Origin of the sequence: Variovorax sp. LjRoot84 (genome assembly GCF_964254305.1) — a bacterium.
Lineage (GTDB): Bacteria > Pseudomonadota > Gammaproteobacteria > Burkholderiales > Burkholderiaceae_C > Variovorax.
The window spans coordinates 1,308,657-1,360,000 of record NZ_CAXUTE020000001.1; the positions used below are offsets into that span (position 1 = coordinate 1,308,657).

The following is a 51,344-nucleotide window of genomic DNA, read 5'->3' on the forward strand; positions in this document are numbered from 1 at the left end:
CCGGCGGCACGGTGATGCCGGTCTTGGCCTTGATGGCGCGCAGCTGCGTGCCCCAGTCGGCCCATTCGGTCGGGCAGTTGTAGCAAATGGCGGTCTGCGCCATGGCCGAGCCGGCGGCGAGGCCGAGGGCCAGCAGCGCGGCGCGGGCGATGCGATGGAGAGGCAGTGGCATGGGAGTTCCTTGATTGAGGAGGGACGGGTGGGTCAGGGGACTGGTGCGCAGGATTCACCGGCGCGAAACGCATGGGGCAGCACGAGGCTCGCGCCGGCGTTCGGGACCGTGCCGCCGGCCAGCGCCTGCACGAGCAGCTCGACGCTGTGGCGGCCGATGTCGCCGTTCGGCTGGGTCACGGTGCTGAGCGCCGGCGTCAGGTCCTCGCCGAGCGCGATGCCGTCGAAGCCGATCACGCTCAGGTCGCGCGGCACCTGCAGCCCGCTCAGATGGGCCGCGCGGATGCTGCGGATGGCCAGCAGGTCGTTGGAGCAGACGAGGGCGGTGGGCCGCGGCGCGGCTTCGAGAAAGCGCGTCAGTTCGTCGACGGCGGTTTCGATGAACGGCACTTCGACCAGTGCCGGCGGCTCGAGCCCGGCAGTCGCCATGCCCTGGAGAAAGCCGCGCCAGCGTTGTTGTGCGCGGTCCGATGCGGCCAGCGTGCCGCTGACCATGGCGATGCGGCGGTGCCCGAGCTCGACCAGGCGCGCGACGGCGCTCGCCACCGCGCTCTCGCTGTCCACCGAGATGCAGGGGTGCTCGGGGTGCCGGTTGTAGACCAGCACATAGGGAAGGCCGGCGCCGCGCAGCCGCTCGAGCGCCGCCGAGGTGGCCGGGTTGGAGACCACCAGGATCAGGCCGTCGACATTGCCGGCCAGGAGCAGATTGACCGCGCGCTGTTCCTCGTCGAGCTGGTAGCCGGTGGTGACCGGAATGATCGCGTAGCCGCCCGCGGCGGCGGCTCGGGCGATGCCCTGCAGGCATTCGGCGAAGACCGGATTCAGCAGCGTGGGCAGCACCACGCCGAGCACCCGGCTGCGCTGGGTGCGCAGCGTGCGGGCGCTCGAATTGGGCAGATAGCCGAGCTCGCCGGCGACGCGTTCGACGTGCTCGCGCGTGGCCGGCGTCACCTTGTCCGGGAAGTTGAAGACGCGCGAGACCGTGGCCACGGAGACCCCGGCTTTCTCGGCGACGGACTGGATGCTCATGGCGGCGTTGCTGTTATGTAATCGATTACATTTCAGCGCCGCAGTGTGACCCCGTCATGACAACGGGTGGCCAAGGGCAAACCCTTGGCGACTCAGGAAAGGTGGTTCAGCGCCCGCGCCGGACGCGCCGCAGTTCGTCGAGGATCAAACAGATCGCCCCGATGGTGATCGCGCTGTCCGCCACGTTGAAGGCCGGGAAATGTCGGCCCGCGAGATGGAAGTCGAGGAAGTCGACCACGTAGCCGTGCATCAGGCGGTCGATCACGTTGCCGATCGCGCCGCCGAGGATCGCGGCCATGGCGAAGGAGAACAGTTTCTGCCCGGCATGCGACTTGAGCATCCAGACGATGAAGATGGCCGCAGCCACGCCGACGGCCGTGAAGAACCAGCGCTGCCAGCCTGCCGCATCCGCGAGGAAGGAGAAGGCGGCGCCGGTGTTGTGGGCGCGCACGATGTTGAAGAAGCTCGTGATGTAGGTGGCATCGCCGAGCTTGTAGTAGCCGAGGATCAGCGTCTTGGTGAACTGGTCGAGGATCAGGATCACCAGGGCCAAGCCGAGCCAGGGCCAGATGCCGGTGCGCGGCGCGGCGAGGGAGCGGGTGGCCATCAGGCGATGCTCCTGGCTTCGCCGGCACCGTAGAGGTTGCTGGTGCAGCGGCCGCAGATGGCCGGATGCGCTGGGTCGTGCCCGACGTCATCGCGCCAGTGCCAGCAGCGTTCGCATTTGGTGGCCGAACTCGCCGTCACCTGCGCCGACAGGTTGTCGCCGGCCGCCAGCTCGACGGCGGAGGTGATGAAGACGAACTTGAGGTCGTCGCCGAGCGAGGCCAGCAGCGCGTGGTCCTCGGCCGGCGCGACGAGCTTCACGTTGGCCTGCAGCGAGGAGCCGACCTGGCCGGCCGCGCGCACGGTTTCGATTTCCTTGTTGACGCTGTCGCGGATCTCGCGGATGCGGCTCCACTTGGCGAGCAGCGCCTCGTCGGGCGTGCCCAGGTCGCTGAAGACCTGGGTGAAGATCGACTCGCCGTTGCCGACGAACTTCCACGCCTCTTCGGCAGTGAAGCTCAGGAAGGGCGCCATCCAGCGCAGCATCGCCTGCGTGATGTGCCACAGCGCCGTCTGGGCGCTGCGCCGCGCGTGCGAGCCGGGCGCGGTGGTGTAGAGGCGGTCCTTCAGGATGTCGAGGTAGAAGGCGCCGAGGTCTTCCGAGCAATACACCTGCAGCTTGGCCACCACCGGGTGGAACTCGTAGACCTTGTAGTGCGCGAGCACCTCGGCCTGGAACTGCGCGGCGCGGCTCAAGGCATAGCGGTCGATCTCGAGCAGCTCGCCCCGCGGCACCGCGTCCTTCGCGATGTCGAAGTCGCTGGTGTTGGCGAGCAGGAAGCGCAGCGTGTTGCGGATGCGCCGGTAGGCGTCGACCACGCGCGCAAGGATCTTGTCGTCGCCCGCGATGTCGCCCGAATAGTCGCTGGCCGCGACCCAGAGCCGGATGATCTCGGCGCCGAGCTTCTTGTTGACTTCCTGCGGGTCGAGGCCGTTGCCGAGCGACTTGCTCATCTTGCGGCCCTGGCTGTCGATGGTGAAGCCGTGCGTCAGCAGGCCCTTGTAGGGCGCGCGGCCTTCGAGTGCGCAGGCGATCAAGAGCGACGAGTGGAACCAGCCGCGGTGCTGGTCGTGGCCTTCAAGGTAGAGGTCGGCTTCCGGGCCGGTCTGGTGGTGGACGTTCGGGTGCGTGCCGCGCAGCACGTGGAAGAAGGTCGAACCCGAGTCGAACCAGACCTCGAGGATGTCGGTGCTCTTGGTGTAGTGGGGCGCGTCGGCGGCGCCAAGGATCTCTTCGACCGTCACGCGGCTCCAGGCCTCGATGCCGCCTTTCTCGACGATGTCGGCCGCCTGGTCGAGGATCTCCATCGTGCGCGGATGCAGCTCGCCCGAGTCCTTGTGCAGGAAGAAGGGAATCGGCACGCCCCAGCTGCGCTGGCGGCTGATGCACCAGTCGGGCCGGTTGGCGATCATGTCGTGCAGGCGGGCCTTGCCATTCTCCGGATAGAAGCTGGTCTCTTCGATCGCATCCAGTGCCATCTGGCGCACGGTCTTGGGCGCCTTGTCCTTGGTGAACACGCCTTCGCCTTCGTCCATGCGGACGAACCACTGGGCCGCCGCGCGGTAGATCACTGGCGTCTTGTGGCGCCAGCAGTGCGGGTAGCTGTGGGTGATGGTCTCGGTCGTGAGCAGGCGGTTGGCATCGCGCAGCGTCTGGATGATGTGCGGCACGGCCTTCCAGATGTTCTGGCCGCCGAAGAGCGGGAAGTCGGGCGCGTAGCTGCCGTTGCCCTGCACCGGGTTCAGGATGTCGTCGTAGGCGACGCCGTGCGCGATGCAGGAGTTGAAGTCGTCCACGCCGTAGGCCGGCGAGGAGTGGACGATGCCGGTGCCGTCGTCGGCCGTCGCGTAGTCGGCCAGGTAGACCGGCGACAGGCGGCGGTAGCCGGCATCGACGTCGTAGAGCGGATGCTCGAACTCGAGGCCGCCGAGCTTCTCGCCCTTGGCGGTGGCCAGCACCTTGCCGTCGAGCGCATAGCGGTTCATGCACATCTCGACCAGCGAAGCGGCCAGCACCAGCAGGCCGCGCTCGGTATCGACCAGCGCGTAGTCGAGCTCGGGGTTCAGGTTGAGTGCCTGGTTGGCGGGGATGGTCCAGGCGGTGGTGGTCCAGATGACGACGAAGGCGTCCTTGGCGAGCGCCGGCAGGCCGAAGGCGGCCGCGAGCCTGGCCGGCTCGTGCGCCTTGAAGGCGACGTCGAGCGTCTGGCTCTTCTTGTCGGCGTATTCGATCTCGAACTCGGCCAGCGAAGAGCCGCAGTCGAAGCACCAATAGACCGGCTTGAGCCCGCGGTAGACGAAGCCGCGCTCGATCACGCGCTTGAAGGCGCGCAGCTCGCCGGCCTCGTTGGCGAAGTCCATGGTCTTGTAGGGATGGTCCCATTCGCCCAGCACGCCCAGGCGCTGGAAGTCGCCCATCTGCTGCGCGATCTGCTCGGTCGCGTAGGCGCGGCTCTTGGCCTGCATCTCGTCGCGGCTCAGGTTGCGGCCGTACTTCTTTTCGATCGCGTTCTCGATCGGCAGGCCGTGGCAGTCCCAGCCGGGCACGTAGAGCGCGTCGTAGCCCTCGAGCTGGCGCGCCTTGGTGATCATGTCCTTCAGGATCTTGTTGACGGCGTGGCCCATGTGGATCTGGCCGTTGGCGTACGGCGGGCCGTCGTGCAGGATGAACTTGGGCGCGCCGTGGCGCGCGTCGCGCAGGCGGTGGTAGCGGCCTTCGTCGTTCCACTCTTTCACCCAGCCCGGTTCGCGCTTGGGCAGGTCGCCGCGCATCGGGAAGGGGGTGTCGGGCAGGTTCAGCGTGGCGCGGTAGTCGATGGAGGGTGCAACGTCAGACATGATGGAGTTCGAAACAGGGCTTCGACAGGCTCAGCCCGAACGGTTAGGCGTCGGCGCGAATAAAAAGCCGTTCGCCCTGAGCTTGTCGAAGGGCGGCAGCACGGTGCGTGCAGGGCTAAATTCGGTCGCGCGTGGTCTGGCGATGGGTTTCGGCGTGGGTGGAAGCAAAGAACGCACGTGCGTCGCGGCCATCCTTCGCGATGCCCGCCGTGAGGGCCTCGAGGCTGGTGTAGCGCAATTCGTCGTGCAGTTTGTGTAGCAGTTCCACGCGCACGATTTTACCGTAGGCCCCTTCCGCGCCGAGGTGGGCCGGCCAATCGAGGCAATGGGTCTCCAAGAGCACCCGGCCGGCGTTGACATCGTTGGCGTCGAGCGAGGGACGCACGCCGAGGTTGGCGACGCCATGCAGTGGTGCATCGCCGAGACCGTGCACCAGCACCGCGAAGATGCCGCTGGCGGCCGGCTTCCAGTGCTTGAAGCGCAGGTTGAGGGTGCGGAAGCCGTCGTCGCGGCCGGGCTCCGAGGCGCCCAGCGCGCGGCCGAGCTTGCGGCCGTGCACCACATGGCCGGAGATCGCATAGGGCCGGCCGAGCAGGGCCTGCACGTCACCCATCCGGCCTTCGGCCAGCGCCTCGCGCACGGCGGAGCTCGAGACGCGCAGGCCGTGCACTTCGTAGCTCATCATCCGCGCCACGTCGAAGCCATGCCGGTCGCCGGCCTGGTCGAGCATCGCGTAGTCGCCGGCGCGCTTGGCGCCGAAACGGAAGTCGTCGCCGACCAGCACGTAGCGCACGCCCAAGCCCTCGATCAGCACGTGCTGGATGAATTCGTCGGGGGTCTGCGAGGCGAGGCGGGCATCGAAAGGCAGCACGATGGTCTGTGCCACGCCGCTGGCCGCCAGCTCGCTGAGCTTGTCGCGCAGCGTGCCGATGCGCGCCGGCGCCAGTTCGGGCCGCTTGTTGACGGCGGCGAAGTAGTCGCGCGGATGCGGCTCGAAGGTCAGCACGCAGCTGGGCAGCCCGCGCAGGCGCGCCTCGGTGTTGAGCAGCCCCAGCATGGCCTGGTGGCCACGGTGCACGCCGTCGAAATTGCCAATGGTCAGGGCGCAGGCCGGAGCCACACCCGGATGCCTGAAACCCCGGAAAACCTGCATCGGTTGATATCTTTTTGATAGCGCTTTGCGCCCGCCGAATGGGCCCATTCGGGGCTTTTTGTCACAAAGCCGGTATATTGTGACGCAGTGCGTCATCCGCAAGCCCTCCGGCAGGCGTGATGGCCTGGTCTTTCCGTGGTTCTTCTTTTGTCGAGGAGGCGTGTGGTGAAGGTCTTGAAGTTGTCGGCCCAAGGGCTGCCCCAATCGTGGATTTCGCTCGAACAGGCGGTGATCCACTACGCGGCGGACGAAGTGCGCTGGGAAGTCGGCGCGCAGGTCGCGCTGTTCCGCGGGGGCCACAACGCGATCACGGGCGAGCAGTCGCAGATCGCGGTCAACAGCATCATCGGCACCAAGGGCGTGCCGCGCATCAACCCCTTCACGCAGCGCCCCGGCCTCACCAACAGCAAGCTGTTCGCACGCGACCGCAACGTCTGCGCCTATTGCGGCGGCCACTTCCACGAGGAAGAACTCACGCGCGAGCACATCATCCCGTTCGCGCAGAACGGCATCGACACCTGGATGAACGTGGTCACGGCCTGCAAGCCCTGCAACCACCGCAAGAGCAGCCGCACGCCCGAGCAGGCCAACATGCCGCTGCTCTACGCGCCTTACGTGCCCAGCCTGTGGGAAGACTTCATCCTGCGCAACCGCCGCATCCTGGCCGACCAGATGGAGTTCCTGATGGCGCACTTGCCGCACAGCTCGCGGCTGCACGGCTAGCGCCGGGCCGATCTCGATCTGCTAGTAGGTCAGCTCGAGCACGCTGACATCGCCCTGTGCCGCCGGCCAGTTCTGGCCGGCCACGCGTTCGCCATTGAACTCGGCCACGACGCTGCGCAGCGCATCACTTGAAAGCTTGAGCTTCGAGCTCGACACGCCCGCGCCCTGCGGCGGCACCCCGGGCAGCGTGGCCTGGCCGTCGAAGCGCATGGCGTCGCGCTGGGCATCGAAATAGCCGCGCGGCCGCGTGAAGACGACCAGCGCCTTGGCGTCGCGATCGGCTTCGGCGATGCGCTCGGGCCGCAACTGCACCACGGCGCTCGAACGCGGGAAGGGACTGCGGTAGATGTGCGTGGTGGCATAGCCCGGCGCGCTCAGCACGAATTCGTAGGCCGTGGCCGGTTGCGCGTTGAAGGGGCCCCAGCGGCCGTCCTGCGCGATGGTCTGCTCCCACGCGGCTGCGCCGCGGCGTGCGCCGGTCGCGGTATCGACCGCGAAGACCGCGAGCCGGGCGCCGGCGAGCGGCAGGTTGTTGACGAAGGTGCCGCTCGCGGGATGGAGCGGATCGAGCCCCAGGCCCGTGACCTTGCCCGACAGCGCGATCGTCGATTCGGCCACCGGCTGCAGCGTGCGCGGGGCCTCGCCGGTCAGGAAGCGCCAGCCCGCATCGAAGGCGGCCGGCGAGAACGAAGTTTCGCGATGGTCGACGCGCGGAAGCGCCACGTTGGTCGCGCCTTTGAGCGCCGGACCGTCGAAGCCGATGTTCGTGGGCGTGCCCTTGGCGCCGATCCACACGCCGTCGGGCTGTGCGTACTTGTCGTTGTTGTCGGAGCGCACGGTCAGCCACTTCACGCCCGGCGTGACCTCGTCGCCGGCCCCGTTCTTCGGTGCGTTGAGCCGCTGCATGAAGGGGCTCAGGCCGGAGAACTCGTTGCCCTCGCGCAGCCCCTTGACGGCCCAGATGCCGTGCGCCGGGTTGCCGCCCAGTACCACGTGGCTCACGACCTGGTCGCCACCGCCGTTCTGCACGTAGTTGCGGATCGTGTTGCCGCCGCGCGAGTTGCCGATCAGGACGACCTTGCTGGCGCCCGTGGTCGTCAGCACGCGCTCGACCTCCGCTTTCAGGAAGGCCATCGACTCGGCGGTCGAACTGCGCCCCGGTTGCGCCACCGCATCGTCGTCGCGCGCCAGCGGAAAGGGCTGGTCGACCGTGAAGAGCCGTTCGCGCGGCCAGCCGTTCGATTCGAAGCGCCACAGCGTCGTCTGCCACAGTGCGGCGGAGTCGCCGTTGCCGTGCATGAACACGATCGGCGGCCGCTCGCTGGAAAGAGGCGCGGTGTTGCAGGCGGCGAGCATGGTCGTGGCGAGGCAGAGGGCGATCAGATGACGGCGAGTGTGCATGGGCAGGCTCCAATACAAAAAAGCGCCCGCGAGCGCAGGGCTGGCGGGCGCGGTGCTATCGGGAAAAGATAGCAGTTCCGTGTGTCAGGCGAAGACGCCGGCTGTGTCCTGCATGCGCGACGATACCTCGCCCAGGTGGTGCAGCGTATCGCCGAAGCTCATCTCCAGCTGCGTCAGCTTCCTGAAGTAGTGGCTCCCGATGTACTCGTCGGTCACGCCGATGCCGCCGTGCAGTTGCACCGACTGCTGGCTGATGAAGCGCATCGACACGCCCAGCTGGTACTTGGCGCGCGCGGCGCCCTGGCGGCGCTCGGCGGCCGGTGCGTTGAGTTTCAGGGTTGCGTAGTAGCTCATGGAGCGCGCGAGTTCGAGCTGCATCTTCATGTCGGCCACGCGGTGGCGCAGGGCCTGGAAGCTCGCGATCGCCACGCCGAACTGCTTGCGCGTGTTCATGTACTCGACCGTGAGGGCGAGCGTCTTGTCCATTACGCCCACGGCTTCGGCGCAGGCCGCGGCGATGCCGATGTCGACCGCGTGTTCGAGTGCGGGCAGGCCATCCTTCGTGATGAGGGTAGCGGCGGCCTTGTCGAACACGACTTCGGCGGCGCGGCTGCCGTCCTGCGTGCCGTAGCCGCGTGCGGCCACGCCGTCTTCGGAACGCGGGACGAGAAAGAGCGCGATCCTGCCGTCCAACTGCGCGGGGACGATGAAGGCATCGGCCTCGTCGCCGGCCGGCACCACGCTCTTGCTGCCGTTCAGGCGATAGCCATCGCCGTCCTTGACCGCGCTGGCCTCGCAGACGTCGAGCCGATAGCGCGCCTTGCGTTCCTGGTGTGCGAGCACGACCAGGGCCTGCCCGCCTGCGATGCGCGGCAGCCAGCTGTCCTTGGTGTCCTCGTCGGCATGCGCTGCGAGCACGGCACCGGCGATGAAGGACTGGGCGAGCGGCTCCAGCACGATGCCGCGCCCCAGCTCCTCCATCACGACCATGCCCTCGACCGGCCCCATGCCGAGGCCGCCCTCGTCTTCGGGAATGTAGAGACCGCACAGGCCCAGTTCGGCCAGCTCGTCCCAGGCTTCGCGCGAGAAGCCGCCGGCGGCCTCGATGCCGCGGCGGCGCTCGAAGCCGTAGCCTTTTTCGACCCACTTGGCGACGGCGTCGCGAAGCTGTTGCTGGTCATCGCTGAAATTGAAGTCCATTGTCTTGATCCTTGATGCCTGCGTTCAGCCCAGAACGGTCTGGGCGACGATGTTGCGTTGCACCTCGTTGCTGCCGCCGTAGATGGTGGTCTTGCGCATGTTGAAGTAGGTCGTCGCGAGCGGCGCCACTTCGGCGTGGCCGCCGGGGAAGTCGCCTTGCCAGCCGGCTGCCATGGCTTCGCGGATCAGCGGCAGCGCGAAGGGGCCCGCCGCCAGCATCATGAGTTCGGAATAGCGCTGCTGGATCTCGCTGCCCTTGATCTTGAGCAGGCCCGCGATGTCGAGCGAGTTCTTGCCCGAGGTGGCGGCCGAGAGCACGCGCAGCACCAGCATCTCCAAAGCGATCACGTCGACCTCGAGCTTGGCGATCTCGTCGCGGAAGCGCTGGTCTTCCCAAACGCCCTCGCGTTTGGCAATGCGCTTCAGGCGCTCCAGCTCGCGCTTGGCGCGGTTCGCATCGGCGATGTTGGTGCGTTCGTGCGAGAGCAGATGCTTGGCGTAGGTCCAGCCCTTGTTTTCTTCGCCGATCAGGTTCTCGGCCGGCACTTCGACGTTGTCGAACCAGACTTCGTTGACCTCATGGCTGCCGTCGAGCAGCTTGATCGGTCGCACCGTGACGCCGGGTGACTTCATGTCGATCAGCAGGAAGCTGATGCCGGTCTGCGGCTTGCCCTCGTTGCTGGTGCGCACCAGGCAGAAGATCCATTCGCCGTACTGGCCGAGCGTGGTCCAGGTTTTCTGGCCGTTGACGATGTACTTGTCACCCTTTCGTTCGGCCTTGGTCTTCACCGAAGCGAGGTCCGAACCCGAGCCGGGCTCGCTGTAGCCCTGGCTCCACCAGACCTCGCCGCTCGCGATGCCGGGCAGGAAGCGCTTCTGCTGCTCGGCATTGCCGAAGGCCTGGATCACCGGTGCCACCATGACCGGACCGAAGGGGACGATGCGCGGCGCGCCGGCCAGCGCGGTTTCTTCCTCGAACAGGTGCTTCTGGATCGCGCTCCAGCCGGGGCCGCCGAATTCGGTCGGCCAGCCGTAGCCCAGCCAGCCCTTCTTGCCGAGGATCTTGGCCCAGCGCTGCAAGTCTTCGCGCGTGAGTTCCAGTGCGTTGCGCACCTTGTGGGAGATGTCTTGGGGAAGGTTGTCTTTGACCCAGGCGCGAATCTCTTCGCGGAACTTCTGTTCTTCGGGCGTGAAGCTCAAATCCATGCTTGCCTCGCTGTGTTGATCGAGCGCCGCGGAGGCGGCGCGTCCGTCGGACCGATTAGTTTTAGCACGGTCGTGCTAGTTCGCGGTGTCCGCGCCGCGACAAATGGGATCGGTGGAAACGAGCACAGATAATCCCGCCTCCCATGAAGAACATCGTGATCCTGATCTCCGGCAGCGGCTCCAACATGGCGGCCATCGTGCATGCCGCCGCGCGTGAGCGCTGGGCGCAGCGCTTCGGTGCGCGCGTCGCAGCGGTCATCAGCAACAAGGCGGGGGCGCCGGGTCTCGCTTTGGCGCAGGCGCAAGGCATCGCGACCGCGGTGATCCCGCACCAGGACTTCGCCACCCGCGAGGCCTTCGATGCGGCGTTGGCCGATGCCGTCGATGCGCATGCGCCGGCGCTGGTGGTGCTTGCGGGATTCATGCGCATCCTCACGCCGGGCTTTGTGGCCCGCTATGAAGGGCGGCTGATCAACATCCATCCTTCGCTGCTGCCGGCCTTTCCAGGGCTGCATACTCACCGCCGCGCGATCGAGGCGGGCTGCCGGGTGGCAGGCGTGACGGTGCACCAGGTGACGGTCGAGCTCGACCATGGGCCGATCCTCGCGCAGGCGGTGGTACCGGTCCTGCCGGACGACACGCCCGAGACGCTTTCAGCCCGTGTGCTGGCGCAGGAACATAGGGTTTACCCGCAAGCCATTGCGGACTGGCTTGATGAAACAAAATGACACAATCTGGTTTTCCCCGCTCGGAGAATCGTTTGTGAGAAGCCGTCACCTGTTGCTGTCCGCGCTGGCTGCCGCCGCGCTGTCGTCCGGCTGCGCCACTCCTGCACCTGCGCCCGCTCCGGCGCCAGCGCCCGCACCGGTGGCTGCCGCCCCGGCGCCCGCGCCGCAAGCGCAATGCAACGCCGACGGCGCCAAGTTCGCGATCGGCCAACCCGCCTCGGCGCAGCTCGAGGCCGCGGCCCGCGTCCGCGCCGGCGCTGAGAGTGTGCGCATCCTCACGCCCAACCAGGCGGTCACGATGGAATTCAACGCGGTCCGGCTCAACCTCGTCGTCGATGCGCGCAACCGCGTGACGGCGGTGCGCTGCGGCTGAAGGTCGTTCTGGCTTTCCTCTAGCCGAGCTTGACGAAACGCAACTGTGGCAAGCCGTCGATCTCCACGGTCTCGCCGAACATCGCCGCCGGGCGTACCCACAGCCCGCGCGCGCCGTAGAGCGCTCGATACAGCGTCATCGGCTCCAGCGTCTCGCTGTGGCGCACGGTGCCGAGCACTTCGTATTCGCCGCCCTTGTAATGCCGGTAGCGGCCGGGCGGTGTTTCGATCAGGGGCGGAAGGTCGTCGTCGGTCACGCTGGGCATTGTCCTCAAGGGATTGAAAGGTCGAGATGGATCGAGCCGATTTTGTTCATCTGGTCCGATTGAGCGAGCATGCCAGCGCGGACGACAGCAACGGCTACCGGCGCGGCGTCGCTGCTTTCGCCGCACTGGGCTATCTGTGGGTGATTGCATGCCTGGCGCTCGCGGTCGGCATCATCGCCTGGGTCGTTGCGTCGATGGGGCAGGGGCGCTTCAATTTCACGCGCGGCTGGCTTCTGCTCTTCGCGCTGGGCCTGCTGTGGGCCACGCTGCGTGCGCTGTGGGTGCGCTTCGACGAGCCCGAGGGGGTGCAGCTTGCGCGCGAGGATGCGCCGGCGCTTTTCGAGGCACTCGACCGCATCCGACAGAAGATCGATGGCCCGCCGGTCCATCACGTCTACCTCGACAGCGAGTTCAACGCCAGCATCCGCCAGCTGCCGCGCTTCGGTCTCTTCGGGGGTGCGGTCAACTACCTGAGCGTCGGATTGCCGCTCCTGATGGCGCTGGACAAGCGGCGCCTGCTGTCGGTGCTGGCGCACGAGTACGGCCACCTGCGCGGGAACCACGGCAAGCTGAGCGCCTGGATCTACCGCACGCGCTTGTCCTGGCTCAAGCTCGATGCCAGCCTGCAGAACGACGAGGGCGTGATGGCGCTGGCCTCGCAGGCCTTTTTTCGCTGGTACTTCCCGCGCTTCGCTGCCAAGACCTTTGCGCTGGCGCGGCAGGACGAGTACGAAGCCGACCGTGTCTCGGCCCGCCTGCTCGGGCCCGGCGTGGCCGGTGCGGCATTGACTGAGATCGCCGTCAAGAGCACCTGGTATGCGGATGCCTTCTGGGCCGGGCACTGGGCGCGCGCTGCCCAGGAGCCGTTGCCGGCCGGGCCCTTCTCCGCGATGGAAGCCCAGCTCTGCGCGCCCGTCGCTCCCGATCTGGCGCGCGAGGCGCTGCGCAGCGCGCTGCGGCGCGTGAGCGATGTCGACGACACCCATCCGGTGCTGCGCGACCGCCTCGAAGCGCTCGATGAGAAGGCCGCGCTGCCGGTCTGGTCGGCGAAGTCGGCGCTCGAATTGCTGGCCGACAAGGCGAAATGGATCGCGTACTTCGATGGGGAATGGCGCCGCACGCATGCGAGCGACTGGAAGCAGCATCACGCCTACCTCGCACGCGTGCGGGAACGCGTCGCCGCGCTGGCCGGCAGCGCTGGACGCAACAACGCCGACGAGATGGTCGAGTGGGCCGATTGCGAGCGCCGTATCAATGCAGTCGCCGATGTACGCGGCCGCTACGAACGCGCGTTGCAGATCACGGCGGACCACCCGGGCGCGCTGCGCGGCCTGGCGCAGACGCTCCCGCCCAAGGATCGCGCTGCGCGCCTTGCCGTGCTGGAGCGGCTCCACGCGTCGAGCACCGCGAGCCGCTGGTGGGCCGCCAAGACCGCCGTCGCGCTGCTCGAGGATCCCGATGCCGGGCCGCACGACGAGCCTGCGCTCAAACTGTGGCGCGAGCGGGCCAAGGCGGCCGAGGCGGCCGAGCAGCGCGCCTGGGAGGAGATCACCAGTACGCCCTTCTTCAGCCAGATCGCGCGCCATGACCTGAGCGAGTTCGAGCTCGGCGAGTTGAGAGCCGACCTGGTCCGTTGCAGCCCGATCTCGCGGGCCTGGCTGGTACGCAAAAACTTGCGCGAATTCCCATGGCGCCGCGCCTACGTCGTATTCGTCGAACTGCCGGGGCTGCCCGACGAGGAGCGCTGGAACCTGTGCCGCCAGCTCGAGCAGACCTTGAGCCTGCCCGGCGCCGCGCTGGTGCTGTGGGCCGGGCATTCGCCCACCCCCGCGGAAATCGAGCGTCAGGCCTTCGGGCCGGTCTGGACGCGCACGGCCGGCTGAGACAATGGGGCATGCACCCCAAAGCCCTTCTCGAGGCCTGCGCCGATCTGGTCGGCCTCGTCCTGAAATTCGATCACCCTGCCGACCAGGTCGTTTCCCGCTTCTTCCGTGAGCACCGCGAGTTCGGACCGCGCGAGCGCGCCACGCTGGCCGAGACGGTCTACACCGTGTTGCGCAAGAAGCTCCTCTTCGATCATCTGTCGCCCTCCGGCAGCGGGCCGAAGGAACGGCGCATGGCCATCCTCGGATTTCACGGTCCGCGCGATTTCCTGAAGAGCGCGCTCAGCGATGTCGAAAAGCGTTGGCTCGACAACTGCGACGCCGTCAAACCCGACGACCTGCTGGAGCGCCATCGCCACAACCTGCCCGAATGGCTGGTGGCGCCACTCAAGGCACAGCTGGGCGACGGATTCTGGCCGTTGGTGGAAAGCCTGCAGCAGCCCGCGCCGCTCGACCTGCGGGTCAATGCGCTCACCGACAAGCGGCCCGATGTGCAGAAAGAGCTTGCGCTGGCCGCCATCAAGGCGGTCGCGACGCCGTTCTCGCCCTGGGGCCTGCGCATCGACGGCAAGCCCGCGCTCGCGAAGCTCGATGCTTTCGCGCGCGGCGCGGTCGAGGTGCAGGACGAGGGCTCGCAGCTGCTGGCGCTGCTGCTCGATGCCAAGCGCGGCGAAATGGTGGTGGACTTCTGCGCCGGCGCGGGCGGCAAGACGCTTGCCATCGGGGCCACGATGCGCAACACCGGCCGGCTCTACGCCTTCGACACCTCGGCGCACCGGCTCGATGCGCTCAAGCCGCGCTTGGCGCGCAGCAAGCTCTCGAACGTGCATCCCGCCGCCATCGCCCACGAGCGCGACGAGCGCATCAAGCGCCTGGCCGGCAAGATCGACAGGGTGCTGGTCGATGCGCCATGCTCGGGCCTGGGCACGCTGCGGCGCAATCCGGACCTCAAGTGGCGGCAGTCGCCGAAGTCGGTCGAGGAATTGACAGCGAAGCAGACGGCGATTCTTCAGAGCGCCGCGCGGCTCGTGAAATCGGGCGGCCGCCTTGTCTACGCCACCTGCAGCGTGCTGCCGGAGGAAAACGAGGCCATCGCCGAGGCCTTTGGCGCCGCCAACCCGGATTTCGAGCCGCAGGACGTCGTGGAAGTGCTGAGTGGCCTGAAGGTCGCGGGCGCCGAAGGCCTCGGTGCCGGCGGCGAAGGCGGCAAGCGCTATCTGCGCCTCTGGCCGCACCGTCATGCCACCGATGGTTTCTTTGCCGCGGTCTGGAACCGGAAGTAGGCAAGAAGACCCAAAGAAGAGGGATAACTTGCGCTCGATCGAGGATTTAGCCCCCTTTTCGGGGCCGAAGCCTTAAAATCACAGCTTACCTGAAGGCTGCACCTTCGTGCGGCCATGGAGTACCGAACTCAATGTTGCTTCCTGACTCTGCCGTTCTGAGCGCGGCCATCGAATGGCTCGGACACGGCTTGTGGGATCTCGCGTGGTGGCAAGTCGTGCTGTACACGCTGTTCACCACGCACATCACGATCGCCGCGGTCACGATCTTCCTGCACCGCACGCAGACGCACCGGGCCATGGATCTGGGCCCGATTCCTTCGCATTTCTTCCGTTTCTGGCTTTGGCTGGGCACCGGCATGGTGACCAAGGAGTGGGTGGCGATCCACCGCAAGCACCACGCCAAGTGCGAAACCGAAGAAGACCCGCACAGCCCGCAGGTCCGGGGCATCGACGAAGTGCTGTGGCGCGGCGCCGAGCTCTATCGCGCCGAGTCGAAGAACAAGGAAACGATGGAGCGCTACGGCCATGGCACGCCGGACGACTGGCTCGAGCGCAACCTCTATTCGCGCTACAGCTGGCAGGGCGTGGGCCTGATGCTGGTGCTCAACCTGGCGCTCTTCGGCACGCTCGGGATGGCTGTGTGGGCGGTCCAGATGCTCTGGATCCCGATCACGGCGGCCGGCGTGATCAACGGCATCGGCCACTACTGGGGCTACCGCAACTTCGAGGCGCCCGACGCCAGCCGCAACATCATGCCCTGGGGCCTGATCATTGGTGGCGAGGAATTGCACAACAACCATCACACGTACCCGACCTCGGCGAAGTTCTCCGTCAAGAAGTACGAGTTCGACATCGGCTGGGTCTACATCCGCTTGATGCAGAAGCTCGGCTGGGCCAAGGTCAAGAAGGTGCCGCCGAAGATGCAGCTGGGCGACATCCAGCCGGTGGCCGACCAGAAGACCCTCGAGGCCGTCATCGCCAATCGTTACGAAGTGATGGCCGGCTATGCGCGCGAAATGCGCCGTGCCACCAAGGCAGAGCTGGCGTCGCTGAAGGCCAAGGGTGCCGATCTGTCGGTGCTGAAGGCCGCCAAGCGTTGGTTGCACCGCGACGACGACAAGGTGCCCGCTGCAGCCCGTTCGAACTTGGTGCAGGCACGTGCTGCGCACCCGGTGCTCGACAAGATGGTGACGATGCGCGAAGAACTTCGTCAGCTGTGGCTCAACACCTCGCAGTCGCGCGAACAACTGGCCGCCGATTTGGCTGCCTGGTGCCACCGTGCCGAAGCCAGCGGCATCGCAGGGTTGCGTGAGTTCTCCACCCGCCTGCGCGCGGCGCGCGCCTGACGGGCAACCTTTTGCCTCGATCCAAAGCCGGCCTGCGGGCCGGCTTTTTCTTGGGCAACAAAAAACCCGCTGGATCGCAGCGGGTTTTTTGTTTGAAGCCAGCCGAATTACTTCAGCTTGATTTCCTTGTACTCGACGTGCTTGCGCGCCTTCGGGTCGAACTTCATGATCGACATCTTTTCGGGCATCGTCTTCTTGTTCTTGCTGGTCGTGTAGAAATGGCCGGTACCCGCGGTGGATTCCAGCTTGATCTTTTCGCGTCCGCCTTTGCTCGTTGCCATGGTTCAGCTCCTTAAGCTTGGCCGCGTGCACGCAGGTCTGCGAGCACGGCGTCGATGCCGTTCTTGTCGATCAGGCGCAAAGCGGCGCTCGAAACACGCAGGCGCACCCAGCGATTTTCGGTCTCGACCCAGAAACGGCGGTATTGCAGGTTCGGCAGGAACCGGCGCTTGGTTTTGTTGTTGGCGTGGGAAACGTTGTTTCCGACCATCGGGCCTTTGCCCGTTACATCGCATACGCGTGCCATGTGGACACTCTTTCTTGAACAGCTGGCACCGGGCGCAAGGTGATTGCGGGGTGGGTTGCAGCTTGACCTCGCCAGAAACGGGTGGCGGTACCCCGGCTTGCCGTGAGTTCCGGGCCCTCGAGAACAAGGGCCGAATTCGGCAAAGCCTGAGATTATAGCCTCATCCGCTCTATGAGTGGTTCAAAGCGTGCCGTCCTGCTCCAGGAAACGCTGGGCATCGAGCGCCGCCATGCAGCCGGTGCCCGCACTGGTGATGGCCTGGCGGTAGACGTGGTCCTGCACGTCGCCGGCCGCGAAAACGCCCGGAACGCTGGTCATGGTCGCAAAACCCTGAAGGCCCGAGCGGGTGAGGATGTAGCCGTCCTTCATCTCGACCTGGCCCTGAAAGATGTCGGTGTTCGGGTGGTGGCCGATGGCGATGAAGCAGCCCTTGAGATCGATCTGCTCGGTCGCGCCGGTCTGGGTGTTCTTGAGGCGGATGCCGGTCACGCCCGTGTCGTCGCCCAGCACCTCGTCCAGCGTGTTGTGCACCCTGAGCTCGATCTTCCCTTCGGCGGCCTTTTCGTGGAGCTTGTCGATCAGGATCGGCTCGGCGCGGAACTTGTCGCGGCGATGCACCAGCGTCACCTTCTTGGCGATGTTCGAGAGATAGAGCGCCTCTTCGACCGCGGTATTGCCGCCGCCGACCACGCAGACTTCCTGGTCGCGGTAGAAGAAGCCGTCGCAGGTCGCGCAGCCCGAGACGCCGCGGCCCATGAAGTGCTGTTCGGAGTCGAGCCCGAGGTACTTGGCCGAAGCGCCGGTGGCGATCACGAGCGCATCGCAGGTGTAGGTGCCGCTGTCGCCAGTCAGGGCGAAGGGGCGCTTGCTCAGGTCGACCTTGTTGATGTGATCGAACACGATCTCCGTCTTGAAGCGTTCGGCGTGCTCCAGGAAGCGCTGCATGAGGTCAGGGCCCTGTACGCCATGCACATCGGCCGGCCAGTTGTCGACGTCGGTGGTCGTCATGAGCTGGCCGCCCTGGGCGATGCCGGTGATCAACATGGGTTGGAGGTTGGCGCGGGCCGCATAGACGGCGGCGGTATAACCGGCCGGGCCGGAGCCCAGAATAAGAACCTTCGCGTGGCGTGGGGAGGACGACATGAGTAGAAAACCTAGGATTGACGCTGCATCAGCGTGTACATTTTCAGGGTGATAGATATGGAGTATCACCGTTCGGTTCAAGGCCGGGCGTGGGGTGTTTTCAATGCGTGCGATTGTATTAATGCATGGGCTTGTCGATCGCGCGGTAATCCGGGGATTGATGAATGTCGATGCTGTCCAATCTTGAATTGCTCCGCCGCGTGCCACTGTTCGCTGCGTTGACGCCAACACAGTCTGCGAGCATCGCCGATGCGATCATCAAGAAGCGCTTCAAGCGCGCCGAGGCGGTGGTCGAACAAGGGAAGAAGTCGGACGCGCTCTACATCATCCTGACCGGCCGGGCCCGGGTCATGAGCACGGACAGCCGCGGCCGCGAAGTCATCCTCGCGACGCTGCATCCCGGCGACTACATCGGCGAGATGAGCATGATCGACGACGAGCCGCACTCCGCCACCGTGCGCACCGAGGTCCAGACCGACGTGCTGATGCTCGGGCGCGAAGCCTTTGCGCGTTGCCTGCCCGAGAACTCATCGATGTCCTACAACATCATGCGGGGCCTCGTTGCGCGGCTGCGCCACGCGGATCGCAAGATCGAATCGTTGGCGCTGATGGACGTCTATGGCCGCGTGGCCCGCTCGCTGCTCGAGTTCGCGGTCGACGACGGCGCCGGCAATCTCAAGGTGCGCGACAAGATCTCGCGCCAGGATCTGGCCAAGATGGTCGGCGCTTCGCGCGAGATGGTGAGCCGGGTCATGAAGGACCTCGAGGAGCGCGGCTTCGTCCAGACGCAGCCCGACGGCTCGATGATCGTCAAGGAACGGCTCTCATCGCTCGCCTGACCATCCGGCCGGCAGCGCCAGAGCGCGCCGGCCCCTGCATCGCCGGCCCTGACAACGCGGCCGCGATCGTTTTCGTTGTAGTTTCTGCAAGTCGTCTGCCCGTTCCCGCGGGCCGGTGGCCGTGTCTGCCATGACCTATTCGCTCAATACCCTTCAATCGTCCTCATCGGCCGAGTCGCAGCCGGTGCGCTTGCGTGCCATGCGCTTTGCGCACGAGATCACGCTGATCGCCGGCTTCGTCGTGCTGCTGTACTGGCTGCTCGCGATGCTGAGCTTCACGCCCTCGGATGCCGCCTGGTCCACCTCGGGCACCGGCGGCGAGATCAAGAACTGGGGCGGCCGCATCGGCGCCTGGCTGGCCGACGCCAGTTACTTTCTGGCCGGCTATTCGGTCTGGTGGTGCCTGGCGGCCGGCTTGCGCGTGTGGCTGTCCTCGCTGGCCGGTTGGCTCCGCGGCGGCGATTCGGCGCCGGCCGATCAGGCGCCGCGGGGGCGCTTCAACCGCAGCCGCCTGGCCTTCTGGTTCGGCCTGTTGCTGCTGCTGTGCGCCAGTGCAGTGCTCGAATGGTCGCGCCTTTACAGGCTGGAATTCCGCCTGCCCGGCCACGGCGGCGGTGTGCTCGGCTACCTGGTCGGCCCGCTCAGCGTGCAGTGGATGGGCTTCACCGGCTCGGCGCTGATCGCCATCGCCGCCGGCGTCATCGGCTCGGCGCTCGTGTTCCGCTTCTCGTGGAGCCATATTGCCGAGCGCATCGGCTCTCGTCTCTACTCCTTGTTCGAGTCGCGCCGGGAGAAGCGCGAGATCGCCGAAGACATCGCGATGGGCAAGAAGGCGGTGCGCGAGCGCGAAGAGCTGGCGTCCAGTGAGCAGGGCGGCGAGCTCGAATCGGCTGACGAAGAGTTGCGCGTCGTTCCCCGCCCCAAGCGCCGCGCGCCTTCGCCGCCGGTGCAGATCGAACCCGCGATGACCGAGGTGCCGCGCAGCGATCGCGTGGCCAAGGAGCGCCAGAAGCCGCTGTTCCGCGAGTTGCCCGACAGCAAGCTGCCGCAGGTCGATCTGCTCGACGCGGCGCAGGGGCGCCAGGAAACCGTTTCGGCCGACACGCTCGAAATGACCTCGCGCCTGATCGAGAAAAAGCTCAAGGACTTCGGCGTCGAGGTGCGCGTGGTGCTGGCCTCGCCGGGCCCGGTGATCACGCGCTACGAAATCGAGCCGGCCACCGGCGTCAAGGGCTCGCAGATCGTCAACCTCGCGAAGGACCTGGCGCGCTCGCTGTCGCTGGTGTCGATCCGTGTGGTCGAGACCATTCCGGGCAAGAACTTCATGGCGCTCGAACTGCCCAACGCCAAGCGGCAGTCGATCAAGCTCAGCGAGATCCTCGGCTCGCAGGTCTACAACGAAGGCAAGTCGATGCTCACCATGGGCCTCGGCAAGGACATCGTCGGCAACCCGGTGGTGGCCGATCTCGCGAAGATGCCGCACGTGCTGGTGGCCGGCACCACCGGCTCGGGCAAGTCGGTCGGCATCAACGCGATGATCCTGAGCCTGCTCTACAAGGCCGAGGCGCGCGACGTGCGCCTGCTCATGATCGACCCGAAGATGCTCGAAATGTCGGTCTACGAAGGCATCCCGCACCTGCTGGCGCCCGTGGTCACCGACATGCGGCAAGCGGCTCACGGCCTCAACTGGTGCGTGGCCGAGATGGAGCGCCGCTACAAGCTCATGAGCAAGCTGGGCGTGCGCAACCTGGCGGGCTACAACACCAAGATCGACGAGGCCAAAGCGCGCGAGGAGTTCATCTACAACCCCTTCAGCCTCACGCCCGACAGCCCCGAACCGCTCGCGCGCGAGCCGCACATCGTGGTCGTGATCGACGAACTGGCCGACCTGATGATGGTGGTCGGCAAGAAGATCGAAGAGCTGATCGCCCGCCTGGCGCAGAAGGCGCGCGCCGCCGGCATCCACCTGATCCTTGCCACGCAGCGGCCCAGCGTCGACGTGATCACCGGGCTCATCAAGGCCAACATCCCGACGCGCATCGCGTTCCAGGTGTCGAGCAAGATCGACTCGCGCACCATCCTCGACCAGATGGGCGCCGAGGCGCTGCTCGGCATGGGCGACATGCTCTACATGCCGAGCGGCACCGGCCTGCCGGTGCGCGTGCACGGCGCCTTCGTGAGCGACGAGGAAGTGCATCGTGTCGTCGCTTACCTCAAGTCACAAGGGGAGCCGGACTACATCGAAGGGGTGCTCGAGGGCGGAACCGTCGACGGCGAAGGCGATCTACTGGGTGAAGGTGGCGGCAGTGGCGACGGCGAGAAGGACCCGATGTACGACCAGGCGGTCGAAGTCGTGCTCAAGAACCGCAAGGCCAGCATTTCGCTGGTGCAGCGCCACCTGAAGATCGGCTACAACCGCGCCGCGCGGCTGGTCGAGGACATGGAAAACGCCGGGCTGGTGAGCGCCATGAGCGGCAGCGGCCAGCGCGAAATTCTGGTGCCCGCACGCACCGAATGATGATGGGATCAGGGATGTCGATGAAGAAGTTGCTCGTTGGATTCGGGTTGGCCGTCGCCGCAGCCGGCGTCTGGGCCGGCGGTATGGAAAGCCTCGAAGCTTTCGTGAAGAACGTCAAGTCGGGCCGCGCCGAATTCACGCAGACCGTGACCGCGCCAGCCAAGGACGGCCAGGCCGTGCGCGCCAAGGTGTCGAGCGGCACCTTCGAATTCCAGCGTCCCGGGAAGTTCAAGTTCGACTACAAGAAGCCCTTCGCGCAAAGCATCGTGGCCGATGGCGAGACGCTCTGGCTCTACGATGCCGATCTGAACCAGGTCACGCAGCGCAAGCAGTCGCAGGCGCTCGGCTCGACGCCGGCCGCGCTGATTGCCGCCGCGCCCGATCTGCGCGCGCTGCAAGCCGATTTCGCGCTCGAGGCGGCCCCCGAGCGCGACGGACTGCAATGGGTCAAGGCCAGCCCCAAGAACAAGGAGGGGCAATTGCAGAACGTCCAGGTGGGCTTTCAGGGCGATGCGCTGGCAGCGCTCGAGATCCTCGACAGCTTCGGCCAGCGCTCTGTGTTGAAGTTCAGCAAGGTCGAGGTGAATCCTGCGTTGCCCGCAGCCACCTTCCAGTTCAAGGCCCCGGCCGGCGCCGACGTGATCAGGCAATAGCGCCGGGCGGCGGGCTTCCATGGCCACCTCCACCCACCAGCCCCTGGCCGAACGCCTGCGACCCAAGACCCTGGGCGAGGTCATCGGCCAGCAGCATCTGCTCGGCCCCGGCATGCCGCTGCGCATCGCCTTCGAGTCGGGCCAGCCGCACTCCTGCATCCTCTGGGGGCCGCCGGGCACCGGCAAGACGACCATTGCGCGGCTCATGGCCGATGCCTTCGATGCGCAGTTTCTCAGCATCAGCGCCGTGCTCGGCGGCGTGAAGGACATCCGCGATGCGGTCGAACGCGCGACGCTGGTGCGTGACGGGCTCGAGCAGCGCCGCACCATCGTCTTCGTCGACGAAGTCCACCGCTTCAACAAGAGCCAGCAGGATGCCTTCCTGCCGCATGTGGAGTCGGGCCTGTTCACCTTCATCGGCGCGACCACCGAGAACCCGTCCTTCGAGGTGAACTCTGCGCTCTTGTCGCGGGCCGCCGTGTACGTGCTGCAGCCCCTGGGCGAAGACGATCTGCGTCAGATCGTGACCCGGGCGCAGGATATCCAGGCCGTACCCGCCATCGAAGCGAAGGCCATCGACCGGCTCGTCGCCTATGCCGACGGCGATGCGAGGCGCCTGCTCAACACCCTCGAAACGCTCTCGGTCGCGGCCGGCGCCGAGAAGCTCGACGACATCACCGACGAATGGCTGTTGCGCGTGCTGGGCGAGCGCATGCGCCGCTACGACAAGGGCGGCGAGCAGTTCTACGACACCATCTCCGCGCTGCACAAGTCGGTGCGCGGCAGCGACCCCGATGCCTCGCTCTACTGGTTCGTGCGCATGCTCGACGGCGGCGCCGATCCGCGCTACATGGCGCGCCGGCTGGTACGCATGGCCAGCGAAGACATCGGCCTGGCCGACCCGCGCGCATTGCGGCTGGCGCTCGATGCGGCCGAGGTCTATGAGCGGCTCGGCTCGCCCGAGGGCGAGCTGGCGCTGGCCGAATGCGTGGTTTACCTCGCGATCGCACCGAAGTCGAATGCGGTCTACCAGGCCTACAACGAGGTCCGGGCCCTCATCAAGACCGACGGCACGCGCCCGGTGCCGATGCACCTGCGCAATGCGCCGACGCGGCTCATGAAAGAACTCGACTACGGCAAGGGCTATCGCTACGCGCACGACGAGGAGGGAGGCTTCGCGGCCGGCGAGCGCTATCTGCCCGATGGCCTCGATCCGCCGCCTTTCTACCGACCCGTCGAACGCGGGCTCGAGATCCGCATCGCGGAGAAACTGCGCGAACTGCGAAGGCGAAACGACGAGGCCGCCGGTTGATACGCGGCGCCTTCGCGCCGGTACTCCCTTGTGCCGCCGAAGCTCATTCGGTCCGCGCCAGCGGGAAAACCCCCGTCGGGTACGCACCGAAATGGCGATCCGGCGTGACTACAATCCCGGCCACAAACCCGCCGTCGACACATGCTGGCGGGTTTTTTGCTAAGGGAAACCAGGGTGCCCAACCGGCGTGCCTGGTCAGTCGGGCGCCCCCCAAGGGCGTCACCATTAGAAAAAGGGAACCTCCTTATGGACATCTTGCTGCAACAGATCATCAACGGTCTGGTACTCGGCAGCATGTACGCCTTGATAGCCTTGGGCTACACCATGGTGTACGGCATCATCAACCTCATCAATTTCGCGCACGGTGAAGTGCTGATGGTCGGCGCGCTGACCAGTTGGACCATCATCGGACTCATGCAGGAATCGATGCCCGGCACGCCGGGATGGATCATCCTCATCATTGCGTTGATCATTGCCTGCGTGGTCGCCGCCACGCTCAACTTCGTCATCGAGAAAGTGGCTTACCGGCCGCTGCGCAACAGCCCCAAGCTCGCACCGCTGATCACCGCCATCGGGATGTCGATCCTGCTGCAGACGCTGGCGATGATCATCTGGAAGCCGACCAACAAGGCTTATCCCAACCTGCTGTCCACCACGCCGATCCATGTAGGCGGTGCCGTGATCTCGCCCACGCAGGTCATGATCCTGAGCGTCACCGCCTTCTGCCTGGTGGTGCTGATGTGGCTGGTCAACTACACCAAGCTCGGCCGCGCGATGCGTGCCACGGCCGAGAACCCGCGGGTTGCGGCGCTGATGGGCATCCGGCCCGACATGGTGATCTCGGCCACCTTCATCATCGGCGCGGTGCTCGCCGCGGTGGCCGGCGTGATGTACGCCTCCAACTACGGCATCGCGCAGCATGCGATGGGCTTCATTCCCGGCCTCAAGGCCTTCACGGCGGCGGTGTTCGGCGGCATCGGCAACCTCGCGGGCGCGGTGGTCGGCGGCATCCTGCTGGGGCTCATCGAAGCCATCGGCTCGGGCTACATCGGTGCGCTCACCGGCGACGTGCTCGGCAGCCACTACAGCGACATCTTTGCGTTCATCGTGCTGATCATCATGCTCACCTTGCGGCCCTCGGGCCTGCTCGGCGAGCGGGTGGCGGACCGGGCCTGAAGGAGGGACAGCCATGAAAAACGGCAAGAACATCGTCTACTTCCTGATCGCGGCCGTCGCCCTGCTGGTGCTGCCGCTGCTGCTGCAAAGCCAGGGCAACGCGTGGGTGCGCATCGCCGACATCGCATTGCTCTACGTGCTGCTGGCCCTCGGCCTCAACATCGTGGTCGGCTACGCCGGCCTGCTCGACCTGGGCTACGTGGCGTTCTTCGCGATCGGTGCCTACATGTTCGCGCTCCTGGGGTCGCCGCACCTGACCGACACCTTCCCGGCGATCAAGGCCATGTTCCCCAACGGGCTGCACAGTTCGCTGCTGCTCGTGATACCCCTGGCGCTCGGGCTGGCCGCCTTCTTCGGCGTGCTGCTCGGCGCGCCCACGCTGAAGCTGCGCGGCGACTACCTGGCGATCGTGACGCTCGGCTTCGGCGAAATCATCCGCGTGTTCCTCAACAACCTGGATCATCCGATCAACATCACGAACGGTCCGAAGGGCATCACCGCGATCGACCCGATCCACTTCTGGGGCCTCAACCTGGGCCGGCCGCTCAAGATCGGCGACTACTCGATCTCGTCGGTCACGCTGTATTACTACCTGTTCCTGGCGCTCGTGATCTTCACGATCATCATTTCGCATCGGCTGCAGATCTCGCGCATCGGCCGGGCCTGGATGGCCATCCGCGAGGACGAGATCGCTGCCAAGGCCATGGGCATCAACACCCGCAACATGAAGCTGCTGGCCTTCGGCATGGGCGCGAGCTTCGGCGGCGTATCGGGCTCGATGTTCGCGGCCTTCCAGGGCTTCGTGTCCCCCGAGTCCTTCGCCTTGAACGAGTCGGTGATGATCGTCGCGATGGTGGTGCTGGGCGGCATCGGCCACCTGCCGGGCGTGATCCTCGGCGCGGTGCTCTTGGCCGCGCTGCCCGAAGTGCTGCGCTACGTGGCCGGGCCGCTGCAGGCCATGACCGACGGGCGTCTCGACGCCTCGATCCTGCGCCAGCTGTTCATCGCGCTGGCGATGATCATCATCATGCTGGTGCGCCCGCGCGGTCTGTGGCCCTCGCCGGAGCACGGGAAGTCGCTGACGCGCAAGGGCGCGACGCCCGCACCCGCATCCGGCATGCCGGCTGCAGCACCGGGCATCGACACCCCGGCCGATGAGGTCCCCGGTGCCGCCTCGCGTCCCATGTCGATCAATCCGTGAGCGAGGGGAGCACAACAATGACTGACACCGTCCTCAATGTTCAGGGCATCTCCAAGCGTTTCGGCGGCCTGCAGGCCCTGTCCGATGTCGGCATCAAGATCACGCGCGGCCAGGTCTATGGACTGATCGGCCCCAACGGCGCCGGCAAGACCACCTTCTTCAACGTCATCACGGGCCTGTACTCGCCCGACAGCGGGACTTTCGAACTGGCCGGCAAGCCTTATCAGCCGACGGCGGTGCACGAGGTTGCCAAGGCCGGCATCGCGCGTACCTTCCAGAACATCCGGCTCTTCGCGGAAATGACCGCGCTCGAGAACGTGATGGTGGGCCGCCACATCCGCACCCATTCGGGCGTGATGGGTGCCATCTTCCGAACTGGCGGCTTCAAGGCCGAGGAAGCGGCGATCGCCGAGCGCGCTCACCAGCTGCTCGACTACGTGGGCATCGGCAAGTTCGCCGACTACAAGGCGCGCACGTTGAGCTACGGCGACCAGCGCCGGCTCGAAATCGCCCGTGCGCTGGCGACCGACCCGCAGCTGATCGCGCTCGACGAGCCCGCTGCCGGCATGAACGCCACCGAGAAAGTGCTGCTGCGCGAACTGATCGACCGCATCCGCAAGGACGACCGCACCATCCTCCTGATCGAGCACGACGTCAAGCTTGTGATGGGCTTGTGCGACCGCGTGACGGTGCTCGACTATGGCAAGCAGATCGCCGAGGGCACGCCTGCGGACGTGCAGCGCAACGAAAAAGTGATTGAGGCCTACCTCGGCACGGGAGGACACTGAAATGGCACAGACACTTCTGAAAGTGAGCGGCCTGAAGGTCGCGTACGGCGGCATCCAGGCCGTGAAGGGCATCGACTTCGAGGTGCGCGAAGGCGAGCTGGTCTCGCTGATCGGCTCCAACGGCGCCGGCAAGACCACCACCATGAAGGCCATCACCGGGACGCTGCCGTATGGCGGCGGCGACATCGAATTCCTCGGCAAGAGCATCAAGGGCCGCGGCGCCTGGGACCTGGTGGGCGAGGGGCTGGTCATGGTGCCCGAGGGGCGCGGCGTGTTCACGCGCATGACCATCACCGAGAACCTGCAGATCGGCGCCTACATCCGCAAGGACAAGGCCGAGATCGCGAAGGACATGGACCGCGTCTTCGCGACCTTCCCGCGGCTGAAGGAGCGCGCGATGCAGCTGGCCGGCACCATGTCCGGCGGCGAGCAGCAGATGCTCGCGATGGGCCGCGCGCTGATGGCGCGTCCCAAGGTGCTCCTGCTCGACGAGCCGTCGATGGGGCTGTCGCCGATCATGGTCGACAAGATCTTCGAGGTGGTGAAGCAGGTCTACGACCAGGGTGTCACCGTGCTCCTGGTCGAGCAGAACGCGAGCCGCGCGCTCGGGCTGGCCGATCGCGGCTATGTCATGGAGTCGGGTCTCATCACGATGAGCGGCGATGCCAAGGTGATGCTGAGCGACCCGAAGGTGCGCGCTGCATATCTAGGCGAATAGCGCTAGTCGACCTTCGCGCCGGTGGCCTTGACGACGCGCTCGTATTTCGCGAGCTCGCTCTTCATGAAGGCGCCGAACTGCTCCGGCGTGTTGGCGACCGGCTCGGCCAGCAGCGACGCGAAGCGGGTCTTCGTCTCCGGCGTGTTGAGCGCAGCGACGAAGGCCTGATTGAGCTTGGCGACCACGTCGGCCGGCGTGCCGGCCGGCGCCACCAGGCCCCACCAGGTGTCGATGGCGAAGCCCTTGAGCGTGGCGGCCACCGTCGGCACCTCGGGCAGCGCGCTGCTGCGCTCGGCCGTCGTCACCGCGATCGCCTTGAGCTTGCCTGATCGGATATTCGGCGCCGCGGTCGCGAGGTTGTCGAAGTTGAAATCGACCTGTCCCGACAACAGCGCGAGCTGCGCCGGGTTGCCGCCGTTGTAGGGGATGTGCACGGCGAAGATGCCGGCCTCCTTCTTGAACATCTCACCCGCCAGGTGGCCCGCGCTGCCGTTGCCGCCGCTGCCGTAGTTGAGCTTGGCCGGGTTGGCCTTGGCATAGGCGATCAGGTCGGCCAGCGTATTGATCTTCAGGCGCTGCGCGGTCTCGGCATTCATCACCAGCACGTTGGGCACGCGAACCATCTGCGTGATCGGCGCGAAGTCGGCGGCCGCGTTGAAGGGCATCTTGCTGTAGAGCCACGGATTGACCGCGTGGGTCGCGGTCGCGGCGATGCCGATCGTGAGGCCATCGGGCGCAGCCTTGGCCACCGCGTCGGCGCCGATGTTGCCGCCGGCGCCGGGCTTGTTGTCGATGATGACGGTGCCCAGAGAGTCCTTGACTCTTTCGGCCAGCACGCGGGCCGTGACGTCGATCGGGCCGCCGGCGGCGTAGGGGACGACGAGGCGGATCGTCTTGCCGCTCTGGGCGTTGGCGATGGGTGCTCCGGCGGCCAGCGTCGTGGCGGCCAGCAAGCACAGGATGTGGCGCTTGTTCATGGGGCTGGATTGTTTCATGGGGCGCTTCATCGTTCGCCCCAAAGTGGGCGCGAGGGCCGGTCCGAAAGCCCATGGACGTTGGCCCGCAAATTGCGTAGGACCGGATCAATGAATCACTGTATCCACTTATCCAGTTTGCCATGCGCGCATCCGGGGTGCGTGCACGCCGGGCCATGAGCGGCCTCCTCATGGAACCCTCCGCCATCTACACCGGCTTGCAGGCGGTGACGGCCGAGGAAGAGGCGTACCGGCACATTCACGCCGCCATTCGCATGGGCCGCTATCGCGCCGGCGACCGCCTGGCGCCCGAAGCCATCGCGGCGGAGATCGGCACCAGCCGCATGCCGGTGCGCGAGGCTTTCCGGCGGCTGGCGACGGAAGGGCTGGTGACGATCCGGCCCAACCGCGGTGTGACGGTCAACAAGCTGGATATCGCCGACATGAAGGAGATCTTCGAGATGCGGGCCGTGCTGGAAGGGCTGGCGATGCGCATCGCCTTGCCGAACATCACTGCGACGACCATCCGCGAACTGGAAAACATGCTGGACCGCATCGACGACCAAAGCGGCGTCCAGCCCGATTGGACGAGCGCACATCGGGCATTCCACGAAACGCTCTGCGCCAGGAGCGGACTGCCACGGCTGATACGGCAGATCGCCGGTCTCCATTCGCTGGTCGAGCCGCACATGCGGCTGTGGGCATTGCAGGTGGATCGCCCGCTGAGTGCGCGAGCCGACCATCAGGACCTGATCGATGCGCTGCACAGCGGTGACCCGCAGGTCTGCGAAACGACGATGCGCGAACACGTGCTGGCCACCGTGCCGGACCTCATGAAGTTCGTGCCGCAGGCACGCGACACATAACGACCGGAGACCTGAGTCCGTCCCTTTTCAATCTACTTTCCTCCGGAGCATGAACATGTCTGAAATCGATCACAAGGCCGCGCTCGCCGCCACCCTCGCCGCCGGCTTCAGCCGCCGCAACCTTCTGAAGTCCGCCGGTGCCGGCGTGGGATTGCTTGCCGCTTCTGCCGCGGGCATGGGAGCGGCCCAGGCCGCACCGAAGAAGGGCGGCACGATCACGCTGGCCTGGCTGGATGCCATCGACACTCTCGACCCGCACTTCACGATGTCGGGCGGATCGATCAAGGTGATCAACAACGTCTACAACGGCATCCTCAAGGTGGCCTACGACGGCAAGAACGTCAGCTTCGCGCCCGACCTGGCGCAGAAGTGGGACATGGTCGACGAGAAGACCCACGTCTTCAAGCTGCGTGCCGGCGTCAAGTTCCACAATGGCGACGTCTGCGATGCGGCGGCCGTCAAGTGGAGCCTGGAGCGCGTGGCCGATCCGGAGGTGAAGTCGCCCCACGCATGGAAGTTTGCCCAGCTCGCCGGCATCGACGTGATCGACCCCCTGACGCTGCGCCTGCGCTTCACGAAGCCCTTCGCGTTCTTGCCGGTGGCGCTGACCGGCAGCACCGGACGCGCCGGCACCATCGTCAGCAAGCGGGCGGTGGAGCAGCACGGCAAGGCCTTCGGCCGCAATCCCGTGGGCACCGGGCCATTCAAGTTCGCCAGCTGGAAGGAGAACGACACGATCGAACTGGTGCGCAATCCGGAGTACTTCGAAGCGGGCCTGCCGCATCTCGACAAGGTGGTGCTTCGCCTGATCAAGGAGCCCAGCGCCGGCGTTGCCGCGATGATGTCGGGCCAGGTGGATGGGCTGTCGGTGTGTCCATTCCAGTTCATTCCGCAACTGCGCAAGAACCCCAACCTCTCGGTCTACGGACAGGTGGAAGGCAACTACGCCTTCATCGGCATGAACAACAAGCGCGCGCCCTTCGACGACATCGCGCTGCGCCAGGCGGTGGCCTTTGCGATCGACCGCAAGGTGATCGTGCAGCAGAGCTACTTCGGCGAAGCCATCCCGGCCGCCACCTGCATTTCGCCGCCGATGACGGGCTTCTACGACCCGAACATCGGCAAGAGCGGGCGTGGCCAGTACTTTGATCTGGCAAAGGCCAAGGCCTTCCGCGCCAAGGCCAGGAACCAAGGGGAGGTCAACCCGGTGTTCATCGTCACCGAAGGCTTCACCGGCTCGGGCGGCATGGGAACCCGCAACGCGCAGCTGGTGACGCCGATGCTGGCGCAGATCGGCATCAAGCCCAAGATCGAACTGGTCGACCGGGCCGTCTGGGCGCAGCGGCGCAACGCCGGCGACTTCGACATGTATGACGAAGCCTGGATCGCCGACCTGGATCCGGACGAAACCATCACGCCCGAATGGTCGACCGGCAAGCCCTGGAACTTCGTCGGCTACAGCAATCCCGCCTTCGACAAGGCGGCCGCCGCGGCCTCCGAGATCACGGACACGGCAGCCCGCCGCAAGCTCTACATCGAAGCCGAGGAGGTGCTGATGGCCGATGCGCCGCTGGCGGTGCTGGCGCACATGAAGGTGTTCAAGATCATGAGCAAGAAGGTGCAGGGCTTCGAGTACATCCCGGCCGACCTGCTCAATCTGCACACGGTCTCGCTGGCCTGAGGCGGCAATGGCCGCCGCAATGCAGGCGCGGCCCTCTGGCGCGGCCGCTGTCGGCCGCGCGCTGGGCAGCACCGCGCAGACAGCACTGGTGCTGTGGGTCGTCTCCATCGTGAGCTTCCTGTTCCTGAAGTTCTCGCCCGGAGATCCGGTCACCGTGATGCTGGGCTCGGACTTCTCGCGCGAGTCCTACGACAAGCTCTACCGCGACCTGGGGCTGGATCAGCCGCTCGTCGTGCAGTACCTGCAGTGGCTCGGCCGCTTCGTTCAGGGCGACTGGGGCGTTTCCTACGTGAGCCGGCAGGACATCTTCGAACAGGCGGTGCTGCAGGCGCTGCCCGTGACGCTGACGCTGGCAGGCTTCTCTCTGCTGATCGCGCTGGCCGTGGGCATTCCGCTCGGCGTCCTGGCCGCGGTGCGCCGCAACAGCTGGATCGATCTCGCGGCGAGCGCCGTGGCCATCGGAGGCAACGCGTTCCCGAGCTTCTACCTCGGCGTCGTGCTGATCTGGATCTTCGGCGTGTCGCTCGGCTGGTTCCCGACCATGGGCTTTGTCGCGCCATGGGAGGACTTCGGCCAGGGCCTCTGGCACCTGGCGCTGCCATCGGTGACCTTGGGCGCGTGGTATGTCGGGTTGATCGCGGCCGTCACGCGTTCGAGTCTGCTCGAAGTGCTGGAACAGCCCTACATGGCCGCGGCGCGTGCGCGCGGCGAACCGGAGTGGCGGGTGATCTGGGTGCACGGCATGCGCAACGTGCTGATGCCGCTGGTCACCGTGATCGGCCTGCAGCTCGGCGGCATGCTGCGCGGCGCCGTGATGACCGAGGTGGTGTTCACGCTGCCCGGACTGGGAATGATGATCACCAATGCCGTGCAGACGCGCGAATACATCGTGGTGCAGGCCGGGATCATGATCACCGCGCTGCTCTTCATCCTGGTCAATCTCATCGTCGACCGGACCTATTCGATTCTCGACCCGAGGCTGCGCAGACATGGCCGCTGATCCCGCATCCGTCGGCCTGGCCGCCCCATCTTCTTCCGAGCTGCCCGCCGGCGGGCTTCTGCGCACCTGGCGGCTCGTGCGCGCGCAGCGCAAGGCGATGGCCGGCGGGGCGATCGTCCTGGCCTTCGTGCTCGTGGCGGTATTCGCACCCCTGCTGGCGCCCTATGCCCCGACGGAGCAGAACGTCATGGATGCCATGCAAGGTCCTTCCGCGGCGCATTGGATGGGGACCGACTCGTTCGGCCAGGACATCCTGTCGCGCGTGTTCTACGGAGCGCGCTCGGCGCTGTGGATCGGATTCGCCTCGGTCGTGCTCGGGCTGCTGGTCGGCGTGCCGCTGGGTGTGCTTGCGGGCCTGCGCGGCGGGCGCTCCGAGTGGGCCATCATGAGGCTGGTGGATGGCCTGCTCGCCTTCCCGGAACTCATCATGGCCATGGCCTTCATGGCGGTTCTCGGCTTGGGGATGGTCAATGTGATCTACGCGCTCGCGCTGTCCTTCGTCGGACCGTTCGCGCGCATGGTGCGTGCCGACGTGCTGCAGGTGAAATCGCGCCCCTATGTGGAAGCCGCGCGATTGATGGGCGTGCCGGAAAGAGAGGTCGTGCTGCGCCATGTCCTGCCCAACATCGTGTCGCCGATCCTGATCCAGGCGGGCATGCGCGTGTCCATCGCGATCCTGCTGGGATCCGGTCTGTCCTTTCTCGGGCTGGGCGTGGTGCCGCCGACGCCCGACTGGGGCCTGATGATCGCCGAGGGGCGCGGCTTCATCAGCATGGCGCCGTGGATGTCGGGCATGCCCGGCATCGCGCTGGCCATCCTGCTGGTGGGACTGAATCTGCTGGCAGAGGGCGTGCGCGACGCGCTCGATCCCGGCACGCGCGGTCAGCACTGATGCGCACGCTGCAAGAACAAGGCCCCATGACCGCGAACCTGCTCTCGGTCGAGCACTTCACGCTGCGTCGCCGCGGCGTGGCGGTGCTCGACGACGTGACGATCCAACTGCCGGCCGGCCAGACGCTGGCGCTGATCGGCGAATCCGGCGCCGGCAAATCGACGCTGGCCTTTGCTGCACTGGGACTGCTGCGGCCGCCCGAGGTCGGCCTCGAAGGCCGCCTGATGGTGGGCGACATCGATGTGGCGAGCGTGCCCGAGGGCGAACTGCGCGCGCTGCGCGGCAGGCGCATCGGCCTGATCTTTCAGGACGCGTCGGCTGCGCTCAACCCCTGCTTCACCGTGCTGGCCCATCTCTCGGAGCCGCTGCGCCGGCACCGCCGCCTCTCGCGCGCTGCTTGCCGAGCGCGCGCCATCGAGTTGCTGGAGAGCGTGGGCATCGCCGATCCGCAGGCGCGGCTCGCGGCTTTCCCGCACGAGCTCTCGGGAGGAATGCAGCAGCGCGTGATGATCGCCATTGCGCTGGCCTGCGAGCCCGAACTGCTGATTGCCGACGAGCCCACCAGCGCGCTGGACGTGACCATCCAGGCCCAGATCATGGTGCTCATCCTCGAGCGCGTGCGCGCGCTCGGCGCCTCGGCGATCTTCGTGCTGCACGACCTGGCGCTCGCCGCCCAGGTGGCCGATCGCGTGGCCGTCATGTATGCCGGACAGATCGTGGAAGAGGGGCCGGCTGCCGAGGTGCTGAATCACCCGCAGCATCCCTACACGCGCGGCCTGCGCGCCAGCGCCATCGAGTTCGGCGCCGAGCGGCTGGAGCCGATCCCGGGCGTGGTTCCTCCGCTGTCGGCCATGCCGGGCGGATGCCGCTTCGCACCGCGCTGCAAGCTCGCCACGACCGAGTGCGGTGTTGGGCGACCTCCGCGCGTCGAGCGCGGCGCGTCCTCCATCGCATGCTGGCACGCCTGAGGGAACACAGACGCATGCAACAAGCTTCCAAGACCCAGGACTTGCCACTTTTCTCGCTGCTCGATGTCGAGAAGTCCTTTCCCATCGACGGCGGCCGCCGGCAGCTCAAGGCGCTCGACGGCATCCGCCTGATCCTGCATCCCGGCGAATCGGTAGCCCTGGTGGGCGAGAGTGGTTCGGGAAAATCGACCCTCGTTCGCGTCATGCTCGGCCTGGAGGCAGCCACCAACGGCCGCGTGCTGGCCGGTGCGACGGAGCTGTCGGCCCTCGACGCGTCGCAGCGGCGGCGCTTTGCGCGCGACGTCGCCTACATCTATCAGGACGCGCGCGGTTCGCTGAACCCGCGTGCGACCGTGGCGGCGCTGCTGGCCGAGCCTGTGCGCCTGCACCGCTTGCGCGACGAGCGCGAGATCCCGGGGCGCGTCGACGAACTGCTCGACCAGGTCGGCCTGCCGCGCGCGACACGCCATCGCTATCCCTCGGAGCTTTCCGGAGGCCAGGTGCGGCGCGTGGCAGTGGCTCGCGCACTGGCCTGCGAGCCGAGGGTGATCGTTGCGGACGAATCGGTGGCGGGCCTCGATGTCTCGGTCCAGGCGCAGTTGCTCAATCTGCTGCGGGATCTGCAGCGCGAGAACGGGCTTGCCCTGCTCTTCGTCACGCATGACCTCGGCGTGGCCTCCTATCTGTGCGAAAAGGTGGCGGTGATGTATCTCGGCCGCATCGTCGAAATGGGACCGACGCGCGAGATCCTGCAGTCGCCCCGGCACCCCTACACGCATGCGCTGATGCAGGCCTTTCCGCGCTTCGGCGCCCCGCTGGCCGCCAGCTTGCAGGGCGAGATTCCGAGCGCTGCCGATCTGCCTTCGGGCTGCCGCTTTCGCACGCGCTGCCTGCATGTTCGCGACGACTGTTCGCGCATCGATCCGGCGCAGACGCTGCTGGACGGCCGGCGCCACGTGGCCTGCCTGCATCCGCTCGCCGCATGAACGAGGGCAAAGGAGAAAGAAGTTGACGCACATCCCGAATCCGGCGCGCGGCATGCGTGGCATGGTGACTGCACCCAACGCGCTGGCCGCTCAAAGCGCGGTGGCCGTGCTGCGCGAAGGCGGCAATGCGGTCGAGGCGATGATCGCCGCGGCAGCCACGATCGCGGTGGTCTATCCGCACATGAACAGCATCGGCGGCGACGGCTTCTGGCTGATCGCCCGTCCTGGCGAGGTGCCGCTCGGGCTGGAGGCCTGCGGTGCGGCGGCCGGCGCGGCAACGCCGGAGGCTTACCGAGTGCAGGGATTCGCGAGCATTCCGTTTCGAGGCGGCATGGCGGCCAATACGGTGGCTGGTACCGTTTCCGGCTGGGAGGCGGCGCATGCCTGGTCGCGCGAGGTCCTGGGAGGCCGCATGCCGCTCGCGCGGCTGCTGGCCGACGCCATCTTCCACGCGCGCGACGGCATCCCCGTCACGCGCAGCCAGTCTCTCTGCACCGAGAGCCGGCAGGACGAACTGCGCGGCATCCCCGGTTTTGCCGACACCTTTCTGCCCGGCGGCGCAGCGCGACTTGCGGGTACGCGCTTCGTGCAACCGCGGCTTGCCGCCGCGCTGGAGCAGCTCGCGCGTGCCGGCCTGTCGGATTTCTATCGCGGCGACCTCGCGCGAACCATGGCGCGCGACCTGGCCGCCATAGGAAGCCCGGTGGCACTGGGCGACCTGGAGCGTCACCACGCTGTCTGGAAGACGCCGCTGACCATGGCGCATTCGTCCGGCACCCTCTACAACATGCCGCCGCCCACGCAGGGGCTCGTGTCGCTGCTGATCCTGGGGCAGCTCGATCGCATCTTCGACGCGGGGCGCATGGATCCGCTCTGCGCCTCCTATGTGCACGCCTGCGTGGAAGCGACCAAGCAGGCCTTTGCCATCCGCGACAAGCGCATCACCGATCCTGCCTGGATGCGGGACGATCCGCGGCAATGGCTTCGGCCGGATGCGCTCGACGCCATGGCAGCGCGAATCTCCCTCGACCATGTCGCTTCGTGGGACGGCGGACAGGGCCCGGGCGATACGGTCTGGATGGGGGTGGTCGATCGTGCGGGCGTGGCGGTGAGCTTCATCCAGAGCATCTACCATGAGTTCGGCAGTGGCGTGGTGCTCTCGGAATCGGGCGTGAACTGGCAGAACCGCGGCTGCAGCTTCTCGCTGGAGCCGCAGGCGCTCAACCCGCTGATGCCGGGGCGCAAGCCCTTCCATACGCTCAACCCGGCGCTGGCGAAGCTCGATGACGGCCGCACCATCGTTTACGGCAACATGGGCGGCGATGGCCAGCCGCAGTCGCAAAGTGCGGTCTTCAGCCGCATCGTGCACTTCGGCATGAACCCGCAGCAGGCCATCGACGCGCCGCGCTGGCTCCTGGGCCGCACGTGGGGACAGGCCAGCGATTCGCTCAAGCTGGAATCGCGCTTTCCGCCGGCCACGGTGGAGGGCCTGCGCGCTCTGGGGCACGAGGTGGACATCGTGCCGGCCTATGACGAAATCATGGGACATGCGGGCGCTGTCGTACTGCATGCCGACGGCAGCTACGAAGGCGGCACCGATCCGCGCAGCGACGGTGCCGCGTCAGGCTGGTAGAGCCGGCGCACTCAAGGCACCGCCTTGTCCGCCTCCGTCGTGAACGCATCCGCAAAGAACTCGTCCTCGGGCAAGCCGCGCTCGGCCACATAGTCCCGCTTGGCCGAGTCGACCACGATCGGCGCTCCGCAGGCGTACACCTGGTACCCCGAAAGATCGGCGAAATCCTCCATCACCGCCCGGTGCACAAAACCGGTCCGCCCGCGCCAGTTGTCTTCCGGCACCGCATTCGAGATCACCGGCACGTAACGCAGGTTCGGCATCTGCTCCAGATGCGAGCGCACCCAGTCGTCCATGTAAAGGTCTTCCGGCCGCCGCCCGCCCCAGTACAGCGTCGCGGGCCGGTCGATGGCCTTGAACTTCATGTGCTCGAGCAGTGCCTTGATCGGGGCGAAGCCGGTCCCCGAGGCGAGCAGCACCATCGGCTTGTCCGAGTCTTCGCGCAGGAAGAAGCTGCCGTACGGCCCCTCGATGCGAAGAATTTCTTTTTCCTTCATCGCACCGAACACATGGTCGGTGAACTTGCCGCCCGGCAGATGCCGGATATGCAGCTCGATGCCGGTGCCCGGCTCGCCCAGGGTGTGCGGCGCATTGGCCATCGAGTAGCTGCGCCGCGTGCCGTCGCGCAGGATGAATTCGATGTACTGCCCGGCGTGGAACTGCAGGGGCTCGCCGGCCGGTAGTTGCAGGCGCAACATCACCACGTCGTGCGATTTCTTCGAAAGCGCGAACACGCGCGCCGGCATCTTGCGGATCGGGAAGGCATTGGCATCGGTGACCTGGCGCGATTCGAGCACCACGTCGCTCTGCGCATGCGCGCAGCAGGTCAGCACGAAGCCGGCCAGCTCTTCCTCGGCGCTGAGCGCCTTGCTCTGGTGCGGGCCCACGCTGACCTTGCCCGAGAGCTTCCTGCACTTGCACGAGCCGCAGGCGCCGTCCTTGCAGCCGTAGGGCAGCCCGATGCCCTGGCGAATGCCGGCCGCAAGGATGGTTTCATCGGCATGCGCGGTGAAATGACGTCCACTCGGCTCCACCGTGATGTGAAAACCCGCCTCGTTCGGCGCTGCACTGGTCATGGGTATTCTTCGACTCTGATTCAAAAAAGGAACTGGATTTTGCCCTCAATCAACAGCCCTCTTGGCGCCGCGCCCTCGCGCTTCCGGCGCGAGCGTGTGCTCGTGATCGGATGCGGCGATGTCGGGCTCAGGGCGGCACGCGCGTTGCGCGGCCGCGTGCAGCTGATCGCGCTGACCTCTTCGCCCGGGCGCGTGGCGCTGTTGCGCGAGGCCGGCATCAGACCAATCGTGGCCGATCTCGATGCACCCGCAACGCTGCGCCGGCTCTCGGGCCTGGCCACGCGCGTGCTGCATCTCGCGCCGCCGGCGCGCGTGGAGGGGGCGCAATGGTGGCGCGACGCGCGCACCACCGCGCTCGTGCAAGCGTTGCGGCTGCGCTCGCTGCCGGCCGCACTGGTCTACGGCTCGACCAGCGGCGTCTACGGCGACTGCGGCGGCGCACGCATCGGCGAGACGCAAACCGTGAAGCCCGACACGCCGCGTGCGCATCGCCGCGTCGATGCCGAGCGCAGCGTGCGCTGGCTCGGCCGCGCGGGTGTCGCCGTGCGCATCCTGCGCATACCCGGCATCTATGCGCCCGATCGCGAAGGCGGCACGCCGCGCGAGCGGCTGCAAAAAGGCACGCCGGTGCTGCGTGCCGAGGACGACGTCTACACCAATCACATCCATGCCGACGACCTGGCGCGTGCCTGCGTGGCGGCACTGTGGCGCGGCGGGCCGCAGCGTGTGTTCCACGTGAGCGACGACAGCGAGATCAAGATGGGCGACTACATCGACCTGGCCGCCGACCTGTACGGCATGCCGCGCCCGCCGCGCATCGCGCGCGACGAGGCCCAGGCGCAATTGCCGTCGTCGCTGCTCAGTTTCATGGGCGAGTCTCGGCGGATGGACAATACGCGGCTGAAGCGCGAGTTGCGCGTGCGGCTTCGTCATCCGACCGTGGCCACGGGGCTCGCCTCCTGACCCGTTTCCGAGGGATTCCATGCCGACCACCCAGCTCTCCGTCTACTTCTTCCTGCAGGTCGCCGTCATCATCACAGTCTGCCAGCTCGTGGGCCGCCTGGCGCAGAAGATCGGCCAGCCGCAGGTGGTGGGCGAGATGATCGCGGGCGTGATGCTCGGCCCCTCGCTGTTCGGGCTCTTCTTCCCCGAGGCGCAGCGCGCGCTGTTTCCCAAGGAAACACTGAGCATGCTCTACGTGGGCGGCCAGCTGGGCGTGGGCATGTACATGTTCCTGGTCGGTACCGAGTTCCGCGCCGATCACTTCAAGAGCCGCTTCAGGAGCGCCGCCTCGGTGTCGGCGGCCGGCATCCTCGTGCCCTTCGTGCTGGCTTTTGCGCTGGTGCCGTGGCTGCACGACATCCCCGGGTTGTTCTCGGCGCGCGCCAAGCCGCTCGAGGCCTCGCTGTTCCTCGGCGCCGCGATCGCGATCACGGCCTTTCCGATGCTGGCGCGCATCATCCACGAGCGCGGCCTGGCCGGCACCTCGCTGGGTACGCTCGCACTTACCGCCGGCGCGGTCGACGATGCGGCGGCCTGGTGCATCCTGGCCGTGGTGCTGGCGAGCTTCGGCGGTTCCTGGGGCGGCGCCTATGCGGCGATCGGCGGCGGCGTGGCCTATGCGCTCTTCATGGTGTTCATCGGCTCGCGCCTGCTCAAGCGCCTGGCTGCGCATGTGCGGCCCGATGCGCCGCTGAGTTCGTCGCTGCTGGCCATCGTGCTGGTGCTCTTCTGCCTGAGCGCCTTCGCGATGGACGCCATCGGCATCCACGCGGTTTTCGGCGGCTTCCTGCTGGGCGCGGTGCTGCCGCGCGGCGCGCTCACCGAAAAGCTGCGCGCGCAATTGCAGCCCTTCGTCGTGATCTTCCTGTTGCCGATGTTCTTCACCTACTCGGGGCTCAACACGCGGCTGGCGGTGCTGTTCGAGCCCGGCATCATGCTCGGCGCGATCGCGATCCTCGCCGCATCGTTCTGCGGCAAGGGCATCGCCTGCTGGGCCGCGGCGCGCATGTCGGGCGAAAGCCAGCGCGATGCGCTCGCGATCGGTTCGCTGATGAACGCGCGCGGGCTGATGGAACTCATCATCATCAACATCGGGCTGCATGCCGGCGTGATCCTGCCGGGGCTGTTCTCGATCCTGGTGCTGATGGCGATCATCACGACGCTGATGGCGACCCCGCTGTTCAATTGGGTGACGCGGGAGCGGCGCGCCTCGGCTGTCGAAGCAACGATCTAGCCGCTACCTGCCCAACCGGGCAGTAGGCGCGCGCTGCAGGGATTTCGACAATGCAAGCGTCTTTGGAGATCTTCATGTCGAACACTGTTTCCTTGCCGCCCCTCGAACAACTGTCTGCGGCGATGGCCGACATGGTCGCCGACGCAGCGCGCAGCGTGGTCGCCGTGCACACGCGGCGCACGCGCGCCAGCGGTTTCGTCTGGCGACCCGGGTGCATCGTCTCCTCGGAAGAAGCGCTGCCCGAAGACGAGGAGGTTGAGATCACGCTGCCCGGCGGCACGACCGTCGCCGCCAAGGTGGCCGGCCGCGACCCCACCACCGACATCGCGCTGCTTCGCTTCGAAGGTGCGGAAGCTCCGCAGTTGACGCTCGACAATTCAACGACGCGCGCCGGCGAGTTCGTGCTCGCAGTCGGTTCGCGTGAAGGCGTGCCGCTTTGCGCGAGCGGCATCGTCTCGCTGGCCGGCCCGGGCTGGCGCAGCCTGCGTGGCGGCGAGATCGACGCCAGGATCGAGCTCGACCTGCGCTTGCGGCCCAGCGCCGAAGGCGGCGTGGTGCTCAATGCGAAGGGCGGCGTCATCGGCATGTCGGTGTTCGGCCCGCGGCGGCGCGTGCTGGTCATTCCAGCGCCGACCATCGAGCGCGTGGCTGCGCAGCTCGCGGCCCATGGCCGCATGCCGCGCGGCTATCTTGGCCTGAGCCTGCAGCCGGTGAAGGTGAGTCACGCCAGCGTCGGCGCGATGGTCATGGGCGTGGCGGAGCAGGGGCCCGGTGCGGCGGCCGGCATCCATCAGGGCGACATCATCGTGGCCGTGAACGGCGAGCCTATCCGCAGCGTGCAACTGCTGCTGCGCGCACTCGGTCCAGCGAGTGTAGGCTCGGTCCTCACGCTGTCGCTCCAGCGCGCGGGCGAGCCGGTCGAAGTCCAACTCACCGTGGGCGAAAGGCCAGCCGATTGAACGAAAGCCGCGCGATGAAACCGATCGTGGTCGCGATCGAGATCGACGACGCCGAGTTGGCGCAACGGCTCGCTGCCGCCCTGGCAGCCGCGCCGGACCTGCGCCTGGCCGAGCGCGGAGAGGCCGCCGATGTCGTACTGGTCCATCCTTCCGAGGCGGTGGAGCACGGCGAGGCAGTGGATTCGGTGTTGACCCCGCGCGAACTCGAGGTGCTGGCCCTGGTGGCTGAAGGCGCCTCCAACAAGGCCATCGCGCGGCGTCTGGGCATCTCGGTGCACACGGCAAAATTCCATGTCGGTTCGCTGATCGACAAGCTCGATGCCACGGGCCGCACCGACGCCGTCACGCAGGCGGCCCGGCTCGGCGTCATTCATCTTTGAATTTTTTCGGGACACGGACATGCCGGATCAAAGAATTCCAAGCCTCTACGAATGGCTCGGCGGCATCGATGCCCTGAACCGCCTGACGACGCGCTTCTACGAGCAGGTGCGTGGCGACGAACTGCTCGGACCTGTGTTCGCGCACATGGGGGCGGACCATCCTTCGCATGTCGCGGCCTTCCTGGCGGAGGTGCTCGGCGGGCCGGCCTCGTATTCCGAACGGCACGGAGGCCATCCGCACATGATCCGGCAGCACTTGGGCCGCCATCTCACGCAGGCCCAGCGGCGCCGCTGGGTGAGCCTGCTGCTGGAAACGGCCGACGAACTGGGCATGCCCGACGACCCCGAATTCCGATCCGCGCTGGTCGGCTACCTGGAATGGGGCTCGCGTCTGGCCGTCATCAATTCGCAACCGGGCGCCACGGTCGATGCGCATGCGCCGATGCCGAAATGGGGCTGGGGCGAGGTCAAAGGCCCGTACACGGGCTGAGCGCCGCAATCCCTGCTGTGACGTTTGGCAACGATCTTCACCGTCGGGACAGTCCACTTCCGCTGCGGTTGGCGCGTTGGTTGGCGGACATGGGCGGTATTCGCCCGTCCTCAGGAGTCCTTGTGAACCTCAACCGTTCTGTCTTCTTCAAGTACGCCGCGGCCGGTGCCGTGGCAGCCGCGGCGCTGTTCGCCGCAGCTTCGGCCAATGCGGGTGTGAGCTGGTCCGTGGGTGTCAATGCACCAGGCCTGGCCATCGGCGTGGCCGAACCTGGTCCGGTTTACTACGAACCCGCCCCCGTCTATTCGCGCCCCGCACCGGTCTACTACCAGCCCGCGCCGCCTGTGTATTACCGTCCGCCCCCGCCTGCGTACTACCGTCCCGCACCCGTGTATTACGGGCCGCCCGCGCCGGTGTACTACGGCCCCGGCTACCGCCACGGGTACCGTCATCACCACCGTCGGGATTGGGACGATCGGGACGATTGAAGTCGGAAGAGGCAAGCGCCGATTCACCGCAGCATGCAGAACGGCCGGCCTTCGACGCCGGCCCAGACGCATGCGCGGATGCACGCAATCACGATGCGAGGATCCTGCACGGAAGGGATTCTTGTCATGACGATGAGCATGGCTTTCTCTTTATGCATTCCCGATGCGATGGCTCACGTCGCCCAATGCGAATAGTGAAGCACCACATAACCGAGCGAATGCCAGAAGTGGGCTTCGGCCTGGCTGTTGGTGAAGATCCTCGAGCCATTCAGCCCGAGGCATTCGTAGCCCCAACCCACTCCTGCCGAATCCAGAATGATCTTGTCCATGGCGCGCCTCCAATGCTTGAAGGTATAGGCGTTCACGGCCCTGGAAGCCAGCAGCCCGCGGCTGACCGCCTCGTCGGCCCCGGTGCGGATGTCTTGTCCGGATTCATCCGGTCTGCGGGCGTCGGCTGCGGCTGACACGCGTGCGCGAATGTCTCTGCCGGGTCCACGAATGAGATGCATGGCGAGAAGCCATGGTGCCCGGGGCCGGAATCGAACCGGCACACCTTTCGGTGGGGGATTTTGAGTCCCCTGCGTCTACCAATTTCACCACCCGGGCACGGAAGGAAGGCAGCTCAAAATTATGGCACAGTGCCTTCCATGCAATATCCGACGATTGAAGACGCGATCGGCAAGACGCCGCTGGTCGCGCTGCAGCGCATCGACGCGGCCGCCAACGCGAAGCGCGGCAACGTGATCCTGGCCAAGCTCGAAGGCAACAACCCGGCCGGCTCGGTCAAGGACCGGCCGGCGCTTTCGATGATCAAGCGGGCCGAGGAGCGCGGCGAGATCAAGCCCGGCGACACGCTGATCGAGGCGACCTCGGGCAACACCGGCATCGCGCTCGCGATGGCGGCGGCCATCAAGGGCTACCGCATGGTGCTGATCATGCCGGAGGACCTGTCGGTCGAACGCGCGCAGACCATGAAGGCCTTCGGCGCCGAACTCGTGCTGACGCCGAAGAGCGGCGGCATGGAATACGCGCGCGACCTGGCTGAGCAGATGGTGGCGCAGGGCAAGGGCCGCGTGCTCGACCAGTTCGCCAACCCCGACAACCCGCGCATCCACTACGAGACCACAGGCCCCGAGGTCTGGGCCGACACGGGCGGACGCATCACGCACTTCGTGAGCGCGATGGGGACTACCGGCACCATCACCGGCGTCTCGCACTTCCTGAAGGAGAAGAACCGCGAAGTACGCATCATCGGCGCGCAGCCCGAGGAAGGCTCGCGCATCCCGGGCATCCGCAAGTGGCCGGAGGAGTACCTACCCAAGATCTACGAGCCCAGCCGCGTCGACCAGCTGGTCCACGTGAGCCAGGACAATGCCGAGGAGATGTGCCGCCGGCTCGCGCGCGAGGAGGGCATCTTCGCGGGCATTTCGTCCGCCGGGGCGCTGTGGGTGGCGCTGGAGATCGCCAGGACGGTCGAGAACGCGACCATCGTCTTCGTGGTCTGCGACCGCGGCGACCGCTACCTCTCCACCGGCGTGTTTCCCGCCTGAACGCGCCATGTCCGAGCACAAGTTCTGCCCGGCCTGCGCCACGCCGCTGGCGCACATCGAACTGGCCGAGGACGGCGGGCCGAAGTCGCGCCTGCGCTGCCCGTCCTGCGGCTGGACCCACTGGAACAACCCGACGCCGGTGCTGGCCGCGATCATCGAGTACCGCGGCCAGGTGCTGCTGGCGCGCAATGCCGCGTGGCCGCACAAGATGTATGCGCTGATCACAGGCTTCATGGAGGCCGGCGAGACGCCGCAGGAGGGCATCGCGCGCGAGATCAAGGAAGAGACGAACCTCGACGCGAGCGCGCTGAACCTGGTCGGCGTGTACGACTTCCAGCGCATGAATCAGGTGATCATTGCCTACCACGCGGTGGCCGATGGCGAGGTACGCCTGTCGCCGGAACTGGTCGATTACCGGCTCTACGAACTCGGCGCCCTCAAGTGCTGGCCGGCCGGCACCGGCTACGCGCTGGCCGACTGGCTGCGCACGCGCGGACACGAACCCCAGTTCATGGACTGGCCGCGGCCGGCAACCCTCGCGGCCGAATGAGCTGCCTAGAATCGACGCAGCTTCAAGGACAGGACAAGGCGATGGACATCCACAAAGAAATCGACACCCGCGGACTCAACTGTCCGCTGCCCATCCTGAAGGCCAAGAAATCGCTCAACGAGATGCAGAGCGGCCAGTTGCTGAAGGTGGTGTCCACGGATCCGGGCTCGGTGCGCGATTTCCAGGCTTTTGCGCGCCAGACCGGCAACGACCTGGTCGAGCAGCAGACCGTCGGCACCGATTTCATCCACGTGCTGCGCCGCCGCTGACGGTGCCGCCGTGAAGCGCAGCGCCCGCATTGCCGTCCTGGCGCTTGCGCTGCTCGTCGCGGCCGCGCTGCTCACGTTGACCCTCTGGAGCGACGGCATGCCGCCCGATCCCCCGCATCGTCCCCTGTCTTCCGAGGCGATCCCGCTCGCGGTGCTGGGCGATTCGAACAGCCACTCCTACCAGGACCATGCCTGGTTTCCCGCTGATACGACCGAGCGCGGCGGCGCATGGCGTTCGCGCACCTTCCAGTGGACCGAGGTGCTCGCGCGCCTGCGCGGGCAGCAGCTGGACCTCGGGCCGTGGGTTCTCTGGGGCCGGCCCGGCGTCGTGGCCCAGGCGCGCGAGTGGCTGGGCCTGCGCGGCGGCCGGGCGCCGAAGAAGGAGGACTATTTCTACAACTTCGCGAACTCCGGGGCGGCCTGCAAGAACCTCATGGGCGGCCGGTTTCGCCAGGCGCCACGCCTCGTCGCACTGATGGACGAGGAGCCCGAGCGCTGGATGCGCGGCGTGGTGGTGATCCGCATCGGCCTCAACAACTGGGGCGGCCTGCTGGATCTCCAGGCGCGCGACCCTTCCGCGCCCGAACTGCGTGCCGCCACGGCCTATTGCGCCGGCGAGATCGGCGCGGCGGTCGCGTTGATCCATGCTTCGCACCCTTCGACGCGCATCCTGCTGGTGGGCATCGGCAACGAAGCGGACGATCCCGCCAACTTCGATCGATGGCAGTCGGCAGCCGAAACCACGAACATCGGGACTGCGCTCGACGGCTTCAATGCCGCCATCCGTCGGCTGGCCGACAGCGACCCGCGCCTGGCTTATTTCGACGATCTCGCGTGGTTCCAGGCCCACTGGGGATCACGCAGCGCCGATGGCAAGCCGGACTACAAGACGGTGGCGATCGGTTCGACGCTGCACGTGACGAACACGATTGGCGATGATCCCCGCAACGCCCTGCTGGCAGATCGCCATTCGGGGCTGGTGTGGAACGCCTTGTGGGCGCAAGCCCTCGTGGCGCGCCTGCAGGACGTTTTCGGTCTGCCGCTGACGCCGATAGCCGACGAGGAGCTGGCCAGCTTCCTCGAGCCGCTGGTGCTGACGAATCCGCCTAGAGCTCCAGGCTCTTGAGGTAGGCGCGGAATTCGCCGCCGACTTCCGGGTGCGCGAGCGCGAGCTCGACGGTGGCCTGCAGGAAGCCTTCCTTGCTGCCGCAGTCGTAGCGCACACCCTGGTAGGCATAGGCGTAGACCGATTCCTTCTTCATGAGCGCGGCGATGCCGTCGGTCAGTTGGATCTCGCCGCCGGCGCCCTTGGGCTGGTTGCGGATCTCCTCGAACACGCCCGGCGTCAGGATGTAGCGGCCCGCCACGCCGAGGCGCGAGGGCGCGTCCTCCGGCTGCGGTTTCTCGACCATGCGATTGACCTTGACCAAGCCTTCCTCGACCGTGTCGCCGGCCACGATACCGTAGCGCTTGACGTGTTCGAGCGGCACTTCCTGCACCGCCAGCAACGAGCCGCCGAGCCTGCCGAAGGCGCGCGTCATCTGCGCCAGCACGGGCTCGCCGTTCTCGGGGCCGACCATCAGGTCATCGGCCAGCAGCACTGCGAAGGGTTCGTCGCCGACCAGGTGTTCGGCGCACAGCACGGCGTGCCCCAGACCCAGCATGCGGGGCTGGCGCACATAGGAGCAGGTCATGTCGTCCGGCATCACCGAACGTGCAATCTTGAGCAGCGCGAGCTTGTTGCTGGCCTCGAGTTGGCTTTCGAGCTCGTAGGCGGTGTCGTAGTGATCCTCGATCGCGCGCTTGTTGCGCCCGGTGACGAAGATCATGTCGCGAATGCCGGCGGCGTAGGCTTCTTCCACCGCGTACTGGATCAGCGGCTTGTCCACCACCGGCAGCATTTCCTTGGGCTGCGCCTTGGTGGCTGGCAGAAAACGGGTGCCGAAGCCTGCGACGGGAAACACGGCCTTGCGAATGCGCGCTGGTGAGGTGGACATGGGCTTTGCGTCTGATCGGGGAAGATGGATCGGAGGAGGGCGGCGCCTCGGCGCCGAACCCGAATACTAAAGCTCTCCGATGTCGAGCGTCTGTCAGCCGAGGCGCACAAGCTGGTCGCGCAGCCGTTCGAGCGTGGCGCTGAAGTCCGCGAGCCGCTTGCGCTCCTGCTCGATCACCGCGGGCGGCGCCTTGGCGACGAAGGCTTCGTTGCTGAGCTTCGCGTTGACCTTGGCGATCTCGCCTTCGATGCGCGCGATCTCCTTGCCGATGCGCGCCTTCTCCGCGGCCTTGTCGATTTCCATGTGCAGGCAGATGCGTACGCCGCCGACCACCGCCACCGGCGCCGCTTCGGCGGCCGCTGCCCAGTCGGCCGCGTCGTCGAAGACCTTCACTTCCTTGAGCTTGGCCAGCGCCTGCAGCACCGGTGCGGCATCGCGCAGGAAGGCGCTGCTTGTCGCATCGTCGGCCACGGCGTAGAGCGGCAGCCGGGTGGCGGGCGACACGTTCATCTCGCCGCGCAGCGTGCGGCATGCATCGACCAGCGACTTGAGCCGCGCGACGTGGGCCTCGGCCGCTTCGTCGATCTTCTCGGGCTGGCTCTTCGGATAGGCCGCGATCATGACCGATTCGCCTTCGCGGCCGGCCACCGGGGCCACCTTCTGCCAGAGCTCCTCGGTGATGAAGGGAATGACCGGGTGCGCCAGGCGCAGCAGCGTTTCGAGCGTGCGGATCAGCGTGCGGCGCGTGGCGCGCTTCTGCGCATCGTCGCCCTGCTGGATCTGCACCTTGGCGATCTCGAGGTACCAGTCGCAGAACTCGTCCCATGCGAACTGGTAGATCGCGTTGGCGACGTTGTCGAGCCGATAGTCTTCGAAGCCCTTGGCCACCTCGGCCTCGACACGCTGCAGCTGCGAGCTGATCCAGCGGTCGGCCTGGCTGAATCGGAGGTAGCCGTGGGCCGGGCCGCCGACGGCGCATTCTTCCTTGGTGTGCTCGCGCAGGCCGCAGTCCTGGCCTTCGCAATTCATCAGCACGAAGCGCGTCGCGTTCCAGAGCTTGTTGCAGAAGTTGCGGTAGCCCTCGCAGCGCTTGGGGTCGAAATTGATGTTGCGGCCCAACGAGGCGAGCGACGCGAAGGTGAAGCGCAGCGCATCGGCGCCGAAGGCCGGGATGCCGTCTGGGAATTCCTTTTGCGTGTTCTTGCGCACAGCGGGTGCGGTCTCGGGCCGGCGCAGGCCCTGCGTGCGCTTGTCCAGCAGTTCGGGCAGCGCGATGCCGTCGATCAGGTCGACCGGGTCGAGTACGTTGCCCTCGGACTTGCTCATCTTGTGGCCGTGCGAGTCGCGCACCAGGCCGTGGATGTAGACGTGCTTGAAAGGCACCCGGCCGGTGAAGTGCTTGGTCATCATGATCATCCGGGCGACCCAGAAGAAGATGATGTCGTAGCCCGTGACCAGCACGCTCGAAGGCAGGTAGAGGTCGTAGTCCTGCGCTTTTTCGGGCCAGCCGAGCGAGGAGAAGGGCACCAGGGCCGACGAATACCAGGTGTCGAGCACGTCTTCGTCGCGCACGAGCTTCTTGCCCGGCGCCTTGGCTTGCGCCTCGGCCTCGTCATGGGCCACGTAGACCCGGCCCTCTTCGTCGTACCAGGCCGGGATCTGGTGTCCCCACCAGAGCTGGCGCGAGATGGTCCAGTCCTGGATATTCTCCATCCAGTGGTTGTAGGTGTTGACCCAGTTCTCGGGCACGAAGCTCACTTCGCCCGAGCGCACCGCGTCGATGGCTTTCTGCGCGATCGACTGACCGCCGGCGTCGGGCTTGGTCATCGCGACAAACCACTGGTCGGTCAGCATCGGCTCGACCACGGCACCCGTGCGTGCACAGCGCGGCACCATGAGCTTGTGCTTCTTGGTTTCGATCAGGAGGCCGAGCGCCTCGAGGTCGGCCACCACCGCCTTGCGCGCCACGAAGCGATCGAGCCCGCAGTACTTTTCGGGCGCGTTGTCGTTGATCGTGGCGTCCAGCGTCAGCACGCCGATGGTCGGCAGGCCGTGGCGCTGGCCCACGGCGTAGTCGTTGTGGTCGTGCGCGGGGGTGACCTTGACCACGCCGGTGCCGAATTCCTTGTCGACGTAGTCGTCGGCGATCACCGGGATCAGGCGGTCCACCAGCGGCAGCTTGACGCGCCGGCCGATCAGTTGCTTGTAGCGTTCGTCCTCGGGATGGACCATCACGGCGACGTCGCCGAGCATGGTCTCGGGCCGCGTGGTCGCCACGGTGAGTGAGCCCGAGCCGTCTTCGAGCGGATAGGCGATGTGCCAGAGGAAGCCGTCTTCCTCTTCGCTCTCGACCTCGAGGTCGCTCACCGCGGTCTTGAGCACAGGGTCCCAGTTCACCAGCCGCTTGCCGCGATAGATCAGGCCTTCTTCATAGAGCTGCACGAAGGTTTGCGTGACGACCTTCGAGAGCTTCTCGTCCATCGTGAAGTATTCGCGGCTCCAATCGACCGTGTCGCCCATGCGGCGCATCTGGTTGGTGATGGTGTTGCCCGACTGCTCTTTCCACTCCCACACGCGGGCGACGAAGTTCTTGCGGCCCAGGTCGTGGCGGCTGATCTTCTGTTCCTGCAGCTGGCGCTCGACCACGATCTGGGTCGCGATGCCCGCGTGGTCGGTGCCTGGCACCCACAGCGTGTTGTCGCCCTTCATGCGGTGGTAGCGCGCGAGGCTGTCCATGATCGTCTGGTTGAACGCATGGCCCATGTGCAGCGTGCCGGTCACGTTCGGCGGCGGCAGCTGGATCGCAAAGGAGGGCACGTCGTCCTTTGGTTGCCCGGTGCCGCGAAAGCCCGCGACCGCGTAGCCGCGCCGCTCCCACTCGGGACCCCAGTGCGCCTCGAGGGCGGCAGGTTCGAAGGATTTGGAAAGGCTCTCGAGGCCGGGTTGGGACAAGGTGTCGCTCATGGCGGTGCAAAGACGAGCGGCATCCCGCAGGATGCCGCTGGTGGGGGTGGATGAGCGAAGGATTTTATTCGACTGCGGCGCGCGCCGTGTTCAACGCGTGGGCACGTAGTTCACCGGCAGCCAGACGTAGCCGCTGCCCTGCGAGCGCAGCCGGCCGACGCCGGGGAAGGAGATGTGCGCGCCTCCCACCAGGTAACCCTGCATGGCAGCTTCTGCATAGGCCCTTCTGCGCTGCACGGCCGCCGGCCGGGAGTCGGTGTCGAACTGGATGGTGATGGATGGATTCTCGAACTGGACGGCGGCCACGTGCATCAGGTCGCCCCAGAACACCATCTTCTGGCCCTTGCTTTCGGCGACGAAGATGCTGTGGCCCGGCGTGTGTCCACGTGCCGCCTTGGCCTTGATGCCGGGCACCAGATCGGTGTCGCCGTCGAAGGGCTTGAACTTGCCGGCTGCGATGTAGGGATTGAGCGAAGCCACCGCGCCCTGGAAGAAGCCCTTCGAGTCGGCCGGCGCCTTGTCCATGTTCGCCTGGCTGAGCCAGAAATCGGCGTCGCGCTGGTCGGCTCGCACCGTGGCATTGGGAAAGGCTGGCTTGTCGCCTGCTGCCAGGCCGCCCACGTGGTCCGGATGCAGGTGGGTGATGTAGATCTCGTCCACCTGCTCGGGCTGGTAGCCCGCCGCCTTGAGGTTGGCCGCGAGGCGGCCCAGCGCCGGACCGAACAGGCCGCCGGCGCCGGTGTCGATCAGCACCAGCTTCTCGCCGGTGTTGATCAGATAGCCGTTCACCGAGGTTTCGAGCGGGCTCTGGAGATAAGACCTGGCCAGCGTCTTCTTCACCTGCTCGGGCCTGGTGCGCGTCAGCAGCTGGTCCACCGGCAGCGCCACCGTGCCATCGGACAGGGCCGTGACCTCGAAGTCGCCGACCATCAGCCGGTAGAAGGCCGGCGCGGCTTCCTTGGCAAGGGGTGCCGCCGCATGCGTCGCGGTAGGCGTCCACAGTGCGGTGGCCGCGCAGGCGGCGACAAGAACGAAAGCGCTGGTTCGCAGAAGGGAGGCAGCCTTCATCGCAGATCTCCTGGGAGTGGGGTTGGAAGCAGGGCGGACTCTACCGCTTCGAGAGCAGTCCGTCCGGGCCCGAAGATAATTCGGAGATGCTGTTTTTGATTTCGCCTGCCAAGTCGCTCGACTACGACACCCCGGTACCCGATGCGCTGCCCGCCACTCAGCCTCGTTTCGAAGGGCCGCGCGGCCCGGCCGCCGAGCTGATCAAGCTCCTGCGGCAGAAGTCGCCGCAGCAGATCGCCGAACTCATGCACCTGTCGGACAAGCTGTCTGCGCTCAACGTGGCTCGCTATGCGGCCTGGGCTTCCAAGGGGACGGAGAAGAACGCGAAGCAGGCCGCGCTGGCTTTCGACGGCGATGTCTATGGCGGGCTCGACGCCAAGACCCTCAGCACAGAGCAGCTCGCCTGGGCGCAGGATCATGTGTGCATCCTGAGCGGCCTCTACGGCGTGCTCCGGCCTCTGGATCGGCTGCAGCCCTACCGGCTCGAGATGGGCACGCAGCTGGCCAATGGCCATGGCAAGGACCTCTATGCTTTCTGGAACTCGCGCATCGCCGGCTACTTGAACGAGCGCCTCCAGGCGGACCGCACGCCGGTCGTGATCAACCTGGCTTCGCAGGAGTACTTCAGGTCGGTCGACCAGAAGGTGCTGAGGGCTCGGGTGATCGAGTGCGTGTTCGAGGAGTGGAAGAACGGCAAGTACAAGGTCATCAGCTTCTTCGCCAAGCGCGCCCGCGGCCTGATGGCGCGCTGGGCCGTGCTGCACAGGGCGGCCACGCCCAAGGTGCTGGAGAAGTTCGATTTCGAGGGCTATGCCTTCGACGCCGGGGTATCGCTGCCCGAGCGCTTCGTATTCAGGAGGAAAGCGGCATGAGTCTTGGGCAGGCGATCAGTCCCGAGCTGCGCGAGTGGGTCGTCGCGCAGCTCGCCGCGGGGCATTCGGTACCCAGCCTGCGGGCTTCGATGCGCGATGCCGGCTGGCATAGCGAGGTGGCGGACGCCGCGCTGGCCGAGGTCGAGGCGCAGGCTGCAGGCGCGGCGGCCGTCGCGCCGCCGCGCACCGCGATGCCGGGGCCGGACCTGTCGACCTCGCCGCTGTATATCGACACCGGCGATCGCCGTGTCCAGGTGCTCCAGACCATGCTCCATCCGCGCGTGGTGGTGTTCGGTGACCTGGTCTCCGACGAGGAATGCGAGGGCCTCATCGCGGCCGCGCGGCTGCGGCTCGCGCGTTCCCTCA

General features: G+C 66.7%; 51 protein-coding genes and 1 tRNA gene (2 of these 52 cut by a window edge). 33 read left to right on the forward strand and 19 right to left on the reverse strand.

Features of this window, described 5'->3' with window-relative positions:
• The 5 genes from ACSQ9I_RS06655 to ACSQ9I_RS06675 form a co-directional block, all read right to left on the reverse strand.
• Positions 1–172, reverse strand: partial view of an ABC transporter substrate-binding protein gene (locus ACSQ9I_RS06655; protein ID WP_436312651.1) — the 5' portion only. 839 nt of this gene lie to the left of the window's left edge; 172 of the gene's 1,011 nt are visible here — the first part of the coding sequence; its start codon is at positions 170–172; its stop codon lies off the left edge, out of view.
• Between the two features lie 32 nt (positions 173–204).
• On the reverse strand, positions 205–1,200 hold the full coding sequence (locus tag ACSQ9I_RS06660) for a LacI family DNA-binding transcriptional regulator (protein WP_436312652.1): 996 nt from the start codon (positions 1,198–1,200) through the stop codon (positions 205–207).
• Between the two features lie 106 nt (positions 1,201–1,306).
• Positions 1,307–1,807, reverse strand: a complete 501-nt coding sequence (gene lspA / locus ACSQ9I_RS06665) for a signal peptidase II (protein WP_170855667.1) — start codon at positions 1,805–1,807, stop codon at positions 1,307–1,309.
• Entirely contained in the window at positions 1,807–4,644 is a 2,838-nt protein-coding gene (gene ileS / locus ACSQ9I_RS06670; protein WP_436312653.1) for an isoleucine--tRNA ligase, read from the reverse strand. Before ileS ends, lspA begins: the two co-directional genes overlap by 1 nt.
• A 115-nt stretch (positions 4,645–4,759) precedes the next feature.
• Complete coding sequence (locus ACSQ9I_RS06675; protein WP_093108942.1) at positions 4,760–5,797, reverse strand: bifunctional riboflavin kinase/FAD synthetase; 1,038 nt, start codon at positions 5,795–5,797, stop codon at positions 4,760–4,762.
• Positions 5,798–5,962: 165 nt separating this feature from the next.
• Between ACSQ9I_RS06675 and ACSQ9I_RS06680 the strand changes: the two genes are divergently transcribed.
• Positions 5,963–6,520, forward strand: coding sequence for an HNH endonuclease (locus ACSQ9I_RS06680; protein ID WP_093108941.1), 558 nt, complete (start codon positions 5,963–5,965; stop codon positions 6,518–6,520).
• Between the two features lie 21 nt (positions 6,521–6,541).
• Here ACSQ9I_RS06680 and ACSQ9I_RS06685 read toward each other — a convergent pair whose 3' ends face one another.
• The 3 genes from ACSQ9I_RS06685 to ACSQ9I_RS06695 form a co-directional block, all read right to left on the reverse strand.
• Positions 6,542–7,921, reverse strand: a complete 1,380-nt coding sequence (locus ACSQ9I_RS06685; protein ID WP_436312654.1) for an alpha/beta fold hydrolase — start codon at positions 7,919–7,921, stop codon at positions 6,542–6,544.
• An 84-nt stretch (positions 7,922–8,005) separates the two neighbouring features.
• The gene (locus ACSQ9I_RS06690) at positions 8,006–9,121 is read right to left on the reverse strand and encodes an acyl-CoA dehydrogenase family protein (RefSeq protein WP_093108939.1); all 1,116 of its coding nucleotides are present in this window, start codon (positions 9,119–9,121) and stop codon (positions 8,006–8,008) included.
• A gap of 24 nt (positions 9,122–9,145) precedes the next feature.
• Positions 9,146–10,327 carry an acyl-CoA dehydrogenase family protein gene (locus ACSQ9I_RS06695; RefSeq protein WP_436312655.1) on the reverse strand — a complete coding sequence of 394 codons (1,182 nt, stop codon included), beginning with the start codon at positions 10,325–10,327 and terminating at the stop codon, positions 9,146–9,148.
• Between the two features lie 143 nt (positions 10,328–10,470).
• Here ACSQ9I_RS06695 and purN point away from each other — a divergent pair, with 143 nt between their 5' ends.
• On the forward strand, positions 10,471–11,055 hold the full coding sequence (purN, locus tag ACSQ9I_RS06700; protein ID WP_093108937.1) for a phosphoribosylglycinamide formyltransferase: 585 nt from the start codon (positions 10,471–10,473) through the stop codon (positions 11,053–11,055).
• Between the two features lie 34 nt (positions 11,056–11,089).
• A complete protein-coding gene (locus tag ACSQ9I_RS06705) occupies positions 11,090–11,428 on the forward strand; it encodes an I78 family peptidase inhibitor (RefSeq protein WP_436312656.1) in 339 nt (112 codons plus the stop codon).
• Positions 11,429–11,447: 19 nt separating this feature from the next.
• Here the strand turns inward: ACSQ9I_RS06705 and ACSQ9I_RS06710 are convergent, their stop codons facing one another.
• Positions 11,448–11,684, reverse strand: coding sequence for a DUF1653 domain-containing protein (locus ACSQ9I_RS06710; RefSeq protein WP_093109080.1), 237 nt, complete (start codon positions 11,682–11,684; stop codon positions 11,448–11,450).
• 35 nt (positions 11,685–11,719) lie between these two features.
• On the opposite strand from ACSQ9I_RS06710, the gene ACSQ9I_RS06715 reads away from it, so the two are divergent.
• From ACSQ9I_RS06715 to ACSQ9I_RS06725, 3 genes are all read left to right on the forward strand, one after another.
• Positions 11,720–13,576 carry a M48 family metalloprotease gene (locus ACSQ9I_RS06715; RefSeq protein WP_436312657.1) on the forward strand — a complete coding sequence of 619 codons (1,857 nt, stop codon included), beginning with the start codon at positions 11,720–11,722 and terminating at the stop codon, positions 13,574–13,576.
• 11 nt (positions 13,577–13,587) lie between these two features.
• A complete protein-coding gene (locus ACSQ9I_RS06720) occupies positions 13,588–14,859 on the forward strand; it encodes an RsmB/NOP family class I SAM-dependent RNA methyltransferase (protein WP_436312658.1) in 1,272 nt (423 codons plus the stop codon).
• Positions 14,860–14,990: 131 nt separating this feature from the next.
• On the forward strand, positions 14,991–16,205 hold the full coding sequence (locus ACSQ9I_RS06725; protein WP_093108933.1) for a DesA family fatty acid desaturase: 1,215 nt from the start codon (positions 14,991–14,993) through the stop codon (positions 16,203–16,205).
• Positions 16,206–16,312: 107 nt separating this feature from the next.
• Here the strand turns inward: ACSQ9I_RS06725 and rpmG are convergent, their stop codons facing one another.
• From rpmG to trxB, 3 genes are all read right to left on the reverse strand, one after another.
• The gene (rpmG, locus tag ACSQ9I_RS06730; protein WP_007830291.1) at positions 16,313–16,486 is read right to left on the reverse strand and encodes a 50S ribosomal protein L33; all 174 of its coding nucleotides are present in this window, start codon (positions 16,484–16,486) and stop codon (positions 16,313–16,315) included.
• 11 nt (positions 16,487–16,497) lie between these two features.
• A complete protein-coding gene (gene rpmB / locus ACSQ9I_RS06735) occupies positions 16,498–16,731 on the reverse strand; it encodes a 50S ribosomal protein L28 (RefSeq protein WP_007830293.1) in 234 nt (77 codons plus the stop codon).
• 180 nt (positions 16,732–16,911) lie between these two features.
• Positions 16,912–17,874: a thioredoxin-disulfide reductase gene (trxB, locus tag ACSQ9I_RS06740; protein WP_093108932.1), complete on the reverse strand. Its 963-nt coding sequence runs from the start codon at positions 17,872–17,874 to the stop codon at positions 16,912–16,914.
• Positions 17,875–18,038: 164 nt separating this feature from the next.
• Here trxB and ACSQ9I_RS06745 point away from each other — a divergent pair, with 164 nt between their 5' ends.
• The 8 genes from ACSQ9I_RS06745 (at position 18,039) to ACSQ9I_RS06780 (ending at position 27,079) form a co-directional block, all read left to right on the forward strand.
• A complete protein-coding gene (locus tag ACSQ9I_RS06745) occupies positions 18,039–18,713 on the forward strand; it encodes a Crp/Fnr family transcriptional regulator (protein WP_093108931.1) in 675 nt (224 codons plus the stop codon).
• Positions 18,714–18,843: 130 nt separating this feature from the next.
• Positions 18,844–21,231, forward strand: a complete 2,388-nt coding sequence (locus ACSQ9I_RS06750) for a DNA translocase FtsK (protein WP_436312659.1) — start codon at positions 18,844–18,846, stop codon at positions 21,229–21,231.
• Positions 21,232–21,251: 20 nt separating this feature from the next.
• A complete protein-coding gene (gene lolA, locus ACSQ9I_RS06755; protein ID WP_436312660.1) occupies positions 21,252–21,884 on the forward strand; it encodes an outer membrane lipoprotein chaperone LolA in 633 nt (210 codons plus the stop codon).
• A gap of 19 nt (positions 21,885–21,903) precedes the next feature.
• On the forward strand, positions 21,904–23,196 hold the full coding sequence (locus tag ACSQ9I_RS06760) for a replication-associated recombination protein A (RefSeq protein ID WP_436293843.1): 1,293 nt from the start codon (positions 21,904–21,906) through the stop codon (positions 23,194–23,196).
• Positions 23,197–23,442: 246 nt separating this feature from the next.
• On the forward strand, positions 23,443–24,372 hold the full coding sequence (locus ACSQ9I_RS06765) for a branched-chain amino acid ABC transporter permease (protein WP_093108928.1): 930 nt from the start codon (positions 23,443–23,445) through the stop codon (positions 24,370–24,372).
• 13 nt (positions 24,373–24,385) lie between these two features.
• A complete protein-coding gene (locus ACSQ9I_RS06770) occupies positions 24,386–25,573 on the forward strand; it encodes a branched-chain amino acid ABC transporter permease (RefSeq protein ID WP_436312661.1) in 1,188 nt (395 codons plus the stop codon).
• Between the two features lie 17 nt (positions 25,574–25,590).
• Entirely contained in the window at positions 25,591–26,361 is a 771-nt protein-coding gene (locus ACSQ9I_RS06775; RefSeq protein WP_436312662.1) for an ABC transporter ATP-binding protein, read from the forward strand.
• A gap of 1 nt (position 26,362) precedes the next feature.
• Positions 26,363–27,079, forward strand: coding sequence for an ABC transporter ATP-binding protein (locus ACSQ9I_RS06780; protein WP_093108925.1), 717 nt, complete (start codon positions 26,363–26,365; stop codon positions 27,077–27,079).
• A gap of 2 nt (positions 27,080–27,081) precedes the next feature.
• Here the strand turns inward: ACSQ9I_RS06780 and ACSQ9I_RS06785 are convergent, their stop codons facing one another.
• On the reverse strand, positions 27,082–28,056 hold the full coding sequence (locus ACSQ9I_RS06785) for a Bug family tripartite tricarboxylate transporter substrate binding protein (protein ID WP_436315722.1): 975 nt from the start codon (positions 28,054–28,056) through the stop codon (positions 27,082–27,084).
• 188 nt (positions 28,057–28,244) lie between these two features.
• On the opposite strand from ACSQ9I_RS06785, the gene ACSQ9I_RS06790 reads away from it, so the two are divergent.
• The 7 genes from ACSQ9I_RS06790 to ACSQ9I_RS06820 all read left to right on the forward strand — a co-directional run bounded on the left by ACSQ9I_RS06790 (position 28,245) and on the right by ACSQ9I_RS06820 (position 36,079).
• Positions 28,245–28,919, forward strand: a complete 675-nt coding sequence (locus ACSQ9I_RS06790) for a GntR family transcriptional regulator (RefSeq protein ID WP_093109078.1) — start codon at positions 28,245–28,247, stop codon at positions 28,917–28,919.
• Positions 28,920–28,974: 55 nt separating this feature from the next.
• Positions 28,975–30,600 (forward strand): ABC transporter substrate-binding protein, encoded by a 1,626-nt coding sequence (locus ACSQ9I_RS06795; protein ID WP_436312663.1) that lies wholly within the window; start codon positions 28,975–28,977, stop codon positions 30,598–30,600.
• 7 nt (positions 30,601–30,607) lie between these two features.
• The gene (locus ACSQ9I_RS06800; protein WP_436312664.1) at positions 30,608–31,600 is read left to right on the forward strand and encodes an ABC transporter permease; all 993 of its coding nucleotides are present in this window, start codon (positions 30,608–30,610) and stop codon (positions 31,598–31,600) included.
• The gene (locus tag ACSQ9I_RS06805; protein WP_436312665.1) at positions 31,590–32,492 is read left to right on the forward strand and encodes an ABC transporter permease; all 903 of its coding nucleotides are present in this window, start codon (positions 31,590–31,592) and stop codon (positions 32,490–32,492) included. The genes ACSQ9I_RS06800 and ACSQ9I_RS06805 overlap by 11 nt, the downstream gene beginning before the upstream one ends.
• A gap of 26 nt (positions 32,493–32,518) precedes the next feature.
• Positions 32,519–33,460, forward strand: coding sequence for an ABC transporter ATP-binding protein (locus ACSQ9I_RS06810; protein WP_436303075.1), 942 nt, complete (start codon positions 32,519–32,521; stop codon positions 33,458–33,460).
• Positions 33,461–33,474: 14 nt separating this feature from the next.
• Positions 33,475–34,446 carry an ABC transporter ATP-binding protein gene (locus ACSQ9I_RS06815; protein WP_436312666.1) on the forward strand — a complete coding sequence of 324 codons (972 nt, stop codon included), beginning with the start codon at positions 33,475–33,477 and terminating at the stop codon, positions 34,444–34,446.
• Between the two features lie 61 nt (positions 34,447–34,507).
• A complete protein-coding gene (locus tag ACSQ9I_RS06820) occupies positions 34,508–36,079 on the forward strand; it encodes a gamma-glutamyltransferase family protein (protein WP_436315723.1) in 1,572 nt (523 codons plus the stop codon).
• 11 nt (positions 36,080–36,090) lie between these two features.
• Here ACSQ9I_RS06820 and ACSQ9I_RS06825 read toward each other — a convergent pair whose 3' ends face one another.
• A complete protein-coding gene (locus tag ACSQ9I_RS06825) occupies positions 36,091–37,155 on the reverse strand; it encodes a CDP-6-deoxy-delta-3,4-glucoseen reductase (RefSeq protein WP_436312667.1) in 1,065 nt (354 codons plus the stop codon).
• A 39-nt stretch (positions 37,156–37,194) separates the two neighbouring features.
• Here ACSQ9I_RS06825 and ACSQ9I_RS06830 point away from each other — a divergent pair, with 39 nt between their 5' ends.
• The 6 genes from ACSQ9I_RS06830 to ACSQ9I_RS06855 all read left to right on the forward strand — a co-directional run bounded on the left by ACSQ9I_RS06830 (position 37,195) and on the right by ACSQ9I_RS06855 (position 41,708).
• A complete protein-coding gene (locus ACSQ9I_RS06830; RefSeq protein WP_436293836.1) occupies positions 37,195–38,118 on the forward strand; it encodes an SDR family oxidoreductase in 924 nt (307 codons plus the stop codon).
• 19 nt (positions 38,119–38,137) lie between these two features.
• The gene (locus tag ACSQ9I_RS06835; RefSeq protein WP_093108918.1) at positions 38,138–39,391 is read left to right on the forward strand and encodes a cation:proton antiporter; all 1,254 of its coding nucleotides are present in this window, start codon (positions 38,138–38,140) and stop codon (positions 39,389–39,391) included.
• 74 nt (positions 39,392–39,465) lie between these two features.
• On the forward strand, positions 39,466–40,350 hold the full coding sequence (locus ACSQ9I_RS06840; RefSeq protein ID WP_436312668.1) for a S1C family serine protease: 885 nt from the start codon (positions 39,466–39,468) through the stop codon (positions 40,348–40,350).
• Positions 40,351–40,376: 26 nt separating this feature from the next.
• Positions 40,377–40,730, forward strand: a complete 354-nt coding sequence (locus ACSQ9I_RS06845) for a response regulator transcription factor (protein ID WP_436308636.1) — start codon at positions 40,377–40,379, stop codon at positions 40,728–40,730.
• Positions 40,731–40,749: 19 nt separating this feature from the next.
• On the forward strand, positions 40,750–41,220 hold the full coding sequence (locus ACSQ9I_RS06850) for a group II truncated hemoglobin (RefSeq protein ID WP_436303078.1): 471 nt from the start codon (positions 40,750–40,752) through the stop codon (positions 41,218–41,220).
• Between the two features lie 122 nt (positions 41,221–41,342).
• On the forward strand, positions 41,343–41,708 hold the full coding sequence (locus ACSQ9I_RS06855; protein ID WP_436293833.1) for a hypothetical protein: 366 nt from the start codon (positions 41,343–41,345) through the stop codon (positions 41,706–41,708).
• Positions 41,709–41,881: 173 nt separating this feature from the next.
• On the opposite strand, the gene ACSQ9I_RS06860 is transcribed toward ACSQ9I_RS06855, so the two are convergent.
• Positions 41,882–42,217 (reverse strand): hypothetical protein, encoded by a 336-nt coding sequence (locus ACSQ9I_RS06860; RefSeq protein WP_139191719.1) that lies wholly within the window; start codon positions 42,215–42,217, stop codon positions 41,882–41,884.
• Between the two features lie 12 nt (positions 42,218–42,229).
• Positions 42,230–42,314 (reverse strand) — tRNA-Leu (locus ACSQ9I_RS06865).
• A gap of 41 nt (positions 42,315–42,355) precedes the next feature.
• Between ACSQ9I_RS06865 and cysM the strand changes: the two genes are divergently transcribed.
• The 4 genes from cysM to ACSQ9I_RS06885 are packed head-to-tail and all read left to right on the forward strand — an operon-like array spanning position 42,356 to position 45,203.
• A complete protein-coding gene (cysM, locus tag ACSQ9I_RS06870; RefSeq protein WP_093108914.1) occupies positions 42,356–43,258 on the forward strand; it encodes a cysteine synthase CysM in 903 nt (300 codons plus the stop codon).
• A gap of 7 nt (positions 43,259–43,265) precedes the next feature.
• Positions 43,266–43,808 carry an NUDIX domain-containing protein gene (locus ACSQ9I_RS06875; protein ID WP_436312669.1) on the forward strand — a complete coding sequence of 181 codons (543 nt, stop codon included), beginning with the start codon at positions 43,266–43,268 and terminating at the stop codon, positions 43,806–43,808.
• A gap of 41 nt (positions 43,809–43,849) precedes the next feature.
• Positions 43,850–44,077 carry a sulfurtransferase TusA family protein gene (locus ACSQ9I_RS06880; protein WP_093108912.1) on the forward strand — a complete coding sequence of 76 codons (228 nt, stop codon included), beginning with the start codon at positions 43,850–43,852 and terminating at the stop codon, positions 44,075–44,077.
• Between the two features lie 10 nt (positions 44,078–44,087).
• Positions 44,088–45,203, forward strand: a complete 1,116-nt coding sequence (locus ACSQ9I_RS06885) for an SGNH/GDSL hydrolase family protein (RefSeq protein ID WP_436312670.1) — start codon at positions 44,088–44,090, stop codon at positions 45,201–45,203.
• Here ACSQ9I_RS06885 and galU read toward each other — a convergent pair.
• The 3 genes from galU to ACSQ9I_RS06900 all read right to left on the reverse strand — a co-directional run bounded on the left by galU (position 45,184) and on the right by ACSQ9I_RS06900 (position 50,106).
• A complete protein-coding gene (galU, locus tag ACSQ9I_RS06890; RefSeq protein WP_093108910.1) occupies positions 45,184–46,074 on the reverse strand; it encodes a UTP--glucose-1-phosphate uridylyltransferase GalU in 891 nt (296 codons plus the stop codon). The two genes, ACSQ9I_RS06885 and galU, sit on opposite strands and share 20 nt — an antisense overlap.
• Before the next feature lie 93 nt (positions 46,075–46,167).
• On the reverse strand, positions 46,168–49,038 hold the full coding sequence (locus ACSQ9I_RS06895) for a valine--tRNA ligase (RefSeq protein ID WP_436312671.1): 2,871 nt from the start codon (positions 49,036–49,038) through the stop codon (positions 46,168–46,170).
• 90 nt (positions 49,039–49,128) lie between these two features.
• Positions 49,129–50,106, reverse strand: coding sequence for an MBL fold metallo-hydrolase (locus ACSQ9I_RS06900; protein WP_436312672.1), 978 nt, complete (start codon positions 50,104–50,106; stop codon positions 49,129–49,131).
• Positions 50,107–50,192: 86 nt separating this feature from the next.
• Here ACSQ9I_RS06900 and yaaA point away from each other — a divergent pair, with 86 nt between their 5' ends.
• Together yaaA and ACSQ9I_RS06910 are read left to right on the forward strand one after the other, a co-directional pair.
• Complete coding sequence (gene yaaA, locus ACSQ9I_RS06905) at positions 50,193–50,978, forward strand: peroxide stress protein YaaA (protein ID WP_436303084.1); 786 nt, start codon at positions 50,193–50,195, stop codon at positions 50,976–50,978.
• A protein-coding gene (locus tag ACSQ9I_RS06910; RefSeq protein ID WP_436312673.1) for a 2OG-Fe(II) oxygenase crosses the window boundary here: on the forward strand, positions 50,975–51,344 show its start. Its footprint extends 476 nt past the window's final position; the window shows 370 of its 846 coding nt (coding positions 1–370); its start codon is at positions 50,975–50,977; the stop codon falls past the right edge of the window. Before yaaA ends, ACSQ9I_RS06910 begins: the two co-directional genes overlap by 4 nt.

Coding starts and splice junctions, on each gene's coding strand:
- purN (WP_093108937.1), top strand. CDS start 10,471: ATGAAGAACATCGTGATCCTGATCTCCGGCAGCGGCTCCAACATGGCG.
- ACSQ9I_RS06820 (WP_436315723.1), top strand. CDS start 34,508: ATGGTGACTGCACCCAACGCGCTGGCCGCTCAAAGCGCGGTGGCCGTG.
- ACSQ9I_RS06715 (WP_436312657.1), top strand. CDS start 11,720: ATGGATCGAGCCGATTTTGTTCATCTGGTCCGATTGAGCGAGCATGCC.
- ACSQ9I_RS06690 (WP_093108939.1), bottom strand. CDS start 9,121: ATGGACTTCAATTTCAGCGATGACCAGCAACAGCTTCGCGACGCCGTC.
- rpmB (WP_007830293.1), bottom strand. CDS start 16,731: ATGGCACGCGTATGCGATGTAACGGGCAAAGGCCCGATGGTCGGAAAC.
- rpmG (WP_007830291.1), bottom strand. CDS start 16,486: ATGGCAACGAGCAAAGGCGGACGCGAAAAGATCAAGCTGGAATCCACC.
- ACSQ9I_RS06775 (WP_436312662.1), top strand. CDS start 25,591: ATGACTGACACCGTCCTCAATGTTCAGGGCATCTCCAAGCGTTTCGGC.
- ACSQ9I_RS06895 (WP_436312671.1), bottom strand. CDS start 49,038: ATGAGCGACACCTTGTCCCAACCCGGCCTCGAGAGCCTTTCCAAATCC.
- ACSQ9I_RS06875 (WP_436312669.1), top strand. CDS start 43,266: ATGTCCGAGCACAAGTTCTGCCCGGCCTGCGCCACGCCGCTGGCGCAC.
- ACSQ9I_RS06850 (WP_436303078.1), top strand. CDS start 40,750: ATGCCGGATCAAAGAATTCCAAGCCTCTACGAATGGCTCGGCGGCATC.
- ACSQ9I_RS06765 (WP_093108928.1), top strand. CDS start 23,443: ATGGACATCTTGCTGCAACAGATCATCAACGGTCTGGTACTCGGCAGC.
- ACSQ9I_RS06720 (WP_436312658.1), top strand. CDS start 13,588: ATGCACCCCAAAGCCCTTCTCGAGGCCTGCGCCGATCTGGTCGGCCTC.
- ACSQ9I_RS06825 (WP_436312667.1), bottom strand. CDS start 37,155: ATGACCAGTGCAGCGCCGAACGAGGCGGGTTTTCACATCACGGTGGAG.
- ACSQ9I_RS06815 (WP_436312666.1), top strand. CDS start 33,475: ATGCAACAAGCTTCCAAGACCCAGGACTTGCCACTTTTCTCGCTGCTC.
- ACSQ9I_RS06840 (WP_436312668.1), top strand. CDS start 39,466: ATGTCGAACACTGTTTCCTTGCCGCCCCTCGAACAACTGTCTGCGGCG.
- ACSQ9I_RS06810 (WP_436303075.1), top strand. CDS start 32,519: ATGACCGCGAACCTGCTCTCGGTCGAGCACTTCACGCTGCGTCGCCGC.
- ACSQ9I_RS06725 (WP_093108933.1), top strand. CDS start 14,991: ATGTTGCTTCCTGACTCTGCCGTTCTGAGCGCGGCCATCGAATGGCTC.
- ACSQ9I_RS06745 (WP_093108931.1), top strand. CDS start 18,039: ATGTCGATGCTGTCCAATCTTGAATTGCTCCGCCGCGTGCCACTGTTC.
- ACSQ9I_RS06795 (WP_436312663.1), top strand. CDS start 28,975: ATGTCTGAAATCGATCACAAGGCCGCGCTCGCCGCCACCCTCGCCGCC.
- ACSQ9I_RS06860 (WP_139191719.1), bottom strand. CDS start 42,217: ATGCATCTCATTCGTGGACCCGGCAGAGACATTCGCGCACGCGTGTCA.
- ACSQ9I_RS06785 (WP_436315722.1), bottom strand. CDS start 28,056: ATGAACAAGCGCCACATCCTGTGCTTGCTGGCCGCCACGACGCTGGCC.
- ACSQ9I_RS06780 (WP_093108925.1), top strand. CDS start 26,363: ATGGCACAGACACTTCTGAAAGTGAGCGGCCTGAAGGTCGCGTACGGC.
- ACSQ9I_RS06835 (WP_093108918.1), top strand. CDS start 38,138: ATGCCGACCACCCAGCTCTCCGTCTACTTCTTCCTGCAGGTCGCCGTC.
- ACSQ9I_RS06805 (WP_436312665.1), top strand. CDS start 31,590: ATGGCCGCTGATCCCGCATCCGTCGGCCTGGCCGCCCCATCTTCTTCC.
- trxB (WP_093108932.1), bottom strand. CDS start 17,874: ATGTCGTCCTCCCCACGCCACGCGAAGGTTCTTATTCTGGGCTCCGGC.
- ACSQ9I_RS06770 (WP_436312661.1), top strand. CDS start 24,386: ATGAAAAACGGCAAGAACATCGTCTACTTCCTGATCGCGGCCGTCGCC.
- ACSQ9I_RS06660 (WP_436312652.1), bottom strand. CDS start 1,200: ATGAGCATCCAGTCCGTCGCCGAGAAAGCCGGGGTCTCCGTGGCCACG.
- ACSQ9I_RS06900 (WP_436312672.1), bottom strand. CDS start 50,106: ATGAAGGCTGCCTCCCTTCTGCGAACCAGCGCTTTCGTTCTTGTCGCC.
- ACSQ9I_RS06685 (WP_436312654.1), bottom strand. CDS start 7,921: ATGCACACTCGCCGTCATCTGATCGCCCTCTGCCTCGCCACGACCATG.
- cysM (WP_093108914.1), top strand. CDS start 42,356: ATGCAATATCCGACGATTGAAGACGCGATCGGCAAGACGCCGCTGGTC.
- ACSQ9I_RS06790 (WP_093109078.1), top strand. CDS start 28,245: ATGGAACCCTCCGCCATCTACACCGGCTTGCAGGCGGTGACGGCCGAG.
- lolA (WP_436312660.1), top strand. CDS start 21,252: ATGAAGAAGTTGCTCGTTGGATTCGGGTTGGCCGTCGCCGCAGCCGGC.
- lspA (WP_170855667.1), bottom strand. CDS start 1,807: ATGGCCACCCGCTCCCTCGCCGCGCCGCGCACCGGCATCTGGCCCTGG.
- ileS (WP_436312653.1), bottom strand. CDS start 4,644: ATGTCTGACGTTGCACCCTCCATCGACTACCGCGCCACGCTGAACCTG.
- yaaA (WP_436303084.1), top strand. CDS start 50,193: ATGCTGTTTTTGATTTCGCCTGCCAAGTCGCTCGACTACGACACCCCG.
- ACSQ9I_RS06760 (WP_436293843.1), top strand. CDS start 21,904: ATGGCCACCTCCACCCACCAGCCCCTGGCCGAACGCCTGCGACCCAAG.
- galU (WP_093108910.1), bottom strand. CDS start 46,074: ATGTCCACCTCACCAGCGCGCATTCGCAAGGCCGTGTTTCCCGTCGCA.
- ACSQ9I_RS06750 (WP_436312659.1), top strand. CDS start 18,844: ATGACCTATTCGCTCAATACCCTTCAATCGTCCTCATCGGCCGAGTCG.
- ACSQ9I_RS06695 (WP_436312655.1), bottom strand. CDS start 10,327: ATGGATTTGAGCTTCACGCCCGAAGAACAGAAGTTCCGCGAAGAGATT.
- ACSQ9I_RS06880 (WP_093108912.1), top strand. CDS start 43,850: ATGGACATCCACAAAGAAATCGACACCCGCGGACTCAACTGTCCGCTG.
- ACSQ9I_RS06800 (WP_436312664.1), top strand. CDS start 30,608: ATGGCCGCCGCAATGCAGGCGCGGCCCTCTGGCGCGGCCGCTGTCGGC.
- ACSQ9I_RS06675 (WP_093108942.1), bottom strand. CDS start 5,797: ATGCAGGTTTTCCGGGGTTTCAGGCATCCGGGTGTGGCTCCGGCCTGC.